General features: G+C 66.2%; 48 protein-coding genes, 2 tRNA genes and 2 pseudogenes (1 of these 52 only partly in view). 27 read left to right on the forward strand and 25 right to left on the reverse strand.

The genetic code is table 11. From position 1 onward, the window contains the following. The 14 genes from CAL18_RS15735 to CAL18_RS15795 form a co-directional block, all read right to left on the reverse strand. Window positions 1-17, reverse strand: partial view of an EscU/YscU/HrcU family type III secretion system export apparatus switch protein gene (locus CAL18_RS15735; protein WP_094818262.1) — the 5' portion only. It extends 1,042 nt beyond the left edge of the window; only the first 17 of its 1,059 coding nucleotides appear in the window; the start codon lies at window positions 15-17; the stop codon falls past the left edge of the window. A 30-nt stretch (window positions 18-47) separates the two neighbouring features. After that, on the reverse strand, window positions 48-3,200 hold the full coding sequence (locus CAL18_RS15740; protein ID WP_094818263.1) for a hypothetical protein: 3,153 nt from the start codon (window positions 3,198-3,200) through the stop codon (window positions 48-50). 94 nt (window positions 3,201-3,294) lie between these two features. Then, window positions 3,295-4,104: a type III secretion system export apparatus subunit SctT gene (sctT, locus tag CAL18_RS15745; RefSeq protein WP_094818264.1), complete on the reverse strand. Its 810-nt coding sequence runs from the start codon at window positions 4,102-4,104 to the stop codon at window positions 3,295-3,297. Window positions 4,105-4,110: 6 nt separating this feature from the next. Next, window positions 4,111-4,380: an EscS/YscS/HrcS family type III secretion system export apparatus protein gene (locus CAL18_RS15750; RefSeq protein ID WP_094818265.1), complete on the reverse strand. Its 270-nt coding sequence runs from the start codon at window positions 4,378-4,380 to the stop codon at window positions 4,111-4,113. A gap of 9 nt (window positions 4,381-4,389) precedes the next feature. Then, window positions 4,390-5,064, reverse strand: coding sequence for a type III secretion system export apparatus subunit SctR (gene sctR, locus CAL18_RS15755; RefSeq protein WP_283163503.1), 675 nt, complete (start codon window positions 5,062-5,064; stop codon window positions 4,390-4,392). After that, window positions 5,057-6,169 carry a type III secretion system cytoplasmic ring protein SctQ gene (gene sctQ, locus CAL18_RS15760; protein WP_170940376.1) on the reverse strand — a complete coding sequence of 371 codons (1,113 nt, stop codon included), beginning with the start codon at window positions 6,167-6,169 and terminating at the stop codon, window positions 5,057-5,059. Before sctQ ends, sctR begins: the two co-directional genes overlap by 8 nt. Further along, window positions 6,159-6,641, reverse strand: a complete 483-nt coding sequence (locus tag CAL18_RS15765) for a hypothetical protein (RefSeq protein ID WP_094818267.1) — start codon at window positions 6,639-6,641, stop codon at window positions 6,159-6,161. Before CAL18_RS15765 ends, sctQ begins: the two co-directional genes overlap by 11 nt. Beyond that, window positions 6,638-8,050, reverse strand: coding sequence for a FliI/YscN family ATPase (locus CAL18_RS15770; RefSeq protein ID WP_249278422.1), 1,413 nt, complete (start codon window positions 8,048-8,050; stop codon window positions 6,638-6,640). The genes CAL18_RS15765 and CAL18_RS15770 overlap by 4 nt, the downstream gene beginning before the upstream one ends. Continuing rightward, window positions 8,047-8,652, reverse strand: a complete 606-nt coding sequence (locus CAL18_RS15775; RefSeq protein WP_170940377.1) for an HrpE/YscL family type III secretion apparatus protein — start codon at window positions 8,650-8,652, stop codon at window positions 8,047-8,049. The genes CAL18_RS15770 and CAL18_RS15775 overlap by 4 nt, the downstream gene beginning before the upstream one ends. Next, window positions 8,649-9,320 carry a hypothetical protein gene (locus CAL18_RS19765; protein ID WP_170940378.1) on the reverse strand — a complete coding sequence of 224 codons (672 nt, stop codon included), beginning with the start codon at window positions 9,318-9,320 and terminating at the stop codon, window positions 8,649-8,651. Before CAL18_RS19765 ends, CAL18_RS15775 begins: the two co-directional genes overlap by 4 nt. After that, entirely contained in the window at window positions 9,317-10,090 is a 774-nt protein-coding gene (gene sctJ, locus CAL18_RS15780) for a type III secretion system inner membrane ring lipoprotein SctJ (protein ID WP_094818269.1), read from the reverse strand. Before sctJ ends, CAL18_RS19765 begins: the two co-directional genes overlap by 4 nt. A 1-nt stretch (window position 10,091) precedes the next feature. Next, entirely contained in the window at window positions 10,092-10,487 is a 396-nt protein-coding gene (locus tag CAL18_RS15785; RefSeq protein ID WP_212589943.1) for a hypothetical protein, read from the reverse strand. 33 nt (window positions 10,488-10,520) lie between these two features. Beyond that, a complete protein-coding gene (locus CAL18_RS15790) occupies window positions 10,521-10,727 on the reverse strand; it encodes a hypothetical protein (protein ID WP_094818270.1) in 207 nt (68 codons plus the stop codon). A 43-nt stretch (window positions 10,728-10,770) separates the two neighbouring features. Beyond that, the gene (locus CAL18_RS15795; protein WP_094818271.1) at window positions 10,771-11,400 is read right to left on the reverse strand and encodes a hypothetical protein; all 630 of its coding nucleotides are present in this window, start codon (window positions 11,398-11,400) and stop codon (window positions 10,771-10,773) included. 336 nt (window positions 11,401-11,736) lie between these two features. Between CAL18_RS15795 and ppnK the strand changes: the two are divergent. The 5 genes and pseudogenes from ppnK (at window position 11,737) to mobH (ending at window position 17,869) form a co-directional block, all read left to right on the forward strand. After that, window positions 11,737-12,466, forward strand: a pseudogene (ppnK, locus tag CAL18_RS15800) (NAD(+) kinase). Window positions 12,467-12,509: 43 nt separating this feature from the next. Next, window positions 12,510-13,835, forward strand: a pseudogene (locus tag CAL18_RS20055) (DNA repair protein RecN); the annotation flags it as partial. 305 nt (window positions 13,836-14,140) lie between these two features. Then, a complete protein-coding gene (locus tag CAL18_RS15815; RefSeq protein ID WP_162500941.1) occupies window positions 14,141-14,899 on the forward strand; it encodes a type IV toxin-antitoxin system AbiEi family antitoxin domain-containing protein in 759 nt (252 codons plus the stop codon). After that, window positions 14,892-15,812 carry a nucleotidyl transferase AbiEii/AbiGii toxin family protein gene (locus CAL18_RS15820; RefSeq protein ID WP_094818274.1) on the forward strand — a complete coding sequence of 307 codons (921 nt, stop codon included), beginning with the start codon at window positions 14,892-14,894 and terminating at the stop codon, window positions 15,810-15,812. Before CAL18_RS15815 ends, CAL18_RS15820 begins: the two co-directional genes overlap by 8 nt. Window positions 15,813-16,015: 203 nt before the next feature. Next, window positions 16,016-17,869, forward strand: a complete 1,854-nt coding sequence (gene mobH / locus CAL18_RS15825) for a MobH family relaxase (RefSeq protein ID WP_094818275.1) — start codon at window positions 16,016-16,018, stop codon at window positions 17,867-17,869. A gap of 26 nt (window positions 17,870-17,895) precedes the next feature. Here the strand turns inward: mobH and CAL18_RS15830 are convergent, their stop codons facing one another. After that, the gene (locus CAL18_RS15830; RefSeq protein WP_003282197.1) at window positions 17,896-18,195 is read right to left on the reverse strand and encodes a helix-turn-helix domain-containing protein; all 300 of its coding nucleotides are present in this window, start codon (window positions 18,193-18,195) and stop codon (window positions 17,896-17,898) included. A 106-nt stretch (window positions 18,196-18,301) separates the two neighbouring features. On the opposite strand from CAL18_RS15830, the gene CAL18_RS15835 reads away from it, so the two are divergent. Then, window positions 18,302-18,928, forward strand: coding sequence for a substrate-binding domain-containing protein (locus CAL18_RS15835; protein WP_094818276.1), 627 nt, complete (start codon window positions 18,302-18,304; stop codon window positions 18,926-18,928). A gap of 47 nt (window positions 18,929-18,975) precedes the next feature. On the opposite strand, the gene CAL18_RS15840 is transcribed toward CAL18_RS15835, so the two are convergent. The 6 genes from CAL18_RS15840 to CAL18_RS15865 form a co-directional block, all read right to left on the reverse strand. Continuing rightward, window positions 18,976-20,829: a tyrosine-type recombinase/integrase gene (locus CAL18_RS15840; protein ID WP_094818277.1), complete on the reverse strand. Its 1,854-nt coding sequence runs from the start codon at window positions 20,827-20,829 to the stop codon at window positions 18,976-18,978. A 238-nt stretch (window positions 20,830-21,067) separates the two neighbouring features. Beyond that, a tRNA-Gly gene (locus tag CAL18_RS15845) sits at window positions 21,068-21,141 on the reverse strand. 144 nt (window positions 21,142-21,285) lie between these two features. Beyond that, window positions 21,286-22,272 carry a Bug family tripartite tricarboxylate transporter substrate binding protein gene (locus tag CAL18_RS15850; RefSeq protein WP_094818278.1) on the reverse strand — a complete coding sequence of 329 codons (987 nt, stop codon included), beginning with the start codon at window positions 22,270-22,272 and terminating at the stop codon, window positions 21,286-21,288. 57 nt (window positions 22,273-22,329) lie between these two features. Continuing rightward, a complete protein-coding gene (locus tag CAL18_RS15855; RefSeq protein ID WP_094797326.1) occupies window positions 22,330-23,280 on the reverse strand; it encodes a hydroxymethylglutaryl-CoA lyase in 951 nt (316 codons plus the stop codon). After that, window positions 23,277-24,470 carry a CaiB/BaiF CoA transferase family protein gene (locus CAL18_RS15860; RefSeq protein ID WP_094818279.1) on the reverse strand — a complete coding sequence of 398 codons (1,194 nt, stop codon included), beginning with the start codon at window positions 24,468-24,470 and terminating at the stop codon, window positions 23,277-23,279. Before CAL18_RS15860 ends, CAL18_RS15855 begins: the two co-directional genes overlap by 4 nt. 106 nt (window positions 24,471-24,576) lie before the next feature. Then, a complete protein-coding gene (locus CAL18_RS15865) occupies window positions 24,577-25,485 on the reverse strand; it encodes a LysR substrate-binding domain-containing protein (protein WP_026638996.1) in 909 nt (302 codons plus the stop codon). Between the two features lie 61 nt (window positions 25,486-25,546). Here CAL18_RS15865 and trmB point away from each other — a divergent pair, with 61 nt between their 5' ends. The 5 genes from trmB to lysM all read left to right on the forward strand — a co-directional run bounded on the left by trmB (window position 25,547) and on the right by lysM (window position 28,930). After that, entirely contained in the window at window positions 25,547-26,320 is a 774-nt protein-coding gene (gene trmB / locus CAL18_RS15870; RefSeq protein WP_094797328.1) for a tRNA (guanosine(46)-N7)-methyltransferase TrmB, read from the forward strand. Window positions 26,321-26,325: 5 nt separating this feature from the next. Then, a complete protein-coding gene (gene pip / locus CAL18_RS15875; RefSeq protein WP_094797329.1) occupies window positions 26,326-27,267 on the forward strand; it encodes a prolyl aminopeptidase in 942 nt (313 codons plus the stop codon). Between the two features lie 9 nt (window positions 27,268-27,276). Then, the gene (thiS, locus tag CAL18_RS15880; protein WP_026638993.1) at window positions 27,277-27,477 is read left to right on the forward strand and encodes a sulfur carrier protein ThiS; all 201 of its coding nucleotides are present in this window, start codon (window positions 27,277-27,279) and stop codon (window positions 27,475-27,477) included. A gap of 221 nt (window positions 27,478-27,698) precedes the next feature. After that, window positions 27,699-28,343: a class I SAM-dependent methyltransferase gene (locus tag CAL18_RS15885; RefSeq protein WP_141214394.1), complete on the forward strand. Its 645-nt coding sequence runs from the start codon at window positions 27,699-27,701 to the stop codon at window positions 28,341-28,343. Between the two features lie 140 nt (window positions 28,344-28,483). Continuing rightward, window positions 28,484-28,930 (forward strand): peptidoglycan-binding protein LysM, encoded by a 447-nt coding sequence (gene lysM / locus CAL18_RS15890; protein ID WP_026638991.1) that lies wholly within the window; start codon window positions 28,484-28,486, stop codon window positions 28,928-28,930. 243 nt (window positions 28,931-29,173) lie between these two features. Here the strand turns inward: lysM and ffh are convergent, their stop codons facing one another. Further along, window positions 29,174-30,583 (reverse strand): signal recognition particle protein, encoded by a 1,410-nt coding sequence (gene ffh / locus CAL18_RS15895; RefSeq protein WP_026638990.1) that lies wholly within the window; start codon window positions 30,581-30,583, stop codon window positions 29,174-29,176. A 108-nt stretch (window positions 30,584-30,691) separates the two neighbouring features. Here ffh and CAL18_RS15900 point away from each other — a divergent pair, with 108 nt between their 5' ends. The 4 genes from CAL18_RS15900 (at window position 30,692) to CAL18_RS15915 (ending at window position 33,070) form a co-directional block, all read left to right on the forward strand. Beyond that, entirely contained in the window at window positions 30,692-31,534 is an 843-nt protein-coding gene (locus CAL18_RS15900; RefSeq protein WP_026638989.1) for a cytochrome C assembly family protein, read from the forward strand. Window position 31,535: 1 nt separating this feature from the next. Next, on the forward strand, window positions 31,536-31,787 hold the full coding sequence (locus tag CAL18_RS15905; RefSeq protein ID WP_094818280.1) for a PP0621 family protein: 252 nt from the start codon (window positions 31,536-31,538) through the stop codon (window positions 31,785-31,787). Between the two features lie 70 nt (window positions 31,788-31,857). Continuing rightward, entirely contained in the window at window positions 31,858-32,436 is a 579-nt protein-coding gene (gene ampD, locus CAL18_RS15910) for a 1,6-anhydro-N-acetylmuramyl-L-alanine amidase AmpD (RefSeq protein WP_094818281.1), read from the forward strand. Between the two features lie 13 nt (window positions 32,437-32,449). Continuing rightward, window positions 32,450-33,070 (forward strand): glutathione S-transferase family protein, encoded by a 621-nt coding sequence (locus tag CAL18_RS15915; RefSeq protein ID WP_094818282.1) that lies wholly within the window; start codon window positions 32,450-32,452, stop codon window positions 33,068-33,070. Window positions 33,071-33,084: 14 nt separating this feature from the next. Here CAL18_RS15915 and CAL18_RS15920 read toward each other — a convergent pair whose 3' ends face one another. Beyond that, window positions 33,085-33,576, reverse strand: a complete 492-nt coding sequence (locus tag CAL18_RS15920; RefSeq protein WP_026638985.1) for a MarR family winged helix-turn-helix transcriptional regulator — start codon at window positions 33,574-33,576, stop codon at window positions 33,085-33,087. Between the two features lie 139 nt (window positions 33,577-33,715). Here CAL18_RS15920 and CAL18_RS15925 point away from each other — a divergent pair, with 139 nt between their 5' ends. The 3 genes from CAL18_RS15925 (at window position 33,716) to CAL18_RS15935 (ending at window position 36,488) form a co-directional block, all read left to right on the forward strand. Continuing rightward, entirely contained in the window at window positions 33,716-34,981 is a 1,266-nt protein-coding gene (locus tag CAL18_RS15925) for a flavin-dependent oxidoreductase (RefSeq protein ID WP_094818283.1), read from the forward strand. After that, window positions 34,978-35,451 (forward strand): DUF3237 domain-containing protein, encoded by a 474-nt coding sequence (locus CAL18_RS15930; protein ID WP_094818284.1) that lies wholly within the window; start codon window positions 34,978-34,980, stop codon window positions 35,449-35,451. Before CAL18_RS15925 ends, CAL18_RS15930 begins: the two co-directional genes overlap by 4 nt. A gap of 71 nt (window positions 35,452-35,522) precedes the next feature. Continuing rightward, the gene (locus tag CAL18_RS15935; RefSeq protein ID WP_094818285.1) at window positions 35,523-36,488 is read left to right on the forward strand and encodes a Bug family tripartite tricarboxylate transporter substrate binding protein; all 966 of its coding nucleotides are present in this window, start codon (window positions 35,523-35,525) and stop codon (window positions 36,486-36,488) included. Between the two features lie 223 nt (window positions 36,489-36,711). Here CAL18_RS15935 and htpG read toward each other — a convergent pair whose 3' ends face one another. Continuing rightward, a complete protein-coding gene (gene htpG / locus CAL18_RS15940) occupies window positions 36,712-38,613 on the reverse strand; it encodes a molecular chaperone HtpG (protein WP_094818286.1) in 1,902 nt (633 codons plus the stop codon). 268 nt (window positions 38,614-38,881) lie between these two features. Between htpG and azu the strand changes: the two genes are divergently transcribed. The 9 genes from azu (at window position 38,882) to CAL18_RS15985 (ending at window position 48,455) form a co-directional block, all read left to right on the forward strand. Beyond that, window positions 38,882-39,331, forward strand: a complete 450-nt coding sequence (gene azu, locus CAL18_RS15945) for an azurin (RefSeq protein WP_094818287.1) — start codon at window positions 38,882-38,884, stop codon at window positions 39,329-39,331. A 132-nt stretch (window positions 39,332-39,463) separates the two neighbouring features. Next, window positions 39,464-41,734 (forward strand): NosR/NirI family protein, encoded by a 2,271-nt coding sequence (locus tag CAL18_RS15950; RefSeq protein WP_094818288.1) that lies wholly within the window; start codon window positions 39,464-39,466, stop codon window positions 41,732-41,734. A 37-nt stretch (window positions 41,735-41,771) separates the two neighbouring features. Beyond that, window positions 41,772-43,679, forward strand: coding sequence for a TAT-dependent nitrous-oxide reductase (gene nosZ / locus CAL18_RS15955; protein WP_094818289.1), 1,908 nt, complete (start codon window positions 41,772-41,774; stop codon window positions 43,677-43,679). A gap of 5 nt (window positions 43,680-43,684) precedes the next feature. Then, window positions 43,685-44,980, forward strand: coding sequence for a nitrous oxide reductase family maturation protein NosD (locus CAL18_RS15960; RefSeq protein WP_094818290.1), 1,296 nt, complete (start codon window positions 43,685-43,687; stop codon window positions 44,978-44,980). Further along, complete coding sequence (locus tag CAL18_RS15965; protein WP_094818291.1) at window positions 44,977-45,882, forward strand: ABC transporter ATP-binding protein; 906 nt, start codon at window positions 44,977-44,979, stop codon at window positions 45,880-45,882. Before CAL18_RS15960 ends, CAL18_RS15965 begins: the two co-directional genes overlap by 4 nt. Next, window positions 45,879-46,709, forward strand: coding sequence for an ABC transporter permease (locus CAL18_RS15970; RefSeq protein WP_026638975.1), 831 nt, complete (start codon window positions 45,879-45,881; stop codon window positions 46,707-46,709). The genes CAL18_RS15965 and CAL18_RS15970 overlap by 4 nt, the downstream gene beginning before the upstream one ends. Next, window positions 46,706-47,251, forward strand: coding sequence for a nitrous oxide reductase accessory protein NosL (locus CAL18_RS15975; protein ID WP_094818292.1), 546 nt, complete (start codon window positions 46,706-46,708; stop codon window positions 47,249-47,251). The genes CAL18_RS15970 and CAL18_RS15975 overlap by 4 nt, the downstream gene beginning before the upstream one ends. Window positions 47,252-47,265: 14 nt before the next feature. Beyond that, on the forward strand, window positions 47,266-48,309 hold the full coding sequence (locus CAL18_RS15980; RefSeq protein WP_094818293.1) for an FAD:protein FMN transferase: 1,044 nt from the start codon (window positions 47,266-47,268) through the stop codon (window positions 48,307-48,309). Window positions 48,310-48,370: 61 nt separating this feature from the next. After that, window positions 48,371-48,455 (forward strand) — tRNA-Leu (locus tag CAL18_RS15985). 125 nt (window positions 48,456-48,580) lie between these two features. On the opposite strand, the gene CAL18_RS15990 is transcribed toward CAL18_RS15985, so the two are convergent. Next, window positions 48,581-49,534 (reverse strand): hypothetical protein, encoded by a 954-nt coding sequence (locus tag CAL18_RS15990; RefSeq protein WP_094818294.1) that lies wholly within the window; start codon window positions 49,532-49,534, stop codon window positions 48,581-48,583. Window positions 49,535-49,911: the final 377 nt, after the last annotated feature.

A 49,911-nucleotide genomic window follows, 5' to 3' on the forward strand; every position in this document is an offset into this window, starting at 1 on the left:
CTGCTGCTCTCGCTCATGCTCTAGCACATGGCGCGCATGCCCGCAGGCTACTCCATCTGGGTATCGAGATTGGCGCCATCGCCGTCGTAATCATGATGGTCGCTCTCATCGACCAGGAAGCCTTCTTCCAGGTAGTAGTTCACCTCGTCCTCGCGGTAGCTGAAGATGCTCTGGTCCTCGGGCGCATCCCGCTGGCCGTAGTTGTAGATGTAGGACTCCAGGAACTCGTACTTCTTCAGTCCGTTCTCCGACAGCAGTCCTTCGCCGTCGGCCCAGGTGAACAGCTGGTTCAGATCCTCCTTGTTGGCGTTCATGGCCTTGCGGTTCTTCTCGTCGTAGTAGATGGAGAAGAAGATGGTCACCACCGACAGCGCGGCCCCGACCCAGAACAACGGCGCCGTGAACGCACGCGCGGCGGTCAGGCCCGCGGAGGTGGCCCCGGACGAGATCCCGCCCAGCGTGGTGAATCCGCCCGCCGCGATGGTGATGGCGCCTTCGGCCTTGGCCACCGGGTCGCCGTTGGCCTTCTGCAGCTTCAGGGCGCCGATCACCATGTCGGCCACGCCGCTGAACGTGTCCGCACCGATGTTGATCACCTTGAGCACGCTGGAAACGGCGCGGGTGCCCGGCGTTGCGCCCTTGATGCCAGAGTTCTTCTGATAGCCGTCGGTGATGCCCTTCTCGATCTTCTTGTACTCGTCCTCGCTCAGATTCAAGGTCTCGCGCAAGCGGTCCTTGTCAGCCTCGGGCGCCTCGTCGATGATCCGGGCGAAGGTCTCGGGCACCTCGCTCGGATGCGTGCCGATGGTACGCGGGCCGGCCGGCTTGCCTTTGCCGAAAATCTCGGGAAAGCTCTTGTCCAGCGCCAGCACCTCGACCAGCGTCGGCGCCTTGGGCGTGCCCTCGGGGGCCTTGCCCTTGTCCGATCCCGCCACCAACATATCCCGGATATTCGCCCCCAGCGTCGTGAAATGCTGGAACGCGCCGAAGAATCCCACCAGGTCCTTGGCGATGGCCAGGCGCTCTTCGGGCGTGTCGGCCAAAGTGCCGCCCTTGCCCACCGCCTGGTAGATGCCCGACGCCAGCGAGATCAGCCCGCCCATCGACCCGAGCATGCCCATCTTGTTCATCTCCGCCAGGGTAGCCCTCATGGAGCCGTCGGACAGCTCGTCGAGCGCCTTGTACTTGCCGTTCTTGAGCAGGTCGTCGATATCCTTCTGCGTGATGTAGCCGTTGGTGTTCCACTTGTCGCCCAGTTCCTGCAGCGCCTTGTTGAAGTCGCTGGCCTTCTGCTTGTCTTTCAGGAACTCGTTGACGAACTTGTCGATCGACTCGACGGTGCGGCGCGGCAGATCGACGCCGAGCTTCTTGAGCGCAGTCAGGAACAGCTTGGTGGCGTCCTGGGTGGCCAGCGCCTGGTTCTCTTCGCTGACCAGCGTCGGATCGCCCACCAGCTTGTCGATATCGACCAGGGTGGAATGGAACTGGATCGACTGAAGGAACTCGTCGGCCTTGGCCTGGTCGATCGCCGCCAGAGACTGATAGGTGCGCACGATGTCGGCCTGCGCCATCGCATCCTTGCGCTGCTCTTTCAGGTCGGCGATGTAGCGAACATAGTCTTCGCTGAATGCGCGATCCTCGATGCGCTTGAGCGCGTCCTTGTCGGCGACCGACTCGATGGCGCGCTTCTGGTGCTCGGCGAAGTCCTTCTGCACGGCCTCGGTGCCGAACATCTTCTCGATGTAGGCCTCGATGTTGCCGCCGTCGATGATGGGCTTGATGTCCTCGGCAGTCACTTTCTGCAGGTCCAGTCCCACACCGATGTCCAACGACGTCATGTCCAGGCCGTTCTGCCCGGCCGCCTGCAGGCGCAGCGCCATGTACAGCTTGAAGCGATCATCGTCCTTGCCGATCTTGCCGCTGTCGATGTCGCTCTTCCACTGTTCGACCAGCGTCTTCCACGTCAGCTCGCCCACGTTCAGCGTCTTGCCGTCCTTGTCCTTCTCCGTGGTTTCCATGCTGGCCACGTCCAGTTCGTCCAGCTTGGGCAAGTCGTACTCGCCACGCAGATCATCCAGCTCGTCGGTGCGGTGCTCCACCGCCAGGCCGCTGGCCTGCTGGTAAAGCTCGGGCGTCAGGGCCTCGACCACGATGTACTTCTTCACCTTGTCGCCATCCTTGATCTCGATGCGCACGGTGCCGGGCGCCAGTTCGTCGGGCGGGCCGGTACGCGCGACGTTCTCGATCTTCAGGTCGTCCTTGGCCACTTCGTAGCCCGCGTCCTCGCTCTCCTTGATGGCGTCTTTCACGTCCTTGGTCTGCGTCAGGCCTTCGAACAGCGTCGGATTCAGCGTCTTGCTGACGGTCAGCGTCCCGCCGTCCTCCAGCTCGACCTTGAGCACGCCGTCGGCCACCTGCTCCACGCTCTTGACCTCGTCGAAGCCGGGCTGCGGCGTGTTGGCGTCGGCGATCTTGCCATCCTTGCCGGCGCTTTCCTCGATGGCTTCCATCGCGGCCTCGTCTCCGCCCAGCTCGTGCAGGTCTTCCAGGTATTCGTACAGCTTGGGGTTGGTCTCCTGCGAGACGGCGACCTTGTTGCCGTCGTGCTCGTAGCGGATGACGCCCGGCGCCGCCTCGCCCGGCGCCTCGACCGTGGTGCCCAGCACCGGCGGCCACTTCTCGTTGTCGGTGGCGATGCGGTGCCCCTCGTAGACCTTGCCGGCCTGCTCGGCCGCGGCAAAGGCTTCGGGATTGGTGCTGCGGGCGACCACGTGCTGCTTGCCGTCCAAGGTATAGACGATGACTCCCTGTCCGGCCCGGCTGGTATCGACCTGCTCGATCTCGGCGATGGCGGGCGGCTCGGCATCTTCCTTCACGCGGACGGCGCCGTCGCCCGCTTCCTTCAACGCCTTCATCGTGTGGTAATCGGCCACGACCTGCTCGTACAAGGCCGGGTTGGTCGAGCGCAGCACGATCACCTGCTTGCCGTCGCGGCCCCGGTACACCACCGTGTCATTGGCCGTTGAGTTCGGATCCATGATCTGGTCGTACTCCTCGAAAGCCGGCGCCTTCTCGCCCGGTTCCGCATTGCGGGGCGGCGTGTCGTCCTGGCGGCGGATGTGCGTGACGAGCTGTTCGAACATGAACGCCAGCGGCGATTCGCCGAGATCGAGCTTGGGATCGTTGGATACGGTGCTCATACTGTCCTCTCGAAGATTGCGGTGAAAACGGCGCCGGCCCTCGGGCCGGCACGCTCGGGGTACGGAATGCCGGCATCGCCGGCGCAGGCGGCCGTCAGGGCGGCGCCTGCCCGGCCAGCCATTCGGTCAGCCCGGGCGTGCTGCCCAGGGCGCCGACCATGTGCGGCACCAGGAAAACCAGGTACAGCACCATGAGCACGGCGAAGATCAGGTTCTTCACCGGCAGGGAAAGATCGAAGACGTGCAGATTGGGCGCCATGCGGGACAGGTAGGCCATCATGATGTCGGCCACCAGCACCGCCACCATCAATGGCGCCACCATCATCACGGCCAGGCCCATGACCTGGTCGAGCAAGGCCACCAGCGCCAGGGCCATGGGCGGTGTCAGCACCGGCGCGTAGCTGTCGGCCGGCCACGGGCCATAGCTCTGGTAGAAGCCTTCGAGCATCAGCAGAAAGCCGCCCGACATGAAGAACAGCGCCGCCAGCAGGATGATCAGGAGCGTGGCGCTCACGCCGGACTCCGCTTGCGCCAGCGGATCGAGCAATTGCGACATGGTCGAGCCGCGCTGCAGGTCGATGAGTTCGCCCGCCGCTTCGGCAGCCCAGAACGGCACGCCGAAGATCACGCCCAGCACCAGGCCCACCATCGTTTCCTTGATCAGCAGGCCCGCCAGCATGAGGCCGCCCGGGGCGTCCGCGCCCGCCATCCAGGGCAGGAGCGCGGGCGCCACCGGCACCGCGATGGCAAGCGTCACGGCCGAGCGCAGCAGTCCGGTCATGCCCAGGCGATTGAACACGGGCGTGATGAGCACCATTCCCATGGCTCGCGCCATGCCCAAGGCCAGCGAGGCCACGGCCGGATAACCCAGTGCGAACCATTGGGTGAGAAAGTCCGTGTCCATGGCGGCTTACCGTGTCCATACCGCGAATCCGTCGAGCACACGGTCGGCCAGGCCGGACACCTGTCCGGCCAGCAGCGGCACCGCGACGATCAGGAGCACCAGCACCGCCACCAGCTTGACGGCCTGCGGCAGGGTCTGGTCCTGGATTTGCGTGAGCGCCTGCAGCAGGCCCACGCCAAAGCCGATCACAATGGCCACCAGCAAGGCAGGCGCCGACAGCAGCAGCACCGTGAGCAAAGCCTCGTTCATCAGCGAAATGATCAGCGAGTCGCTCATTTCCGCCCCCTAGCCCGCATAGCTCGTGATCAGGCCGTGCATCAGCCTGGACCAGCCATCGACCACCACGAACAGGAAGATCTTGAGCGGCACCGAAATGAGCGTGGGCGAGACCATCATCATGCCCATGGCCATGAGCACGTTTGAGACGATCAGGTCGATGACGAGAAAAGGGATGTAGAGCAGGAAACCGATCTCGAACGCGCGGGTCAGTTCCGAACCCACGAAGGCCGGCACCAGCACGACCAGATCGTCGTCGCGCAGGTCTGCCCTGGCCTGTTCGGACCACAGCCCCTCGGTCGCGTTGAGAAAGAATTCGCGCTCTTCGGGCTGGGCATAACGCGACAGGTGCGCCTGCACGGGGCCTCGCACGCGGTCGGCGATGTCTCGCATGTCCTGCACCGACTCCAGCCGCGGGGGCGCCCCCTGGAACTGGTGGGATATCTCGCCCACCAGGGGCGCGGTCACGTAGCCGGCCAGAATCAGCGCGATACCGTAGAGCACCAGGTTGGGCGGGGTCTGCTGCACGCCCAGCGCATTGCGGATCAGGAACAGCACGACGGCGATCTTCAGGAAGCCGGTCATGGTCACCACCGCCAAAGGCACCAGCCCCACCAGCGCCACGACCAGGATGATGCCGGCCAGGCTCGGCTCGTACTGCGCCACCTCTCCCACCTCAGTCATGCGCGGCCAGCCTCACGATACGCACGCCCAACTGCTCGTCGATGCGCACCAGTTCGCCCTGTCCCACGCGGCGGCCGTTGACCTTCAGGTCTACCGCCTGCTGCGGACCGCGCGCCAGGGGCAGCACGCTGCCCGTCTGCAGGCTGCGCACCTCGGCCAAGGTCAGCGACACCTGGCCCACCTCGCAGACCAGCGTCAACGGCAGCTGCGCCAGGCTCTCGACATCGTCGTGCGGCGCGGCCGCCACGGCGTTTTCCATGGATAGGTCTCCTTCGTGCGCATCCAGCGGATGCAAGGGGGTGGCCAGAACGCATGCCTGCTCTTGCCAGCGCACGGCTGCCGCCAGGCGCGTCTGTACCACCAGGCGCATATCGTGCGTGGGCGCGCGCAGCAGCACGACATCGCCGGCGGCGAGCGACATGAGCTGGGCCACGGTCAGAACCTGCCAGCCGGCCTGCAGGCTGGCGGACAGAAGCAGATCGGCGAACGCTTGCGGATCGGGAGGCAGCGCGGGCAAGGCCGACAGACGTTCGCCCAGCGCGGCGGGCAGATCCAGCCACGCCAGCAAAGGCCCGTTCGGCTGCGCGGGCGTACTCCGCGGCGCCGGCCCGGACGCCCCGGCGGCGGACGCGAGCCCCGTCACCGTCACCGAAAAACGCGCCTGGCCGTCGGGCAGGCCGCCGTGGACGTCCGCCGCCGGCGCGGCCTTCGCCATCGGCAAGGGCGTCAAGGACTCGCCGGTGGCAGCCTCGACCTGCGCGGCCAGGCGATCCAGCAGGAACGCCATCGCGGTGTGACGCGAGGCGGCGCTGGCCGCTTGCCATGCCGCCTCGCCCGGCAAGCCGGCCACGGACAGCAAGGTGTCGAGCAGGACCGGCGACAGATGCAGGCGCAGCGGCGCTTGCCCCAACTGGTAGGCGAGCGTGCAGGTGCCAGCGGCGAGCCCGCCGGCTTGGCGGTCCCCGTCGGCGCGCGCTACGTGCAGTTGCACCGGCTGGCCACCCAGCACGGAGGCGACCGGCGCCAGGCGCGACGGCGCTCGCGCGCCGACCGCCGGGGCGATTTCATCCCACAGCAGCGCGTGGCATGCCGTCTCAATCCGCATGGCGCGCTCCCCTTGCCTCGTCCATCGCATCCTCCAGCCGGCGCTGCGCTCGCCGAGACCGCTGGCGCCTGAGCGCGTCGAGGGTTTCCTGCCAGGCATGCAGGCGCCGCTGCGCCTGCGCGTGGACGCCCGCCAGGCGCGCCAGTTCGGCGCGGGCCCGGGACAGCGCCTCGTGGTGGCGGGCCAGGGCCGCCTGCGAGGCCTCGGCCGTCCAGCGGTCGCGCTGCGCGGCCTCTTCTTCGGCCTGCACTGTCGCGCTGTCGAAAGGCGCGCGCATCAAGGCATGCCAACGGGCCTGCGCCTGCTGTTCGCGCTGCAGGCAGTCGCGCCGATGCGCCGCCTCGGCCTGGGCCAAGGCCTGCGCCAGGCGTTCGCAGCGGCTGGCGCATTGCTGCCGCTGCACGCGGGCAAGGTCTTCGTGGCGGGCGCGGCGCGCGTGAGTCGCCACGGCGGTCTGCCAGTCCAGGGTCATTGCGCCAGCTCCCGCAGGCGCGCTTGCGTGTCGGCATACTCGGCCCGCTCGTGCCGGCCCTGACGCAGGAAGCGCTCGATGGCGTCGTGACGCGCGATGGCGCGATCGGTCAGCGGGTCCACCCCTTCCGTGTACTCGCCCAGGCGGCGCAGCAGTTCCACCTCGGCGTACCGCGACATCGCATCGCGCAATGCCGCTGCCGCCTCGGCCTGCGCGCCATCGACCACCTGATCCATCAGGCGGCTGCGGCTGCGCAGTACGTCGATGGCGGGAAACCGGTTGCTGCGCGCCAGCTTCGCGTCCAGCACGATGTGTCCGTCGACGATGGAAGTAACCTCCTCGGCAATGGGATCGACTTCGCCATCGCTTTCGGTAAGGACGGCGTACAGGCCCGTGATGGAGCCCGCGGCGGCGGGTCCCGCGCGCTCGAACAGCCTCGGCAGCGCGGCGAACAAGGAAGGCGGATAACCCCGGCGGGTCGGCGGCTCGCCCGCCGCAAGCCCGATTTCGCGACGCGCGCGGGCATAGCGGGTAACGCTGTCCATCATCAGCAGCACGTCGCGCCCCTGGTCGCGGAAGTACTCGGCCACGCAGGTGGCGGTTTCCGCGGCCTTGACCCGCTCCATGGCCGGGCGGTCCGAAGTGGCCACCACCGCCACGGTGCGCGCACGCGCCCGCTCGGGCACGCCATCCTCCAGCCACTCGCGCACCTCGCGGCCACGTTCGCCGATCAGGGCCAATACGATGACGTCGGCCTGGGTACCGGCAAGGATGCTGGACAACAGCGAAGACTTGCCCGCGCCGGGCTCGCCGAAGATGCCAACCCGCTGGCCGCGCGCCACCGTGAGCAGGCCGTCGATGGCCCGCACCCCCAGCGGCAGCGCCGCGCGTATGCGCTGGCGCGACATGGCCGGGGGCGCCTCGGCATTCACGGCGCGGCGCTGCCCGCCGGGCACGGCCGCCCCGCCATCGAGGCGCTGGCCGAACGCATCGATCACCTGGCCGAGCAGCGCATCGCCCACCCGTACCGAAAACGCCTGCGCATCCCGCATGACGCAATCGCCCGCGCGCACGCCGTGCAGATCGCCGATGGGGGCCAGCAGTGCCGTGTCCTCATCGAACCCGATCACCTCGGCGGGAATGCCGGCCTGGCCGGCGTCGCCGGAGATTTCGCAGGCTTCGCCCAGCCTGGCGCCAGGCAGCCACGCACGCACCATCAGGCCGCGCACGCCCAACACGCGCCCGAGCAAAGGCCGGGTGCGCGCGCCCGCGACGCGCGCCATCAGGCTTTGCAGGGGATCTTCGGGCGCCGTATGCGCGCCTGCGCGGCCGACCGCGCTGCCCACCTGTCGCTGCGCGACCGCCTCTCCGAGGGAGGCTTCGCGCCCGGGACCGCCGTGCCGGCTCATGCCTCGGCTCCCGGATCCTGGAGCGCCTCGCGCAGGCGCTCCCATTGCGTATGCGGCGACAGCGCAATGGTGCCCAAAGGCGTGTCCAGAAAACACTGCGTGCCATCCAGCGCGGCGTCGCCGCGCAGCACCAGCGCCTCGGAGTCGAATGGCGCCAGGCGCGCCTGCACGGCATCGCGCAGCGCCATCGGTACGCGCAGGGTGGCGGTGTTGCCCGCGCGCAGATCCGCCACGGCCCGCCGCGCCGCGCCGGCCACCAGCGCGGCGGCGTCCAGGTCATCCAGTATCTGGCGCAGCGCCTGCAACAAGGCGGCCTGCAAACCCGGGACCAGCGTCTGCAGATAGCGCTCGCGCGCGGCGGCGGTCTGCAAGGCCAGTTGTGCGGCCGCTTGCGCGCCGGCCTGTCGGCCCGCCTCGAAGCCCGCCTGCCAGCCCTCCCGGCGGGCCGCCTCGGCGGCAGCGCTTGCCTGGGCCTGCGCCTGTGCGGCTTGCTCGCGGGCGCGTTGCAGCACTTCCTGACTCTCGTGCCAAGCCGCCGCGCGCTCGGCCCGTATGATGGGAGCGCCGGGGGGGTCGTTCCGGCTTGAACGGGTATCCGTCATGGCAGTTCCATTTCCTTGCCGGCCAGCATCGCCGCAGCCTGGCGCACCAGTCCGGCTGCCCTCTCCGCGCCCGGCAGGTCCGGAGCCGCCGGCGCCGCGCCCACCGGCCACTTCAAGGCCACCCAGCCGCGCAGCGGTTCGTCCAATGCTTGCCGCCATGCCAGCAGGCACCGCCATCCCATGTCATCGATGGCGCTTCGTATCGCCGCGGGCTCGCCGGCCTCCCATGCCGGCGACGGTGCCGCCGGTTCGCCGCTTTCGATGCGCCGGCCGGCGCGGACCCAGTCCCAGCACCGTTCGCCGCATGCCGCCTGCACGGCGCGCAACACCGGTGCGCGCAGTTCGCGCGAGAGTGCGTCGGCCCACCACAGCAGGCCGCAGGCGCGCGCGTAGGCGGGCCATTGCGCCGCGGGCAGCGCCACGGCGCCGACGTCGCGCGGATCCGGCTGCCATCCAGACATGGGAGCCAGGCCGTAGTGCGAGATCAAGGCGTCGGTCCAGGCGGCCGCGACGCGGGGCGTAGCCAGCATGCGCGCCAGCACCGCGTCGCCGGCCGGCGCCAGCGGCCCCAGGCAAGCCCGCAGATGGCTCGCGTGCACCGCCGGCAAAGGCGCCTTCACATGGGCCTGCCAGGCGGCGGGCCCGGCTTGCTGTCCGGCGCCGTTCATGGTTCAAGCCGGTAGAGCGCGGCGTCGCGCCGTCTGCGCAACGCATACCAAGTGGCCGCCGCGGCCAGCGCGCCGCCCGCCAGCATGCCCATGGCCAACAGCCAGCCCGCCCTGCGCGCGCTGCGGGCCGGCATGTCCAGCCCCAGGAAGCTGGCCATCTGGGGCAAGGGCGCCGCGGGCACGGCGGCCGCCGGCACGGAAATCACCGACACCCGCTCATAGTCCAGTCCCGAAATACTGCCGGCCACCAGCGCCTTGAGCTTCGGAATCAGGGAATCGATCTCCATGTCCGGCTCGTAGCTGATGAACACCGATGCCGACGACGGCTGGGCGCCGCGCTTGAGCATGTCGTTCTCGGGAATCACCACGTGCACGCGCGCCGCGCGCACGCCGTCCATCTGCGAGACCGTGTGAGACAGCTCCTGGCTCATGGCATAGATGAACTGCGCCCGCTCCTGCGTCGGCGAGGACACCAGGCCGTTGCTCTGGAACACTTCGCCAAGGGTCGCAAAGCGCTGCTGCGGCAGTCCCGCCGCGTCGAGCAGGCGCACGGCTTCGGCAAAGCGGCTCTCCTCCACGTAGAGCGTCAGGCCGCCGTCTTCGCCGGCACGCCGCTCGGCGGGGATGCCGTTCTGCATCAGCACCGCAGCCATGCTGTTGGCCTGGCGTTCGTCCAGGCCGGTATAGAGTTCGGTCTTGCACGCCTGCAACAGCAAGGTCGCCGCGATCAGCAAGGCCACGCGCCATGCGCGCCCCACCCGCAAGGCCATGCTACTGCCCCCTGAGCAGGGTATTGACCGAGCCCGCCATCTGCGTGGCGCCGCGCACCACCATCTGCGTCTCGATCGAATGATCGAACATGGCGTTCAGCGAATCGAGCACACGCTCGACCCGCAGGTCGCGCGGCCCGCCCTGCGCCGGCTCGGTGCGAGCCTGCGCAGACTGGGGATCGCGAGCGGCCTGCGCGCGTTCTGCGAACGCCCGCGAGCGATCCAGGAAGCCATCCAGGTGATCGATCAGCCCCTGCCCCAAGTCGCCCAGGCCCGCGCCTTGTTCCGCCCGGGCCTGCATCGCCATGGCTTCGAAGAGGTTTTGCGCGGATGGGTTGACCTGCTGCGCACCATCGGGCGGCAGCGGCGGCGGCAAGGGGCTGAATGCGGTTTCCATGGCTTTCCTATCTCGGTGCGGCTTGCTGCGGACTCAATCCTCGGACATGCCTTCGCTGAGGATCTCGTTGGCGCGCGGCATGATGATCATCTGTCCGGCCACGATGACCGCCCCCTCGACGAGTCGCTCGGTGAGCGCTTCTTCGCTGAGCGTTTCCTTTGCGTTGTCGACGGTGCTGTCGAACTGGGCTTGCTGTTGGCTGCCGGTGGCGGCGTTGGGATCGATGGGCGTGACGGCCATGCATTTCTCCTGGGGTGTAATGCGCCCGAGGGCGCGGAAACGATCAGCGGGGCAGGGACACGACCTGTCCGCCTGCGGAACCTCGAAAAACCTTGACCTGGTGGGCGCCGCCCGCAGCGCGTGCAGGCGCACGCAGGGCTTGCAAGGCTTGCAAGGCTTGCGCCACACGCTCTTGAAAGGGAGAAGGGCCGTGCACGATCAGTTGCGCCGAGGCGGCATCGGCCGAGACGGCCACACGGTTGCCCCGCGCGCGCCAATCCTGGGCGAATCGCCGGCGTGCCGCGGCATCCAGGTGCGCGGCGGGCAGCCATCGCGTCTGGTGTTCGCTCAAGGCGTACACGTGCAAGGTGCCGCCATCCTCGTACCAGCTCAGGCCGTGGGACAGGCTCAACTGCGCCAGGAACTCGCCGGCCTCACGCGCCCGCGGTCCGCCGCGCACCGTGCCTTTGACGGCTTTGGAGACGGTCACGGGCATGCCGGTGTTGCGTCCGAATTCCAGCAACACATCGCGCAGGTCCTGCTCGACGATTCGGTAGGCGTAGGGCTGCGATTGCCACGCCTGCTCAGCCAGCGCGGCGGGCGACGCCCCCAGGCCCAGGCCCAGGCCCAGCAAGGCCAGCATCGCGGTGAGCGGACCCAATGCGATCAGGATGTCATGCTCGCCATATCGCACTGCGCACCTCCCATCTGTTGCCACGCGGTGATTGTAGAAATGCGCGATGACAGCCCCGTTTCATCTGCGCCGCCGGCCGGCCCAAATTTGAAAGCAAAGACGCAGTCTGTATGAATTCTTTTCCGGCGCGCCGCAGCTGCAAACTAGGAGGGCGGCGGCGTGACAGAACGCGACGAAACATGTCTCGGCTTGGTCGGGATGTCTTTCGAGCGGGCCCGCCATGGTCGAGGTCGATGCGATGGGGGAACTCGCGGCGTTACGGCGATCTTTTTATCTGGTACGGCGGGCCGATGTGCCCCCTACAATCGGACAGTGACTACTGATGCGCCTTTGCCCATGCATTTTCCAACCGTCGCCTTGATCGGCCGATACCAGGCTTCCGGCCTGGAGACCATGCTCGGCGAGGCCGGCCGCACGGTGCTGATCGAGGCGGACATGGCTTGCAACACCGGCGCCCCGGGTTTCGACGCCGCGACCTAAGAGCCGCTCGGCCAGCGGGTCGACCTGGCCATCGTGGTCGGCGGCGACGGCACCTTGCTGGGGCGGCGCGGCAGCTACGAGGCCGATGATCGCATGCTGCTGACCGGCTGCGTGGTGCGCGGCGACGAAATCATGTTCCGCGCCTCGGCGCTGAAGGACGTGGTGCTCAACCGCGCGGGGCGCGACGGGATGATCGAGGTGCGCCTGGACGTCGACGGCACCTCTATGTACACGCAGCGGGCCGACGGGCTCATCGTGTCCACGGCCACCGGGTCGGCGGCCTACGCGCTGTCGGCCGACGGGCCCATCCTCCATCCCAGCCTCAACGCCATGCTGCTTGTGCCCGTCGCTGCCCAGATGCTGTCGCATCGTCCCATCGTGCTGCCTGACGACGCCGTGCTCGAGCTCACGCTCACGGCGATGGGCCGGGTCGACCACGGCGCCCGCGTGCATTTCGACATGCAAACCCTGGTCCGACCTGCAGCCCGGAGACCGCATCGAAGTGCGCCGCGCGCCCCACACCATCCGGTTCCTGCATCCGCTGGGCTACAGCTTCTTTTCCACCCTGCCGCGCAAGCTCTACTGAAACCGCCTGCCGAAGCAAACCAGCGAAGGAGCCGAGTGACCCCATGCTGCGCGCCCTGCACATCCGTGACATCGTCATCGTCGAAGAGGCGGAGATCGCCTTCAGCCCGGGCTTCACGGTGTTTTCCGGCAAAACCGACGCGGGCAAGCCCATACTGATCGATGCCCTGGATCTTGTTCCGGGCGGGCCGACGCCGGCATGCTGCGCGAAGGCACCAGACGGGCGAACATCAGCGCGGTGTTCGATGCCAGCGACGCGCAGCAGGCCTGGCTCGCCGAACGCGACATCGACGCCAGCAACGAACTGGGCGACCAACTGGTCGACATCCACGGACAGCACGCGCACCAGAGCCTGCTGCGCGCCGATGCCCAGCGCGATCTGCAGAATGCCAACGGCGACCATGCCGAACTGCGGCAAGCCGTGGCGCAGGCCTGGAAGGCGTGGCGGCAGACCGCCAGCCGGCTGGAAGCCGCCGAACGCGACGCCAGCATTCTGGCCACCGAACGCGACCGCCTGCAATGGCAGGCCGACGAACTCGACCGCCTGGATCTCTTAGGAGTGGGAAAGCCTGCATGCCGAACACGACCGCCTGGCCCACGCCCAATCGCTGTTGGAGGGCGCCCAGCAGACCCTCGCGGCGCTGGACGACGACGAAGACGCGCTACAGCCCAGGCTGACGGCCGCCACCCAGCGCATCGCCGTATCCGAGGCGATATCCGACCTGCGAAGCTACCTGGCCAGACTGGACCTCGACCCTCTGCGTCTGGCGCAAGTGGAGGATCGGATGGGTACCGCCTTCGACCTGGCACACCAGCTGCGCGTGGAGCCTAGCGCCCTGACAGTCCTTCGCGACGACCTGCACCAGCGCCTGCGCGAGATTGGAGAAGCCGCCTACCTCGAAACGCTGCGCCGCCAGTGCCAGCAGGCCGAGGCGGCCTTCCGGCAAAGCGCCGTGCAGTTGGGCGGCGCCCGCAAAAAAGGCCGCCAAGGACCTCGGCAAGCGCGTCTCCGATGCCATGCAGCAATTGGCCATGCAAGGCGGTAAGTTCGAAACGCAACTGCACGAATCGCCGTCGTCGGCCAGCGGGCTGGAGACCGTCGAGTTCGCCATCGCCGGGCACGCCGGCACCACGCCTCGCGCCCTGGCCAAGGTCGCGTCGGGCGGAGAACTGGCGCGTATCTCCTTGGCGCTGTCGGTCATCGCCAGCCGCGCCGCGCGGGCGCCCACCCTCATTTTCGACAAGGTGGACAGCAGCGCGGTGGCCGAAGTGGTCGAGCGCCACCAGATGCTGTGCTTCACGGGCCTGACCCAGTGGCCGCCTGCGTGGCCGTGCGCCACCGGGTCAGCAAGACCGAGGCGCACGGCGCAGGTATCCACGCCAGGCACGGCCAGCCCCCCGGCCCAGCCGGTGGCTCCAGCGCCCGTTGTGCGTGTTGGTGGTCATGCTCATGTGCCTCGGCTTCAGTGGTGCCTCACCTCGCGGAGTGGCCGGTCGTGGCTTGCCCTCCAGCATAGACCGCGATCAGGAGGGCGGGTTGCGGCTGGCAGAGCCGGGTCGGCCTGGGTCGCAGGGCGATTAGATTCTGCAATATAAATCAAACCTTATGCTACTTTCTCTGCACGTTCTTGCAATGGCTCTAGGGGCTGATTGGATTCCGTGTTATTTTTATAACATGGATGGAAATTCTCGGCACCAGGTAATCAAGCGGCTGCAGGCGGGACTCCCCCGCGGGGCGCCGTTCGACCTTGCCACCCTGAGCCAGTTCGGGGTGTCGCCCCAGCTCGCCGCCCACTATGCCGACGGCGGGTGGCTCGTGCGCCTGGCCCATGGCGTCTATGCCTTCCCGAACGATGAGTTCGGGGTCTACGGTGCGCTGAAGTTCCTGCAACAGCGCGTGCCCGGCCTGCACGTCGGCGGCAAGAGCGCCCTGGCCCTGCAGGGTGTGCGGCACAACCTGGGCAGCCGGGAGGCGCTGGTGCTGTGGGGCGACGGTCGCTTCGCGTTGCCGGCTTGGTTCACTTCGCGCTTTCCGGCCCGCTATGTCCACGCCCGCCTGTTCGACTGGCCGGATACGGCGCTGGCCAGCAAGACCCTGGCCACGCCGCCTGGCCTGCCCGAGGATCTGCGGGTGGCAGCCCCCGAGCGTGCCGTTCTGGAGCTGCTGTACGAAGCCGGCGTCAAGCAGAGCCTCGAAGAGGCCCGCAACCTCTTCGATGGACTGCGTTCCCCCCGCAAGGACGTGCTCGGGCAACTGCTGTCCTGCTGCGCCAGCGTGAAGGCCGTGCGCCTGTTCCTCACCTGGGCGCGCGAGACCAGCCTCGTGGATGTCGATGCCCTGCTGGAGCAGTACCCGGTTCGCACCGGCAGCAACACGCGCTGGATGAGCCGGCTCGATGACGGCACCTTGCTGAGCCTGAGACCTCATGGATAAGACCTACGCGGACACCGTTCGCCTGCTGCTGGCCGTCGCGCCCGACGTGTTCGCCAACGACATCTTCGCCATGAAGGGCGGCACGGCCATCAACCTCTTCGTGCGGGACATGCCGCGCCTGTCGGTGGACATCGACGTGGTGTACCTCCCGTGGCAGACGCCACGCGACGAAGCGCTGCAAGCCATCAACCAGGAGCTGGCCGCCATCGCCGCGCGCGTTGCACCACTGGGCGTGCAGACACGCCTGGTTCGCGCCAAGGACCTGGGGGACACCAAGCTGATCGTCGAGAACGACGCCAACCAGGTGAAGATCGAGGTCAACGTCGTGTTCCGAGGCAGCGTGCTGCCCGTCGAGCGGCGGCCGCTGAGCGCCAAGACCAGCGATCTGTTCGGCGTCGAGTTCGAGCTGCCGGTTCTGGCACCGGACGAGCTGTACGCCAGCAAGCTGGTGGCCGCGCTGGATCGGCAGCACCCCCGCGACCTGTTCGACGTGTGGCAGCTCTACGAATCGGGCGACATCAGCGACGGCATGGTCGAGTGCTTCGTGATCTATCTGGCGGGCCACAACCGGCCGCCCCACGAAGTGCTGTTCGGCAACGACAAGGACATCGCCGGCGAGTACGAGCGGGCCTTTGTCGGCATGACCGAAGTGGACTGCTCCCTGGAGACACTGCTCGACGCTCGCGCCAGGCTGCGGCGCGAACTGCCACAGCGACTGAGCACCGCGCACAAGCAGTTTCTGAGCGGGCTGGCGCGCGCAGAACCGGACTGGTCGCTGGTGCAGTGCCAGCACGCCGCGCAACTGCCGGCACTGCGCTGGAAGCTCGCCAATCTCGAAACCTTCCGCAAGCGCCGTCCCGACGACTTCACAGCGCAATCCGCCGCCCTCGACACCGGCTTGGGCCAGAGCTGACGAACATCCCGCAGCGCCCCACTTGCCGGGATTGCCCCATGCCGCATTCATCGTGGCACCCGCGCAGCAGCGGCCCTATACCCAAAGGCTTCCGACAAAGGCCAAAGGGCTGGGAAGGGGCAAAGGAAGGGCGCCAAGGGGAAAGGCCCTATCCTGAAAAGGCCAAAAGGCGCCCCCGAGCAGCCCGTCATCTGGGGTTCGCCATGCTCTCGCTGTTCCAGCGCAAACGGGTGCCACCCACCGCCGGCACGCCGCCCACCTCCGCCATCGAAACTCCGAAAGGGTCGATGCGGCCGGAGTCGGCCGCATCGCTGCTGGCCACGCCGCGTCGGCAGAAACTGCTGGAACACATCTGGCAGCGCACATCGCTCTCGCGCCGACAGTTCGCCACGCTCTACCTCGGCCCACTGGAGCGCTACGCCGAGCTGGTCCAGCAGTTCCCGGCTTCCGAGAACCACCACCACGCCTATCCGGGCGGCATGCTGGACCACGGCCTGGAGATCGTCGCCTATGCGCTGAAATTGCGGCAGTCATACCTGCTGCCTGCGGGCGTCACGCCGGAGGCACAGGCGGCCCAGGCCGAAGCCTGGACCGCAGGCACGGCCTACGCATCCCTGCTGCACGACATCGGCAAGATCGCGGTCGATCTGCACGTCGAGCATGCCGACGGCAGCGTCTGGCATCCCTGGCACGGCCCGCTGCGAAAGCCCTACCGCTTCCGTTACCGAAAGGAGCGCGAGTACCGCCTGCACAGCGCCGCCACCGGGCTGCTCTACGCGCGCCTTCTCGATCGGGACATCTTCGACTGGCTCAGCGGCTATCCCGACCTCTGGGCCGCGCTGCTGTACGTGCTGGCCGGCCAGTACGAGCACGCCGGCACGCTCGGCGAGCTGGTCGTGCAGGCCGATCAGGCATCGGTCGCCCAGGAGCTCGGCGGCGATCCCAGCAAGGCGCTGGCGGCGCCCAAGCATGCGCTGCAACGCAAATTGCTCGACGGCTTGCGCTACCTGCTCAAGGAAGAATTCAAGTTGAACCAGGCCGGCCCGGCGGACGGCTGGCTGACCCAAGACGCCCTGTGGCTGGTGAGCAAGACCGTCTCCGACAAGCTGCGCGCACATCTGCTGTCGCAGGGCATCGACGGCATCCCGGCGAGCAATACGGCGGTGTTCAACGTGCTGCAGGATCACGGCATCGTGCAACCGACGCCGGATGGCAAGGCGATCTGGAAGGCTGCGGTCACCAGCGAGGCCGGCTGGTCGCACGCCTTCACCTTCCTGAAACTCTCGCCGGCGATGATCTGGGATGCCGCCGACCGGCCGGCGCCGTTCGCAGGCCGTGTGCAGGTCGAAGAGGAACAAGCGGAGCCGACGCCGCAGGCGCCGGCGGTGGCCGATGGGCCGCGCGCGGAAGGCATCGAAGCTGCATCCGCGAGCACGGCGCCGGTCGCATCCGCAGCCATGGACACCGGCGTGGCCGCGCTGCTCGACCTGCTGGGCGACACCGCTCCACCCACGGCACCGGAGATCCCGAGTTCCCCTGTTGCCGAGCCCGAGCCGGCCCCTTCGACCGTGCCCCCGCCGCAGATGGGCCTCGCGCCTTCCCAGGATCGCGCGGAGCCCTCCGGGGCGCACTTCATGGCCTGGCTGCGTCAGAGCATCCAGACGCGCAAGCTCATCATCAACGACGCCAAGGCCCTGGTGCATACCGTCGCCGGTACGACCTACCTCGTCAGCCCCGGCGTGTTCCAGCGCTACGCGCAGGAGTACCTTCAAGTCGCCGCGCTGGCCAAGCAGGAGAAGCTGGAGGGGTGGCAGTGGGTACAGAAGCGCTTCGAGAAGCTGGGACAGCACCGCAAGCAGCCGAGCGGGCTGAACATCTGGACCTGCGAAGTCACGGGGCCGCGCAAGTCGCGCCGGCTGCACGGCTACCTGCTCGTCAGCCCGGATGCGCTGTTCCAGGAGACGCCGCCAGACAACCCATACCTGCGGCTCCTCAACGAGGCCGCAACGCGCGAAGATTCAGCCCTTGGGGGCAAGGACAACGACGATCAGGGGTAGGCGTGCGGCCGCTGCGCAGGCCGGCTTCAATCCGCGGATGGGGCCGACTCTGCCAGCTTGGCTTCGGTCAGAGTCATCAAGTGGGCGGAACTGCATTTCAGCGCACGGGCGATCTTGAGGATGAGGGGGAGCGTGGGGACATGCTCGCCGCGCTCGATCTTGCCCATGTGAGACCGCTCGATGCCGGCCATGTGAGCCAGCGTTTCCTGAGCGATACCCTGGTTGGTTCTCTCTTCCCGCACGGCAGCCCCAAACGCGATGGCTGGTTCCGCTTCGTAGGTAGTGGTGCCGGTGGGGCGGCCCCTTTGGATCGAACGCTTTGGCATTGCCAAGAGCGTCGAACACGGTCACGATTTAAACCACGTTAAACTTAACTCATTCAACGGCTTCGAGATCAGTTGCCACGAGTTCACCGCCTGGGGGGAGCTGGACGTGGAATCGAGTGACATCACCGCCGAAATTCGCATGGCCGTCCTCGGCGAATGGGTGCCTCCCCAGCTCGCCGACGTGCTCGCCCTGCAGCGTGCCGAAGAGCCGGAGACTCATGCCGTCCTGGCCGGATGGACAGATCCCGTTCGAGGCGCGGAGCTGCCGGGCGACGGCTTCGACTTCGCCTTGTCTGCGGTTGCCCGGCAGTGGCCTGGCTGGGTATGCGAGCCGCTGTGGCATGACACGCTGGCGGTCGCCGTGGCCAAGCGCTCCCACCTGCTGGCCTACCGTGAAGTGCCGTGCGAGGAAGTGCTCACGCAGCCCTTGATCTGCTCGCAGTCCACGGCCGATGAACCATGGCGCATGACCGTGCAGCGCGTGTTCGAGAACGCGCTGCAGGAGCGGGAGCAAACGGTGGAGACATTCGATGTGGCGATGACGCTGGTTGCCGCCGGGTACGGGATCGCCATTGCGCCTGCCGCGAGACTGGCGAGCTACCTACGCCGAGGCATCGCCGTGCGGCCGCTGGCCGGCGCACCAACGATCGTGATGGCTTACCTGCTGCGCCGCAACGCTTCCTTGTCGGACACCCAGGCAAGATTCGCCCGCCGCGCGCGCTTGGTGTCCTGACAGATACGCCGGGATCGCGGTTTCGCCACGATCCCGCATTCCTGCTGCTAGGCAACCACGACTCGCGGCAGGGTCCATTCGCTTTCCTTCACGGCTGTGCTCACGGCCATGACGAGCTTGTCGAGATTGCTGGCCGTCACGCCCTCCAGTGCCGAACGCCCCCGCAGCATCGAGCGCGGCTGCAGCAGTGCATGGTAGATCTGCCAAGGGTCCGCACCCTTGGTCAGCTTCAGGACGGACTGGATCAGCTCGTGCTTGAGTGGGTCGAGGTGCCAGTCCGGCACGCGCTGGCCGCGGTTGCCTACGTTCAACGCCAGCAAGTTGCCCGCCTTGATCTCGTAGCTGATCCACCTGCGGGATTTGCCTGCCATCTTGGCAAACGCAGCGACGGGAAGGTTGTGCGGCGCCTCGAAGACATCGAACAGTTCCATCCTCTCGCGCTGAATGTCCGAAGGCACCAGCGGCGCGGCCGATCGAGGGGGCGGAACCGCCGGCAGCCGATGTGCGGCGGCAGAAACCAACGGCATGGCGTCACCCGGCTTCGTCACCAGCAGGATTGGCGAAGCGGCAACCGGCGTGGAGGGCGCGCTTGCGGTTTGCTCACTCGGGAACGCGGGCACGCCTTCCAGATGCACGGTGAGCGGCATGCTGGCTGCCTCGACCTGGTTCTGCTCGAAGAGGTCGAGCCGATCGGCCCAGTCCTGCATCATGCGGCGACGCTGCTCCACGTACTCGGCATGGTTGTAGGTCGCGCTGACCTTGTTGGGATCGACATGCGAGAGCTGTGCATCCACCCAGACCTTCGGGTAGCCGATCTCGTTGAGCGCAGTGGACATCGTGCCGCGGATGCCGTGTCCGGTCAGGCGTTCCTGATAGCCCATGCGCTTGAGCGCACCATTGAGCGTGTTCTCGCTGATGCGCTTCTTCAAGTCGCTGTCGTGCCGGAACAGGTGGCGCTGGGCCGGCTTGAACTCATCCAGCAGGTGCCGGACGATCTCCATGGCCTGAATCGACAGCGGCACGATGTAGGGCGGGATGTCCTTTGGCTGCTGCCGCTTCTTGCGCATATCCAATTGGAGTTGCTTCACGACGTCGGGCGGGATGATCCACAGCCCACGGTCCAGATCGAATTGATCCGGCGTCGCCTGTCGCAGCTCTCCGGTTCGCACGCCGGTCAGCAGCAATAGCCGCAGCCCGAGCTGGGTCTGCCGCCTGCCGCGATAGCTGCGTAGCCGCTGCAACAGCTTCGGCAGTTCGGCCATGCGCAGGAACGGGTTGTGGTTGACGGGTGGCAGCGGCAGCGCCACCACATCGAGATCGGAGGCGGGGTTCTGTTCCAGGCCCGGCACGATCACCAGCGCGTAGCGGAACAGTTGGTTGAACCACGTCCTGACTTTCTCGGCGACGGAGAGCGCCTTGCGCTTCTCGATCTTGGCGATCACCTCCAAGAGGTCGGGACGCTTGATCTCATAGACCGACCGCTTGCCCAAGGCGGGCAGCACATCCTTGTCGAAGATGCGCGGAAGTATCGAGAGGGTCGTCTGCCGGCCTTCCTTGAGGCTGAGCCCGCGATGCTTGAGCCACTTGCGATACACCGCCTCGAAGGTGTTTTCGTCGGCGAGCCGGACAGCGGTGCGCTTCTGCTTGCGGTGAACGCGAGGATTGGTGCCTTTGGCCAGCAGGGCGCGCGCTTCGTCGCGCAGGCTGCGGGCCTCGCGAAGCGTCACCTCCGGGTAGGTGCCGAGCGACATCCGCTTCTGCTTGCCCGCCCAGTAGTAGCGGAAGTGCCAAGTCCTGCCCCCTGCAGCCGTGACGGCCAGGGAGAGGCCATCCAAGTCAGGGAGGGTGTATGCCTTGCCAGTTGCCTTGGCCTGTCGAACGGCCAGGTCTGAGAGTGCCATGCTCTTGCTCCTGAACATGAGTCAGGAACCAGATGCTGGTCACGTCGACCTCGCCCCTCCATCAACAATCCGGAATCAGCCGCGCCCACAAAAATGGACTTGTTTGTGGACTTAAAAGTCCCGGCTGTAGGCGGATCGCAGTGGACTACGGCAGACCGTCAAAGAGAGGAAAAGTCTTTGTGCGGCAACGACTTGCAGACTCTCTTGGACTTCTGCGGAAGTCCGCAGATTGATACAGTGGAGCGGGTGATGGGAATCGAACCCACGCTTGAGGCTTGGGAAGCCGCCGTTCTACCATTGAACTACACCCGCCCGGGTGTCGTACCGCGCGCGTACGCGGCAGAGAAGAAAGATTATATCCGGGTTTCCGGGGGCCGGCTTCAGGCATGGCCGCGTCGATGCTGCAGCGGCCATGGGCGCGCGCCGGCGTGGCGCAACGCCCCACGCCCACGATGCTCAGTTGGCCTTGATGTCGGCCGCCTTCACCACCTTGCCCCAGCGGTCATACTCTTGCTGGGTGTACTGGCCCAGCTTTGCCGGCCCCATGAATTCGGCCTCGGCGCCCTGCTCCGCGGCCTTGGCCTTGAACGCATCGGTCTTCATGATGCCTTCGATCGTGCCGGCCAGCTTGTCCACCACCGCCTGCGGCGTGCCGGCAGGCGCATACATGGCGAACCACGACGACACCAGCAGGTCGGGGTAGCCGGCTTCGGCTGCGGTAGGCACGTCGGGCAGCGAATCCAGGCGGTTGGGCCCGGTGACGGCCAGGGCGCGCAGCTTGCCCGCCTTGATGTGGGGAATCAGCGGAGGCGGCGTGGTAACCGTCATGTCGACAGCGCCGCCCAGCAGGTCGGTCAGCGCGGGCCCGGTGCCCTTGTACGGGATATGCTGGATCTGGATGCCGGCCATCTGCTTGAGCAGTTCGGTGGCGACGTGCTGCAGCGCGCCGTTGCCCGACGAGGCGTAGTTCAATTTGTCGGGATTGGCCTTGGCGTACTCCACCAGCTCTTTCAGCGAATTCACCGGCAGGCTGGGGCGCACCACGATCACCTGCGGCGCCGACAGGATATTGGCCACCGGCGCGAAATCCTTGATCGGATCCCAACCTTGCGGCGGCTGCACGTGCGGCGTGATGGCGTTGTAGCCCGAATACTGCAGCAGCAGCGTATAGCCGTCGGGCTTGGCCTTGGCGACGGCCTGCGAGGCGATCGCCCCCGACGCGCCCGGCTTGTTCTCGACGACCACGCTCTGCCCCAGCGCTTCGCCCAGCGGCTGGGCGATCAGGCGTGCGGACAGGTCGGTGGTGCCGCCCGGCGCCGCCGGAACGAGCAGCGTCACGGGGCGCTCGGGGTAGTCGGCCAGGGCAGTGAAGGGGGTGGCGATCGCGGCCACGGCAACGGCGGCGGCGCAGGCGCGCAGCGGCGCCAGAAAGGGGATACTCATCGAGGTCTCCTGGTGGGATTTGTTATGGGTTGCGGAACATTGCCTGGAACACCCGGGTCAGGCGGCCCCGAACCGCTCGGCCAGCCATGCGGGCGGCCGATGGGTTGCAAGCCGATGGCCGGCGGCCAGCAGCGGGGGATGGAATTCGCGCTGCACCAGGCGCGGCAACTTGCCGACGACATCCAGCAGCGGCTGCAGGGAAACGCCGGTTTGCACGCCCATGCACTCGAACATATGGACCAGCTCTTCGGTATTGACGTTGCCGCTTGCGCCGGGTGCGTAGGGGCAGCCGCCCAGCCCGCCCGCCGCGGCGTCAAAGCGCGTCACGCCCGTCTGCCAGGCGGCCACGGCGTTGGCCAGCGCCATGCCGCGCGTGTTGTGCAGGTGCACCGTAATGGGCATGCCGGGCAATGCGCGCGCGGTCTGTTCGCACAGCGCGGCTACCTGCGTCGGGTACGCCATGCCGGTGGTGTCGCACAGCGTCACGCCCGACGCGCCCGCCTCGGCCAACTGGCCGGCCAGGCGCAGCACGTCGTCGGTGGGCACGTCGCCATCGAACGGGCAGCCAAAGGCGGTAGACAGCGACACGTTGCATGGCACCCCGGCGCCTTGCGCGGCGTGCAGGATGTTGACCAGCTCGGCCAACGACTGGTCGCGCGTCATGCGCAGGTTGGCACGGTTATGCGTCTCGCTGGACGACATCACCAGGTTCAATTCATCGGTGCCTACCTCGAGCGCGCGCTCCAGGCCGCGAATATTCGGCACCAGCGCGGTGTAGATGACGCCCGGCTGGCGCTGGATCCGGCGCATGACGTCCTGCGCATCGGCCAGTGCGGGAATGGCTTTGGGCGACGTAAAGCTGGTGACTTCGATACGCGCAAACCCGCAGGCCGACAGCGCATCAACCAGCGCAACCTTGTCGTCGGTGGCGACAAAGGCCTTTTCTATCTGCAGGCCGTCACGCGGACCGACTTCGTTGATTGCTATGCGAGAAGGCCCGGTATTCATGCAATGACTCCACGCTGGCGCAATTGTTCGCGCTGCTCTTCAGTAAGCCCGGCCGACGCCAGCACGGCGTCGGTATGTTCGCCCAACGTAGGGGCGCGGTCGCGAACCTTGCCGGGGTTGCCCGACAGCACGGGAAACACGGCCGGCATTTCCACTCGCACCCCGGTGGCCCCCCGGATCTCGGCAATGGCGTTGCGCGCGCGGTAGTGCGGGTCGCGCGCAATATCGGCCACGTTGTAGATGCGGCCGCTCGGCACGCCGGCCTCGCGCATCGCGTCCAGCACGTCGTCAATGCTGCGGTCGGACGTCCATGCGGCGATCGCAGCGTCGATTTCTTCTACCCTGGCGGCCCGTCCGTCGTTGTGGGCCAAGGCGGGGTCGCGGCCCAGGTCTTCGCGGCCGATGCACGACATCAGCCGCTGGAAAATCGTGTCGCCATTGCCGGCGATAAGCACGTAGCCATCGTTGCAGCGATAGGCGTTGGACGGCGCGATGCCCGGCAGCGACGAGCCGGCCGGCTCGCGCACCACGCCGAATGCGGTGTATTCGGGCAGCAGGCTTTCGGTCAGGTTGAACAGGCTTTCATACAGGGCGGCGTCGATCACCTGCCCTTGGCCGCCGCGCGCATCGCGCTGGTACAGCGCCAGCAGCACGCCCAGCGCGCCATGCAGCCCGGCTATGGTGTCCCCCAGCGACAGGCCCGCGCGCACGGGCGCGCGACCCGGCTCGCCATTCAGGTAGCGCAGCCCCGCCATGGCCTCGCCGATGGCGGCGAAGCCCGGCTCGCGCGCCTTGGGCCCGGTCTGGCCATAGCCCGAAATGCGCAGCATGATCAGCCGCGGGTTCAATTCGTGCAGCACTTCCCAGGACAGCCCCCATTTCTCCATGGTGCCCGGGCGGAAGTTTTCGATAAGCACGTCGGCCTGGCTGGCCAGCAAGCGCACGATCTCCTGCCCTTCTTGCTGGCGCAGGTCTACGCACACCGACTGCTTGTTGCGCGACTGGGCTTCCCACCATACCGAAGTGCCCTGGTGCAGCAGGCGCCACTTGCGCAGCGGGTCGCCCTGCCCGGGCGGTTCGATTTTGACGACCTGCGCGCCAAAATCGGCCAGCGTCTTGGCCGCGAAAGGCCCGGCGATCAGTTGGCCCAGTTCCAGTACGCGTATGCCGGCGAGTATCTGCCCTGCCATTGCCGCTCCAGCGATTGTTAAGCACTTGATCCGGTAGTGTGCGCGAAATGGGCGTGCGCGCGAATGCTTAATGCGGGAAACGGGGGTTCCTGAAACGAGAAGGCCCCTAGCAGGCGGGCGCCGGATCGGGCCGCAAGTGCGTCAACAGCAGCCGGGCCGCGACGGTCAGCGCGTCGATATCGCGCACGCCCAGCAGCAGCCAGCGGCGCGCCCAGGAGTCAGTCAGCGGAATCAACCGGATGGCCATCGAGCGTGCGTGCGGCGCGGCCGCCAGGCGCGGCAACACGCCAACGCCCCCGGTGGCCACCACCATGCGGCACATGGCGTCAAAGCTGCGAACCTGGATGCGCAGCCGCATCGCCTTGTCCAGGCGGGCACACTCTTCGGTCAGGCGCGTGGCCAGCGACGTCGTCTGGGGCAGGCTGACATACGCATAGTCCAGCGTTTCGGCAAATGCCACCTGCGGCAGGTTGGCCAGGGGATGGCGCTGCGGGGTGATCAGCACCAGGTCGTCCGAGCGGTACGGCACCGTCACCAGCCCCTGGGCCGGCGTACGGTCGGCAAATACGCCTATATCGGCCCGGTTTTCGAGCACGGCCGTAACAATTTCGGTGCTGTTCAGTTCTTCCAGGTCTACGCGCACCGCGGGGTGTTCGTCCATGAAAGCCGCCAGATCTTCGGGCAAGAATTGCGTCAGTGCCGACGTATTGGCGGCGATGCGCACCTGGCCGCGCACGCCCTCGGCAAAGTCGGACAGGGTCACCGCCATCTGTTCGACCTCTTGCAGCACACGCTGGGCGTGAGCCAGGCAGGCCTGGCCGGCGTCGGTAAGCGCCACCCCGGCGGTATTGCGGTACAGCAGCGGCGTGCCCAGCACGGCTTCCAGGTCGGAAATACGTTTACTGGCAGCCCCCACGGCCAGGTGCGACTGCCGCGCGCCGGCCGAAATGCTGCCCGCCCGGGCCACCGCCACAAAGAGCGCCAGCGTTGTCAGGTCGAAGCGAGAAAAATTCATGCCGCCGATGCTACTCCACAACGCGCCCCGCAGCCGCTGCCGGCCCACTACAATCCAGGCTATGAACACGAGCACCCCCGAATCCCAGGGCGCCGGCGCCCCTGCCGCCTTGTCGGACGCCACCCAGGCGGCCCTGCGGCCTGCCGATCAGGCGCCCCACAGCCCCGGCGCCACCCACATCCGCAGTTTTGTCCACCGCCGCGGCCATATCACACAGAGCCAGCGCGAAGCGCTCGAAACCCTGCTGGATAAATGGTCCATCCCCTATGCCGACCGCCGGCTGGACCTGGCCGCCGCGTTTGGCCGCGAGGCCCCCACCATCCTGGAAATCGGTTTCGGCATGGGCGAAACCACGCAGAAGATCGCCCAAGCCCGGCCCGACGATAATTTCCTGGGAATCGAGGTCTTCAACGCCGGCGTAGGTTCGCTGTTGCGCCGCATCGAAGAATCGGGCCTGCAGAACCTGCGCATCGTGCAGCACGACGCCGTGGAAGTCGTGCGCGACATGATCGCCCCCGATACGCTGGCGGGCGTGCATATTTACTTTCCGGACCCCTGGCCCAAAAAGCGCCATCACAAGCGTCGCCTGATCCAGCCGCCGTTCGTGTCGCTGCTGGCCAGCCGCATCAAGCCGGGCGGCTACCTGCATTGCGCCACCGATTGGCAGGACTACGCCGTGCAAATGCTCGAAGTCCTGGGCGCCGAACCTTTGTTGCGCAATACGGTGGCCGATTACGCGCCCCGCCCCGAATACCGCCCCCAGACCAAGTTCGAAACGCGCGGCCTGCGCCTGGGGCATGGGGTCTGGGACCTGATCTTCCAAAGGACCGCCTGACGATCATGCTGTATCCCGCTATCGAGCCTTATCGCCACGGCATGCTGGACACCGGCGACGGACACCAGGTCTATTGGGAACTCTGCGGCAATCCGCAGGGCAAACCCGCCGTGTTCCTGCATGGCGGCCCCGGCAGCGGATGCTCGCCCGTGCATCGGCAATTGTTCGACCCGCAGCGCTACAACGTGCTGCTGTTCGACCAGCGCGGCTGCGGCCGCTCTACCCCGCACGCCAGCCTGGACAACAACACCACGTGGCATCTGGTGGCCGACATCGAGCGCCTGCGCACGGAAATCATGGGCGCCGAGCGTTGGCTGGTTTTTGGCGGTTCGTGGGGGTCGACGCTGGCATTGGCTTATGCGCAGACCCATCCCGGGCATGTCACCGAACTGGTGCTGCGAGGCATTTTCGCGCTGCGGCGCGCAGAGCTGCAGTGGTTTTACCAGGAAGGCGCCTCGTGGCTGTTTCCCGACCACTGGGAAGCCTATGTCGCCCCCATTCCGCCGCAAGAGCGCGGCGACATGATCGCCGCCTACCACAAGCGCCTGACTGGCGATGACCCGGCCGAACAACTGCGGGCGGCCAAGGCCTGGAGCAAATGGGAAGACAGCACCATCACGCTGCTGCCCAGCCCGCGTCATCAGCAGAGCCATGCCGCCGACCGCGCGGCGCTGGCATTCGCGCGCATCGAGAACCACTATTTCATGAACGGCGGCTTCATGGAAGACGGGCAGCTGATACGCGACGCCCACAAGTTGCACGGAATTCCCGGCACCATCGTGCAGGGCCGGTACGATGTCTGCACGCCCGCGCGCACTGCCTGGGACCTGCATCGCGCATGGCCGCAGGCCAAGTTCCACCTGGTGCCCGACGCCGGGCACGCCTTCGACGAACCCGGCACGCTGGCCCGTCTGATAGAGGCCACCGACGCCTACGCTGCACAGTAGAGAATCACCATGCACATCACGCTCAACGGACAAGCGAACGAATTTCCGCTGGACACCACCGTGGCCGAACTGCTCCAGACGCTTGGCTACGCGGGCAAGCGCGTCGCCGTCGAACGCAACGGCGAAATCGTGCCCAAAAGCCAGCACGCCGCCACGCGCCTGCGCGATGGCGATCAAGTCGAGATCGTCGTAGCCGTGGGCGGAGGCTGACGCCGCCCGCACAACACATTGTGAGATTTATCAACGGTGCGCTACCCCAGCCCCTTTCGGGCTTGCGCGCGCCGTTTCGCGTAGTACCCTGACGCCTGTATTTCTGGCCGGCATGCACAGCGCGTGGCGCACATGCCCGCCCCAGACAGGGAGTCAGCATGTCGCCCAAAGCCCTGACCGGAGCCCTCTCCGTCCGGCCTTTCGGATCGCTACTATTTCGCATGGCCGGCGCAGCCGGCCGCGCCACGGGATACGCCGCCAGCGTCCTTGCACGGCAATCGTGGGTTGAAGAACGCATCCTTTTCCTGCGCGCCTGGCGCAACAACCCCAAAGCCATCGGCGCCATCTGGCCTTCCGGCCCGCAGCTGGCCGCCGCCATCACGCACGGCATACACCCCGGCATGGGGCCATGCCTGGAACTCGGCGCGGGAACCGGCGCCTTTACCCGCGCACTGCTCGCGCGCGGCATGCATCCCGAACAGCTGACGCTGGTCGAAATGAACGAGCAGCTTGCCCGCCAACTGCGGCGCGAGTTTCCTTCGGCTTATGTGCACCAGGGCGATGCGGCCCGGCTGCAGGGCCAGCAACTGTTCGTCGACGGCCTGGCCGGCGCGGCGGTTTGCGGGCTGCCGCTATTGAACATGCCGGTCAAACAGCAAATCGGCATACTGCGCGGCGCGTTTACGCACATGCGGCCCGGCGCGGCCATGCACCTGTTCACCTACGGGCCGCGCTGCCCGGTATCGCGCCGCGTGCTCGACCGGCTGGGCCTGCGCGCGCGCCGCACCAGAACAGTGTTGGCCAATGTGCCCCCGGCGCACGTGTGGAAACTGACGCGTCGCCCAGTACATGCGGTACGCCGCTGATACGCGCGCAGGTTACATCTTGTCCATATTCCGGCTCGCACGCACCGCGCATTGGGACCATAATCGCTGGGCAAGCAATAAGTTCTGCCAACTTCTGCCTTTGCGTGCTTAACGTTTATTAACAATCACAAGGACATACTATGGGTCTGCTCAGCTTTATCAAAGATGTCGGCGAAAAACTGTTTGGCGCCAACGAAGCCCAGGCGGCCTCCGTTGACGAAATGCAGAAAGAACTCGCCAAGCATGGGTTGAATGCAGATGGCCTGGAAATCAAGGTCGACGGCGACAAGGTCACCGTATCGGGCGAGGCCGCATCCACCGAACAAGCCGAAAAAATCGCGCTGGCGCTAGGCAACACCGTGGGCGTGGCCCAGGTAGACAACCAGCTCACGGCCAAGGAAGCAACGCCCGAAGCACAGATGTACACGGTACAGAAAGGCGACAACCTCTGGAAGATCGCCGAAGCGCACTACGGCAAGGGCCAGGGCGCCAAGCACACGGTCATCTTCGAAGCCAACAAGCCGATGCTGACCCATCCCGACAAAATCTATCCGGGCCAGGTGCTGCGCATCCCGCCGCTGAACTGAACCGCACAAACCGGCAAACCCCGCAGCGTTTGCCGGTTTGTATCGGAGTGGGCCCTCCCCGTTCGCTCCGATCATCTTGGCCAGGCGCTTGCCTGGCCTTTTTTTTGCGGGACGCCGAAGCCGGCCGCCCTGCCCTTGAGGGAAAGCTGGTCAGCCGGTGTCTGACTCCGAAGGTGTCAGACACCCCCAGTCCCGCACATCCGCTCCAAAGGCGTCAGACACCCGCCAACGCACCCCGCCCGGTCAGCGGAATCCGCCGAAGCGCCCCAGGCCTTTCATGCCGCCCATGGCGCGCATCATCTTCGACATCCCGCCCTTTTTCATCTGCTTCATCATGCCCTGCATCTGTTCGAACTGGGCAAGCAGGCGGTTGACTTCCTGCACCGGCACTCCCGCGCCGGCCGCAATGCGGCGCTTGCGCGACGCCTTGATGAGCTCGGGCTTGGCGCGTTCGCCGGGTGTCATGGAATTCAGGATGCCCTCGGTGCGACGCAGCTGCTTTTCGGCCTGGCCGCCCTGCAGCTGGCCGGCGGCCTGCTGGAACTGCGCGGGCAGCTTTTCCAGCAAAGACCCCATGTCGCCCAGCTTCTTCACCTGGCCCAATTGCTCGCGGAAATCGTTCAGGTTGAACTTGTCGCCCGACTTCAGCTTGGTCGCCAGCTTCTGCGCTTCGGCGATATCGATGTTCTTCTGCGCCTGCTCGACCAACGACACAATGTCGCCCATGCCCAGCACGCGCTGGGCCATGCGGTCGGGATGAAAGGGTTCGAATCCATCGAGCTTTTCGGACACCCCCACGAACTTCAGGGGCTTGCCCGTTACATGCCGCACCGACAGCGCCGCGCCGCCGCGGGCATCGCCGTCGAGCTTGGTCAGCACCACGCCGGTCAGCGGCAGCGCCTCGGCAAAGGCGCGTGCGGTGTTTACCGCGTCCTGGCCCTGCATGGCGTCCACCACGAACAGGGTTTCCACCGGACGCACCAGGTCGTGCAGCGCGCGGATCTCGCGCATCATGGCTTCGTCGATGCCCAGGCGGCCCGCCGTATCCAGGATCAGCACGTCGTAATGATGCCGCCGCGCGTGTTCTACCGCATCGCGCGCGATGTCTTCGGGCTTCTGGCTGGGGTCCGACGGCAGGAAATCAATGCCTGCCTGCTGCGCCACCGTTTTCAGCTGTTCGATAGCAGCGGGACGGTAGACGTCGGCGCTGACCGTCAGCACTTTCTTCTTGCCGGTGTTGCGCCCATTCTGCACGTGCAGGCCCTGCGCCAGCCAGCGGCCCAGCTTGCCCGTGGTCGTGGTTTTGCCGGCGCCCTGCAGGCCGGCCATCAGGATGACGGCCGGCGGCTGCACCGCCAGCGACAATTCGCCCGCCGCCGCGCCCAGGTCGCCGCCCATGAGCGAGGTCAGTTCCCGGCTGACCACACCCACCAGGGCCTGGCCGGGGCTCAGGCTGCCCACCACCTCTTCGCCCAGGGCCTTTTCTTTTACCCGGGAGATAAAGTCGCGCACGACCGGCAAGGCCACATCGGCCTCGAGCAGCGCCATACGGACCTCGCGCAGCATTTCCTGCGTGTTGGCTTCGGTAAGGCGGGCTTCGCCGCGCAGTGTCTTGACGACACGCGACAGGCGTTGAGTAAGGTTATCGAGCATGAGAGGCGTTTCCGCTTACACTAGTTGATTGAACAGAGGCCCGGGCGGACGGCTTTTGCGCCCACCGGCGACGAGCGCCCCAGGGGCCCCATCCAGACAACGGTATTTATGTCATTAGGCATTGTATTTCACGCCGTGGCCGCGCTGGCATACGCCGTACTCGTTGCGGGGTTGTGGCGCCGCCTGCAAGGGGCGGGCAGCATCGAGAAAACCGGCCGCATCGCGCGCGCGTTCCTGCTGCTCGCGCTGGTAATCCATGGCGCGGGGCTGCAGTACGCCATGCTGAGCGGTTCCGGGTTGTTTGTCGGGTGGGCGCTGGCCCTGTCGGCCACGGTCTGGCTGGGGCTGGTGGTATTCTGGCTCGAAAGCCTGCTGGTGCGCATCGACGGCCTGCAACTGCTGCTGTTGCCGGCCGCGGCCGTCGTATGCGCCATGGCGGCGTTGTTCCCGCAGGGCCAACTGGTTCCGCACGCCGACAGCGGCTGGCTGCGCCTGCACTTGCTGATCGCCCTGGCCGCCTACGCCCTGATCACTGTTGCCGCCCTGCATGCCCTGCTCATGGCCCTGCTCGACCGCCATCTGCACCGGCCGCTGGACGCACCCGCCGAACGCAGCATCGTCGGCCGCATCCTGGATGCCCAGCCGCCCCTGCTGGTGCAAGAACAGCTGCTGTTCCGGGTGATCTGGATCGGTTTCGCCGTACTGACGGCCGCGGTGGCCTCGGGCTCGATCGCGTCCATGCAGCTTACCGGCAAGGTGCTGCCGTTCGATCACAAAACCGTTTTCACCTTGCTGTCATGGCTGACCTTCGGCGTATTGCTGCTCGGGCGCCATATCCGGGGGTGGCGCGGGCGCGTGGCGCTGCGCTGGACGCTGACGGGCTTCGCTTTCCTGATCCTGGCCTATACCGGCAGCCGGTTCGTACTCGAAGTCATACTGCATCGGAGCTGACGTGGGTAAGTTGTTACTTTGGGTCATCATCATCCTGGCGGTCATGATGATCGCCCGCATTGTGTCGTCCCGCGCAGCCAGCCGGCGCGAATCCAGCGGCGCCGGCACGCCAGCGCGACGGCCCGGCGAAGAGCCTGTCGAATCCATGGTGCGCTGCGCCCATTGCGGCATTCACCTGCCGCGTTCCGAAGCCGTGCTGCTCGACGGCAAGACCTGGTGCAGCAGCGACCACGCCCGTCTGGGCCAACGCTAGGCGCCCCGGCCGGGTCGGCCAAGGCAGGCATAATGGGGGCAACGCTTACCCCACGAGATGAGCCGTACCCATGTATTTTCAGCTCGATCGACACGGGTGGCTGGCGCCCGCGCCGGGCGTGCGCCTGATGCCATCGCCGAATTGCGACGCCCGCCCCCCCGGCATGCCGGTTTCGCTCCTGGTCATTCACAACATCAGCCTGCCGCCCGGACAGTTCGGCGGCCCGCACGTTGCCAACCTGTTCCTGAACCGCCTGGACTACGGCGCCCACCCCTGGCTCGAACGCCTGCGCGGCCTGCGCGTATCGGCGCACTTTTTCATTGATCGCCAGGGCAATATCACGCAGTTCGTCTCTACCGATGCGCGGGCCTGGCACGCCGGCGTGTCGCGCCTGGACGGGCGCGAGCGCTGCAATGATTTTTCGCTGGGCATCGAGCTCGAAGGCACCGACACGCAGCCCTACACCGACGCGCAATACGCCACGCTGGCGAAATTGGCGCGACTGCTGCGCACGCGCTATCCTTTGCGAGCGGTTCGCGGCCACGAGCATATCGCCCCCGGCCGAAAAACCGATCCCGGCCCCGCTTTCAACTGGCCACGCTTTGGCCGGCTGGCCAGCTTCGCGCGCCGCCAGCTGCCGCCACGCTAATCAAGGAACCAACATGCTCAAGATCTGGGGACGCCCGAATTCGGTCAACGTACAGAAGGTGCTCTGGACTGTCCGCGAACTGGCGCTGCCTCATACCACCGAGCACGTGGGCGGGCAGTTCGGCGGGCTCGACACACCCGAATACGGCAACATGAATCCCAACCGCAAAGTGCCCGTCATCGACGATGGCGGCCTGGTGTTATGGGAATCCAATGCCATCGTGCGCTACCTGGCCGCCCGATACAACGAGGGCGGGCTATGGCCCGCCGATGTGGCGGTGCGCGCTCAGGCCGATCGCTGGATGGACTGGACGGCCACCGAATGGCAGGTCGCCATGGTGCCGGCCTTTGTCGGCCTGTGCCGCACTCCCGAACCGCAACGCGATGCGGCCGCCATTGCCGAATCAATCCACAGAACCAACCAGCTGGGCCAGATGCTCGATGCCGCGCTGCAAGGTTGCGAATACATAGCCGGCAGCCATTTCACCATGGGCGACATCGTCCTGGGCTGCGTGGCCCACCGCTGGCTGGGCATGCCCATCGAACGCCCTGCCACGCCGGCCCTGTCGGCCTGGTATCGCCGCCTGATGATGCGCCCGGCGCCGCAAGGCGTGCTGACACTGCCGTTGTCGTGATTCGCGCGGGCGTCCTAGCCCAGCCGCCCCAGCAAGGCAATCAGCTGCGCGCGCTCGGCGGCGCCCAGCCGGGCGCTGATACGCGTATCGTGGGCGCGCACTGCCCGGGTTATTTCCACATGCGCGCGCTTGCCGGCCGGCGTGGCCACCAGTGAATACGCGCGGCGGTCGCCGGCGGCATCTTCCCGACTCACATATCCCAGGGCCTGCAGCTGATCCACCAGCTGCACCGCGCCCGACCGGGCGATGCCCAGGATGCGAGCCAGCTCGGTCAGTTTCAGGCGCGGGTTCGCGGCAATCAGCGTCAGTGCAGAAAATCGCTGCGGCGTAATGTCCCAAGGCGCCAGCGCGGCCAAGAAATCTTCGTAGATAAGAATCTGCGCCCGCCGTATGGCGTAGCCCACCAGCTCATCCAGCACGCCATATTCCACGCCGGGCACGTGCGGGTCGAAGTGCTCGCCGCGGGCCAGGGGCCGGCGCGGCCTGAACGATGAAGCTGGTGGCATGGCAAAACAATCGCTGAAAAGGGAACTACACACTACCCCAGACTTCCCGAGCGCGCTACGGCTCGGGTTAGTCCCAGTGTGCGTCCACCGACGCATTTGTTATGGTGCATAACAATAAAAAAATGCCTGGAGAGAGACCATGCAGATCACCATCGCCGGTGCGGGCATCGGCGGGCTGGCGCTCGCGCTGATGCTGCACCAGCGCGGCGTCGATTGCCGCGTCTACGAAAGCGCGCAGGTGCTGCGCCCCCTGGGAGTCGGCATCAACCTGCTGCCTCATGCGGTCAACGAACTTGAACAACTGGGGTTGCTCGACCCGTTGTCCGAACGGGCGATTGCCACGTCGTCGCTGCACTACTACAACAAACTCGGCCAACCCATCTGGCGCGAGCCCCGTGGCCTGCAGGCCGGCTATCCACTGCCGCAATTTTCGATTCACCGCGGCGAATTCCAGATGCTGCTGGCCGACACCGTACGCGCGCGGCTCGGGCCGGATGCCATCGTCACCGGCATGGCCCTGGAAAGCGCCAGCCAGGACGGCGACCGCGCCTGCGCCACGTTCCGCAGCCGCGCCGACGGCTCTGTGCATACCGTCCAGGCAGACGCGGTGGTCGGCGCCGATGGCATCCATTCCGCCTTGCGTCGCCAGTTCTACCCCACTGGCGACGAGCCCCGTTTTTCCGGGCGCATGCTGTGGCGCGCGGTTACCGAAGCAGACCCGTACCTGGACGGCCGCACCATGTTCATGGCCGGCCACCAGGACCAGAAATTTGTTTGTTATCCGATTTCGGAACCCCTGCGGCGCGACGGCAGGTCGCTGATCAATTGGATTGCCGAACTGGCGATTCCCGACGCCACGCTGCCCGCCACCGACTGGAACCGCAGCGTCGACAAGTCGGTGTTCGCCGACCGGTTCGCCGACTGGCGCTGGGACTGGATCGACATTCCGGCCATCATCGATGGCGCGCAGGCCATCTACGAGTTTCCGCTGGTCGACCGCGACCCGCTGCCGCGCTGGACGCGCGGCCGCCTGACCTTGCTGGGCGATGCCGCCCATCCCATGTATCCCATCGGGTCGAACGGATCCGCGCAAGCCATTCTGGATGCCCGGTGCCTGGCCGACTCGCTTGCGCAGGTCCGGCGCGGCCAGCTGCGCGCACTGGAAACCGCCCTGCTCGAGTACGAGGCCGAACGCCTGCCGCGCACGGCCGGCATCGTGCTGCGCAATCGCCTCAATGGCCCCGAGCAGGTCATGCAAATGGCCGAAGAACGCGCGCCGCAAGGCTTCCAGAACATCAACGACATCATCTCCAACGACGAACTGCAGGCCGTCTCGCTGCGCTACAAGCAGCTGGCCGGGTTCGACCCCGCGGCACTGCGCCGCCAAACCGGAGCCCAACCATGACCGAGATCACGCATCCCGCCCCGCCCGGGCTCGAGCACATTGCAACGCTGCACGTACAGGTCGGCCCGCCGCAAGAAGTCGGCGACACGCCCCAGGGGCGCCGGCGCATCATTCCCATCCTGGGCGGGCAGGCGTACGGCAAGCTGGCCGGGCGCATCCTGCCGGGCGGCGCAGACTTCCAGGCCATACGCTCGGCCACATACACCGACATCCACGCGCGCTACATCATCGAAACCGCCGAAGGCCACCGCGTCTACGTAGAAAACACCGGCATCCGCACCGGCAACGCCGATGACATCGCCCGGCTCGCCCGGGGCGAAGCCGTCGATCCGGCGCGCCTGTACTTCCGCACCTACCCGCGCTTTGAAACCGCTGCGCCGGGCCTGGCCTGGCTCAACGAACATCTGTTCGTGGGCACCGGCGCCCGTTACCCCGACCGTGTCGAGCTGGCGTTCTATCGCGTCTGCTGACCCTTTCCCCACCTAGCTGAAACGCCCAGCCGCAGGCCATGTACCCGCGGCATTCTTCCAGGAGACACACCATGCAACTGCGATTGCGCCGCCTGTTCGCCGCCGCCCTGTTCTGCCTGCCCGCGGCCGGCCTTGCACAGTATCCCGATGCCCCCATCCGCCTGAACGTGGGCTTTCCTCCCGGAACAGGCCCTGACATCGTGGCGCGCACCCTGTCTCAGCAACTGGGCGAGCGCCTCAAGCAAAGCGTCGTGGTCGAGAACCGCGCCGGCGCGGGCGGGCAGATCGCGGCGCAGGCCGTCGCGCGCAGCCCGGCCGATGGCTATACCCTGTTGCTGGGCGAAGTCGGCTCAATCAGTATTTCGCCCGCCACCTACAGCAATCTGAACTACAACCCCACCAAAGACTTCGCGCCGATCTCGGAAGTGGTGCGCGTGGACTTCGTGCTGGTGGTGCCCGCCAATTCGCCCTACAAAGACCTGCAGGCCTTCATCGCCGCCGGCAAGCAAGCGAATGACCGCATCAACTTCGGCACCTTCGGCGCAGGCACGCCCGGCCACTTCGGAGCCGAACTGTTCGCGCGCGAAGCGGGCGTAAAGATCGAACCGGTGCACTACCGCAACACGGGCGATGCGGTGTCGGCCCTGGTATCCGGCGGCGTACAGGCCGCGTTCGTCACCACCGCGCTCGCGGCCCCGCAGGTCAAGGGCGGCAAAATGCGCGCACTGGCCGTCACCGGAAGCGAACCTTCGGCAACCATGCCCGACGTGCCCACCTTCAAGCAAGCGGGTTACGGCAAAGTGGATTTCGGCGCCTGGTTCGCGCTGTTCGCCCCGGCCGGCACGCCAGACGCCGTGCTGAACCTTCTGCAAACCGAAAGCGCCGCCGGCCTGCGCGCCCCCGAAGCCGCCCGCACCCTGCAAGGCGCCGGCTTCACCATCGTCGGCTCCTCGCGCCAGGACTTGCAACGCCTGCTCGACAGCGAAGCAAAACGCTGGTCCGACATCGTCAAAGCCACCGGCTTCAAAGCCGACTGACCCAACTCCGCCCCCTCGCGCGAGCAACATTCAGAAGACGCAAAAAAGGTGTCTGACACCAAAGGGTGTCAGACACCAAACAACCCCACACAGACAACCAATCCCTCCACAAAAAGGTGTCTGACTCCGAAGGTGTCAGACACCCCACAACCCCACACAGCCAACCAATCTCCCCACAGAAGGTGTCTGACACCAAAAGGTGTCAGACACCCTCCGCAAGCAATCAAGCCTTCAACAGCAACGCATTCATGCGCTTCACAAATGCCGCCGGATCGGCAATCTGCGCGCCTTCGGCCAGCAGCGCCTGATCCAGCAGCAGCCGCGCCCACTGTTCGAAATCGGCATCATCCGCATCGCGGATCTTCGTCACCAACGCGTGTTCCGGGTTGATCTCCAGCACCGGCTTCACGTCCGGCGCCTGCTGGCCGGCGGCTTTCAACATACGCAGCAGATGCGGGCTCAGTTCATTCTGGCCCACCACCACGCAAGCCGGCGAATCCACCAGGCGCAGCGTCACGCGCACTTCCTTCACCTGGTCTTGCAGCGACTTCTGCAGCCGCTCCACCAGCGGCTTGAACGTCTCGGCCACCTCGGTCTGGCGCTTCTTCTCGTCCTCGTCCGCCAGCGCCTCCAGGTCCAGCCCGCCCTTGGCCACCGACACCAGCGACTTGCCATCGAACTCGCGCAGGTACGAAAGCATCCATTCGTCCACGCGATCCGACAACAGCAGAACCTCGATCCCCTTCTTGCGGAAGATCTCCAGATGCGGGCTGTTGCTGGCCGCGGTAAAGCTGTCGGCCGACACGTAGTAAATCTTGTCCTGCCCTTCCTTCATGCGCGACACATAATCAGCCAGCGAAACCGTCTGCGCGGCATCGCCCGTGTGCGTCGACGCAAAGCGCAGCAGCTTCGCGATGCGTTCCTGGTTGGACGGGTCCTCGCCCGTGCCTTCCTTCAGCACCTGGCCAAACTCCGTCCAGAAAGCGGCGTAATCTTCAGGCTTGTTCTCGGCCAGGTCTTCCAGCAGCGACAGCACCCGCTTGGCAGACCCTTCGCGTATCGCGCGCACATCGCGGCTTTCCTGCAGAATCTCGCGCGACACATTAAGCGGCAGGTCGGCCGAATCAATCACCCCGCGCACAAACCGCAGGTACGACGGCAGCAGCTGCTCGGCATCGTCCATGATGAACACGCGCTTGACGTACAGCTTCACGCCGCGGCGGGCGTCGCGGTCCCACAGGTCAAACGGCGCGTGCTTGGGCACATACAGCAACTGCGTATATTCCGTGCGGCCTTCCACGCGGTTGTGCGTCCAGGCCAGCGGGTCATCATAGTCGTGCGAAATCGTCTTGTAGAACTCGCGATACTGCTCCTCGGTGATATCGCCCTTGCTGCGCGACCACAACGCATTGGCCTTGTTCACCGTTTCCAGCTCGTCGCGCCTGACCTGCTCGCCCTTGTCGGCATCCCACTCTTCCTTGGCCATCTGGATGGGCAGCGAAATGTGGTCGGAATAGCGCCGCAGAATCTCGCGCAGTTTCCAGCCATTGAGCAGTTCGTCCTCGTCGGCGCGCAGATGCAGCGTAACGTCCGTGCCCCGCGTTTCTTTCTCGGCGGCCGCAATGCTGAACTCGCCCTGGCCGTCGGACTCCCAGCGAATGGCTTCCGACGAGCCCGCCCGCCGGCTCAGCACCGTTACCTTGTCGGCCACGATAAACGCAGAATAAAAACCCACGCCGAACTGGCCGATAAGCTGGGCGTCTTTCTGCTTGTCGCCCGTCAGCTGCGAAAAGAACTCGCGCGTGCCGGAACGGGCAATGGTGCCCAGATTGGCGATGGCCTCGTCGCGCGACAAGCCGATTCCATTATCCGAAATGGTGATGGTACGGGCGCTCTTGTCGTAGTCCACCCGGATGGCCAGCTCGCCATCGCCTTGCAGCAGGTCGGGCTGATCAATCGCTTCAAACCGCAGCTTGTCGCAGGCGTCCGACGCATTGGACACCAGCTCGCGCAGGAAGATCTCTTTATTGCTGTACAGCGAGTGGATCATCAGGTGCAGCAGCTGCTTCACCTCGGCCTGAAAGCCCATGGTCTCGGGCGTAGAGGGCGTCGTGGTCTCAGTCATAGTGGCATTTATGGTTTAAAAAACGGGACGGAACCCTGCGGCGCTGCCGCGGGCCCGCAACCTCGTGGTCATAAAGGGCTCGCCAGTTATAGGGGCAATCCGCAGAATTTCAAGACCCGGGAGTATCGTTGGCCTATCACCCCTGAGCACCCAAGACATTGTTTTTCGTCAAGGTCGACACTCGCCCCCATCGATAAACTGTGCTCTTGTGCGACGCGTCACCGGCGTACCGCCCGGCTCGCCATCGCCTTATTACCGGAGATTCCCCATGTTGGTCAAAGCCTCACTCGCCATTCTGCTCTCGGCCGCCGCCCTGCCCGCGCTGGCCGCGCAGTGCGAAACCACCGTCGAAAGCAACGACGCCATGCAGTTCCTCACCAAAGAAATCGTCGTCGACTCCAGCTGCAAGCAGTTCACCGTGCACCTGAAGCACGTGGGCAAAATGGCCAAGGCCGCCATGGGCCACAACTGGGTACTTACCAAGCAGGCCGACATGCAGCCCGTGGCCACCGACGGCATGAGCGCCGGCCTGGCCAACGACTACGTCAAGCAGGGCGACGCCCGCGTCATCGCACACACCAAGGTCATCGGCGGCGGCGAATCCGATTCCGTCACGTTCGACACCGCCAAACTGGCCGCCGGCGAAAACTACGCGTTCTTCTGCTCCTTCCCCGGCCACTGGGCCATCATGAAAGGCACGCTCAAGCTGGGCAGCTGATCCCCCGGCATGCCATCGGGCGCCCCCAGCGGGCGCTTTTTTTATGCCCTTTCTCCATTCTTGACTTCAGACAAGGCAGCGCCGGCACGCGCTGCTTAGGATGGTGCGCAAACAAGTTCACAGAGTTGTCGCATGCCAAGGCGCACCGTTTCACCAGGCTTCATCCCCACGTTTCGGGCGCTGTTTGTTCTTTTCCTGGCTTTGGCCGCCCTGCTGGCCGCGCCGGCCCACGCGCAGCGCCTGGCGCACTTTCTCGCCGCGTACCCGCCCGCCGAACTCTACCCCGGCGCCGACCGCATCGGCCCTCCCGAAGGCAAGCCGCTTGCGGCCCGGGCCTATGCCGGCAACCAGCCGCTGGGGTACGTCTACCTGACGACCGACATCGTCAACACCCGCGGCTATTCCAGCAAGCCCATCGACATCATCGTCGCCCTGGCCGACAACGGCCAGATCGCCGGCGCACGCCTGGTCGAACATCACGAGCCCATTGTCCTCATCGGCATCCCGCAGTCCAAGGTCGAAGCCTTCATCCATGGCTACGTGGGGTTGAATTTCATCGAATCCCCGCCGCGCCATGGCGCCCCGCCCCCCGTCGACATCATCAGCGGCGCCACGGTCACCCTGATGGTCATCGGCGACAGCATCACCCGCTCGGCCATCGCCGTCGCCCGCGCGCACGGCATAGGCGGCGCGGCCCAGCCGTCCGGCCCCGGCCCCGCCCAGGCCCCGTCCGCGCCGGCGCGCGAACCCGACACCACGCTGGCGCCCGCCCAATCCTGGCAAACCCTGCTCGACAACGGCGCTGTCCGGCGCCTGCAGCTATCGGTCGGCGACGTCAACCAGGCGTTCGCCCAAACCGGCCGCGCCGATGCCGCCGCGCGCCCCGAAACCGCCAACCCCGCCGACCCCTTCATCGACCTGTACGTGGCGATGGTCAGCGTGCCCACCATCGGCCGCAGCCTGCTGGGCGACGCCGCCTGGCAGCACCTGTCGCAGCGTCTACAGCCCGGCCAGCACGCCGTGCTCGTCGCGGGCAACGGCGCTTACTCGTTCAAAGGCTCGGGCTACGTGCGGGGCGGCATCTTCGACCGAATCGAAATCATCCAGCAAGAAGCCAGCTTCCGTTTCCGCGACCGCAACCATCAACGCCTGGCCGATGTCGCCGCGGCCGGGGCGCCCGCGTTCGCCGAAGTCGCCCTCTTTGTCGTGCCCGACGACGCCAGCTTCCACCCAGTGCAGCCGTGGCGCCTGCAACTCCTGGTGCAGCGCGTACTCAGCGTACAAGACAAGGCGTTCGTCACCTTCGACCTGCCCTACGAACTGCCCCAGGCCTATACGCGCCCGACCGCGGCGGTCTCGCAGTCCGAGCCCGCGCCCGCCGCCGCGGCCCAGCACGCGCCGCAGGCCGCCCCCCATGACGCGTCCGCCCTCGACGCCGCCCCCGCCCTCTGGAAGCAGATCTGGGCCGCCAAACAAGGGCAAGTAGCCATCCTGGCCATCGGCCTGGCGGTACTGGTGGGCATCTTCTTCTTCCAAGACCAGCTTGCCCGCCGCCCCATCCTGTACGACCGCACGCGCCTGGCGTTCCTGGCCTTCACCCTTTTCTGGATCGGCTGGTACGCGCAGGCCCAGCTGTCGGTGGTCAATGTCCTTACGTTCACCACCGCGCTGCGCACCGAATTCCGCTGGGACGCCTTCCTGATGGATCCGCTCGTGTTCCTGTTGTGGTGCGCCACCGCCATCTCCATGGTGTTCTGGAACCGTGGCGCATTCTGCGGCTGGCTGTGCCCCTTCGGCGCCCTGCAGGAACTCGCCAACCGCGCAGCCAGGCGGCTGGGCATCCGGCAGCTTGCCGTGCCGCACGGGGTCAACCAGCGCCTGGCCACGCTCAAGTACGTCATCTTCCTGCTGCTGTTCGGCTTCTCGCTGTACGACCTGGCCTTTGCCGAGCGCCTGGCCGAAGTCGAACCCTTCAAAACGGCCATCATCCTGCGCTTCCTGCGCGACTGGCCTTACGTGGTGTTCGCCGTGCTGCTGCTGGTGGCAAGCCTGTTCATCGAGCGCTTCTTCTGCCGATACCTGTGTCCGCTTGGCGCCGCCCTGGCCATTCCGGCGCGCCTGCGTGTCTTCAACTGGCTGCGCCGCTACCACGAGTGCGGCAACCCCTGCCAGCGCTGCAACGTCGAATGCCCCGTGCAGGCCATCGAACCAACGGGGGCCATCAACCCCAACGAATGCATCCAATGCCTGCACTGCCAGATGCTGTACCACCACGAGGGCAAGTGCCCTCACCTGATCCAGAAAAAGGCCAGGCGCGAACGCCGCAAGGCGCCACCCCACGAGGCCGTGCTGCAGCGCATGCCCAGCCCCAAGGTCCACGCCGAGCCGCCCGCCGATTTCTGACCCACCGGCACCACGCCAACACTCACTAGGAGTAACCATGTCCGATCAGAAACCAGACCGAACCGGACTCAGCCGCCGGGGCTTCCTGGGCACCGCCGCATTGTCCGGCGCCGCAGGGCTCATGGGCGGCGCGCACCTAACCGGCGCGCACGCCAAAGACAACAAATCGGCCGGGCAGTCTGGCCACATCGCCCCCGGAGAACTCGACGAATACTACGCGTTCAACTCCGGAGGCCAATCGGGCGAAGTCCGCATCCTGGGTCTGCCGTCCATGCGCGAACTGATGCGCATCCCGGTGTTCAACCATTGCAGCGCCACCGGCTGGGGCGTCACCAACGAAAGCCGCCGCGTACTTACCGAGGGCCTCACGCCTGAAACCCGCGAGTTCCTCAAAGACAAGGGCGGCGTGTTCCTCAATGGCGATGCCCATCACCCGCACATGTCGTTCACCGACAGCACGTACGACGGGCGCTACATCTTCATCAACGACAAGGCCAACAATCGCGTCGCCCGCATCCGCTGCGACGTGATGAAAACCGACAAAATCATCGAAATCCCCAACGCGTCGGGCATTCACGGCCTGCGTCCGCAACGCTATCCGCGCACGGGCTACGTGTTTGCCAACGGCGAACACATCGTCCCGCTGCCCAACGACGGCATCAAAACCGACAACCCCAAAGAAAACTACTTTGCCATCTACACCGCCATCGACTGCGACACCATGAAAGTCGCCTGGCAGGTGCTGGTAGACGGCAACCTCGACAACGGCGACGCCGACTACCAGGGCAAATACGCCTTCGCCACCTGCTACAACTCCGAAAAAGGGGTAACCGTCGAAGAAGCCTCGGCCAACGAGCAAGACTGGGTCGTGGTCTTCAACATCAAGCGCATCGAAGCCGCCGTCAAGGCCGGCGACTTCAAAACCATGGGCGGCGTGCCCGTCGTCGACGGCCGGCACGGCTCCAAGTACACGCGCTACATTCCGGTGCCCAACTCGCCGCACGGCTGCAACGCCGCGCCCGACGGCATCCACGTCGTGCTCAACGGCAAGCTCTCGCCCACCGTCACCGTGCTCGACGTGCGCAAGCTCGACGACCTGTTCGACGACAAAATCCAGCCGCGCGACTGCGTGGTGGCCGAACCGCAGCTGGGCCTGGGTCCCCTGCACACCGCCTTCGACGGCCGGGGCAACGCCTACACCACGCTGTTCATCGACAGCCAGATGGTCAAGTGGAACATCGACAAGGCGCGCCGCGCCTACCAGGGCGAAAACGTCGACCCCATCCTGCAGAAGCTGGACGTGCACTACCAGCCCGGGCACAACCACAGCACCATGGGCGAAACCCGCGAAGCCGACGGCAAGTGGCTGGTGTCGCTGAACAAGTTCTCGAAAGACCGCTTCCTGAACGTAGGGCCGCTCAAACCCGAAAACGACCAGCTCATCGACATCTCGGGCGACGAAATGAAGCTGGTGCACGATGGCCCCAGCTTCGCCGAACCCCACGACATGCTGCTGGTGCACCGGTCCAAGGTTCATCCGGTCAGCGCCTGGAAGCGCGACGACCCCATGTGGGAAGACGCCCGCCAGATGGCCAAGAAAGACGGCGTGGTGCTCGAAGAAGCCGCCAAGGTCGTACGCGACGGCAACAAGGTGCGCGTGTACATGATCGCCGTCGCGCCCATGTTCAGCATCCAGCACTTCGAAGTCAACCAGGGCGATGAAGTCACCGTCGTCGTCACCAACATGGAAGTCATCGAAGACCTTACCCACGGCTTCACGCTCGAAGGCCACGGCATCGCCATGGAAATCGGGCCACAGGCCACGGCGTCGGTCACCTTCACTGCCGACCGGCCAGGGGTCTACTGGTACTACTGCCAGTGGTTCTGCCATGCGCTGCACATGGAAATGTCCGGGCGCATGATCGTGCGGCCCAAAAAGGCCTAGCGCGCATGCCTGATGTGCCTCGCGCCGCCTTGCGCGGCGCAGCCGCCATCGCCGCCGTCCTGGCCGGGCTTGCCCTGCCCGGCACGGCGGCATCGGCCGCCATTCAGGTACCGCCCGGCGCCGATCTGCAGCAGGCCGTATCGAATGCCGGCGAAGGCGATGTCTTGCAGCTGGCGCCCGGCACTTACCCGGGCAACCTGGTCATCACCAAACCGCTTACGCTCGAAGGCCCGCCCGACCGGTCCGCCGTCATCGTAGGCGAGCGCCGCGGCCGCACCGTATGGGTGCAGGCGCCGCACGTCACCCTGCGCCACCTGGGCATCCGCCAGTCGGGGCTGAGCCTGCCCGACATGGACGCCGGCGTCTTCCTCGACCGCACGGCCCACCACGCCGTCGTCGAGCACAACGACATCATCGACAACCTCATGGGCGTGTACGTATGGGGTCCCACCGCCGCCCTGGTACGCGCCAACCGCATCGTCGGCAACACCGAACTGCGCATGTCCGAACGGGGCAACGGCGTATCCGTATGGAACAGCCCCGGCAGCCGGGTGTTGAACAACGACATATCCGCCGGGCGCGACGGCATCTTTTCCAACACCAGCAAAAACAACCTGTTCAGCGGCAACCGCTTCCGCCAGCTGCGCTATGCGGTGCACTACATGTACACCAACGACAGCGAAGTCAGCGACAACATTTCCGAAGACAACGACATCGGCTACGCCATCATGTATTCGCACCGGCTGGTGGTGCGCAACAACGTCGCGCTGCGCAGCCGCGACCAGGGCCTGATGTTCAACTACGCCAACGACGCCACCATTACCGGCAACAGCGTGCGCGGCGGCGGCAAATGCGCGTTTCTGTACAACGCCAACAACAACCGCTTCGAACTCAACCACTTTCAGGATTGCGACATCGGCATTCACTTCACCGCCGGATCCGACGGCAACACCATATCCGGCAACGCGTTCATCAACAACCAGAACCAGGTCAAGTACGTGGGCACCCGCGTCATCGACTGGTCTCGCGACGGCCGGGGCAACTACTGGAGCGACAACACCGCCTTCGACCTCGATGGCGACGGCATTGCCGACACGGCATATCGCCCCAACGGCATCATCGACCAGATCCTCTGGCGCGCCCCGGCCGCGCGCATCCTGCTCAACAGCCCGGCCGTATCCATCGTGCGCTGGGCGCAGGCACAGTTTCCCGCACTGCTGCCCGGCGGCGTCATCGACAGCGCGCCCCTGATGCGCCCGCCGCCGCTGCCGGCCGCCGTTTCACCAGAAGCATCGCCATGACTACCACGCAAGTCGAACTTGCCGCCGCCGCCCGGCATTACGGCGCCCATCGCGCGCTGGACGGCGTGCATCTGCAATTGCAGGCCGGCGAATGCGTCGCCCTGGCCGGCCACAACGGCGCCGGCAAAAGCACGCTGATCAAGCTCATACTGGGGCTTATCCGCCCCACCCAGGGCCGCGTACTGCTCATGGGGCACGACGCCGCCAGCCGCCAGGCCGCGCGCCTGCGCCATCACATCGGCTACCTGCCCGAAACCGTGGCGCTGCACCCCGCCATGACCGGCGCCGAAACCCTGGACTTCTACGCCCGCCTCAAGCGCCAGCCCGTGCGCCGCAACGCCGCCCTGCTCGAGCGCGTGGGCATCGCCGACGCCGCCCGGCGGCGCGTGGGCGGCTATTCCAAAGGCATGCGCCAGCGCCTGGCATTGGCCCAGGCCTTGCTGGGCCAGCCCCGCATCCTGCTGCTGGACGAACCCACCACCGGCCTGGACCCGGCCTCGCGCCTGATGTTCTACGACATCGTGCGCGAACTGCGCAACGCCGGCGCCACCGTCCTGATCAGCACCCATGCCCTGGCCGAAATCGCGTCCCAGGTCGACCGCGTCATCATCATGAAGCGCGGCCGCAAAATCGCCGACGGCACGCTTGCACAATTGCGCCAATCCATCGGCATCCCCCTGCGTATCGCCGTCACCCTGTCGCAACCGGCGCCCGCCCATGCCCTGCCCCACCCCTGGCAGCAAACCGCGCCCGCGCGCTTTGAATGCCTGTGCACCGAAGCCAGCAAGGTCGACACCCTGCGCGGCCTGGGGGCCATCAGCCTGCCCATTGCCGATATCGACGTCCACGCGCCCGGCCTGGACGAAATCTACGCGCACCTGCTCGAACGGACCCCATCATGAACGCCGTACTCGCCATCATCGGCAAAGAAATCCGCGACGGCCTGCGCAACCGATGGGTGCTGGCCACAGCGCTGCTGCTGGCCGCGCTGGCGCTGTCCCTGGGCCTGCTGGGCAGCGCGCCCACCGGCGACGTCAAGGTCGATCCGCTTACCGTCACCGTCGTCAGCCTGTCCAGCCTGTCGATCTTCCTGGTGCCGCTCATCGCCATGCTGCTGGCCTACGACGCCATCGTCGGCGAAATCGACCGCGGCACGCTGGCCCTGCTGCTCAGCTACCCCGTATCGCGCTGGCAAGTCATCGTAGGCAAATTCATCGGGCACCTGGCCATCCTGGCCCTGGCCACCACGGCCGGCTACGGCTTTGCCGGCCTGGCCTTGCAGTGGCTGCACGGCGGTGCCGACGCCGCCGCATGGCGCCCCTTCGCCATGCTGATCGCCGCCAGCGTGCTGCTGGGCGCCAGCTTCCTGGCCATGGGTTATCTCATCAGCACCCTGGTGCGCGAACGCGCCACCGCGGCGGGCATCGCCATCGCCGTCTGGCTGTTCTTCGTCGTCATCTACGACATGGCCCTGCTGGGCCTGCTAGCCGCCGACCAGGGCCGCAGCGTCACCCCCGCAGTACTCGACATCCTGCTGCTGCTCAACCCATCCGATGTCTACCGGCTGATGAACCTTACCGGCTTCGAAAACATCGCCATGTACGCCGGCATGGCAGGCGTCGGCAGCCAGGCCAGCCTGGCCGTGTCCACCCTGGCACTGGCCCAACTGCTGTGGATCGCCGTTCCCTTCCTGCTGGCGGCCCTGTGCTTTCAACGCAAATCCCTATGAACCCATTGCACCACCTTCGCCGCCCCGCCCGGCTGCTGGCCGGCGCGCTGCTGGTGGCCACCCTGGCCGCCTGCGGCAACGACACCCAACAGGCGGCCGACATGCCAGCCCCCCACACCAACCTGGCCGACGCCGTCGGCCACTACTGCAGCATGGCGCTTGACGAACACACCGGCCCCAAAGGCCAGATCTTCCTGCAGGGGCGCGACACGCCCGTATGGTTCTCGGCCATCAAGCAAGTCTTCGCCTACACCGTACTGCCCGAAGAACCCAAAACCATCCGCGCCATCTACGTCAACGACATGGCCGGCGCCGAACTCGGCCGCGAACCCGATCCCGCCGCCTGGATAGACGCCCGCCAGGCCCACTACGTCATCGAAAGCCGCTACATCGGCGGCATGGGCGCCGAAGACGCCATGCCATTCAGCCAGCGCAGCCAGGCCGAAGCGTTCGCCCAGATCCACGGCGGCCGCGTGCTGGGCTTTGCCGACATACCCGAAAGCTACATCTTCTCGCAACAGCCGCCCGTCGCGGCCCCCTGATCGTCGAGACCAACATGAGCACCCCGCTGCCCGCCCGCCGCCGCTTTATCGGCATCACCGCCGCCGCCGCGGCCCTGTCCCTGGCGCCCGGCGCGCTGTGCCTGGCGCACGCTGCTTCCCGGCCCCAACCCGCCCAAGGCATCAACCCCATCACCTGGCGCGGCGTCGCCCTGGGCGCCGACGCCGAACTGCGCCTGTACCACCCCAGCCCCGCATTTGCCCAGCGGCTGCTGCACCAGGCCCTGGCCGAAATCCACCGCCTGGAAAACCTGTTCAGCCTGTACCGCCACGACAGCGCCCTTGCCCAGCTCAACCGGCAAGGCCACCTGGCGCATCCGCCCGCCGACCTGGTGCGGCTGCTTAGCGAAAGCGCCCACTACAGCCGGCTGACCGGCGGCGCCTTCGACCCCAGCGTGCAGCCCCTGTGGAACCTGTACGCGCAACACTTCCAGCAGGCTGGCGCCAACCCCGCAGGCCCCGCGCCCCGCGCCCTGCAAGATGCCCTTAAACGGGTCGGCTACCAACACATCCACATCAGCCGCAGCCACATCCGCCTGCAGCAACCCGGCATGGCCCTGACACTGAACGGCATCGCCCAGGGCTACATCACCGACCGCATCACCGACCTGCTACGCGCAGGCGGCCTGCCCCGCGCCTTGGTCGACCTGGGCGAAATCCGGGGCCTGGACGACCAGCCCGGCTCGGCCCCATGGCGCGTAGGCCTGGCACGGCCCGACCAACCCAATCAAACCCACACCACCGTCGCCATCCGTAACCAGGCCCTGGCAACATCGGGCGGCTACGGCACCCCGCTGGACCCGGCCGGCCGCCACACCCACCTGTTCAACCCCCACACCGGCCACGCCCAACCACGCCATCGCAGCGTATCGGTACTGGGCGGCACCGCCACCATGGCCGACGCCCTGTCCACCGCGTTCTCCAACATGCCCCTGGCCGACACCGCGCCGTTAGTGCAGCAACTGGGGCTGACAGCCTGGTTCGTACTGGCAGACGGCACCGTCCAGGTCCAGGGCAGCCCGCCACCTGCGCAAAGTTGAAAGTCAGCTTATAATTGCCAGCTTTCCGCCAGCCAACCTTCCCAGGTTGCGCGCCCCCCGTGCCCGGGTGGTGAAATTGGTAGACGCAGGGGACTCAAAATCCCCCGCCGCAAGGCGTGCCGGTTCGATTCCGGCCCCGGGCACCACCGACCTCATAACGGCCCGCAAAGCCGCATGAATGCTAGAGGGTGGAGTGTGGCAGTGGTGAAATTACCACGCAGATTACCACACCCCTTACCCGCACCTCTACGCTTTACCGTCAGGCTCCGGCTTAGATGAGGCCCGCTCGGGCTGCTGCTCGGGTGCTCATCCAGGTCCCCTGAATGCGTACCATCTGCTCACCCTCAGCGGTCACCTTGGTCTCAAACCCTCGGGCCTGAAGTGCGTCCCCGCTGGGTGCAACTTGGTCCATGTATCGGGCGATCAGCGGACGCCATCCGGACATGCTATTCCCGTAAAGCTGCCCCTCAAGGGCAACCCTGAGGGCATCCTTGTTATCGGGCTCTCGGGCGAACTGGTAGAAGTCCTGAAGGTCGGCGGGAGACAGTCCCATCTGAGAAGCCAGGAACGAGTCTGCCTGCGCCTGATAGGCATCAATGATGAACTGAGTCCGCCCCTGAGCCTCGGCCAACTCCATACCAGTGCTGCGGGCCACACCTACCGCGATGTCTTCCATCGAAATATCGCCCATCGCGCCAGCGATAGCGGACGCCATGCCGTTCTGAATCGCTCCATGTGGGATGCCTGCTGCGGCTTGGTCAATGCCGTTCACAACCTCCTCCGGCATTACGGCCAAATCAGCATCATCGCCACCCTGCTGCTGCTGTGGCTGCTGGGCACCTCGCGGCTGTTCGCTCCGCTGGTCCTCACCACCAGCCAGGACATAGCCGTCACCCTGTTTGATGAGGATGCCTGTCTGTACGAAGGTGCTCACCGCAGCAGGCACGCCACCGATGGACACCACGGTGTCATCGCTAATGTCATTTGTAGGTGAGCCGTGGGGAGTCCGCGCGGTGCTGCGCCAGTCTTCCTGAGCATACGGAGAGAAGTCCTTACCAGTGTCAAAGCTGGTCACGCCAGAGGTAGACGTGACGACCTCGCTACCGTTGATCGTGATGGTATGGACTCCGCTCTGATTTGCGAGAGTCTGTGAACCACCCGCGTCGATAGCGTCCAGCGGCTGGCCGTCATCCTGACCGACCGAATACGATTGAAAATTGCCCATGATGAAACTTTCCTTGTTGTCTTGTTGATTAGATGAGGCCGCTCTTGCGGGCCTCAGTGATACGGATGAATGCACCTCCGACCCATACGCGGTCATCCTTCGCCATATCTCCAGGCAACACTTGGTAGCCTCGCATCTGGAGGCCGATGAGGCTGTAAGGGTCCGGCTGGAAGAGGTCCGAGGAAGGCGAAGCAGCAGGGGCTAACGGAGTGTTGTAGCGGTCTGCGGTGACCCACGTATCCCCATCACTCGGGGTTGTCAGAAATTCCGTGTTTAAGGCGGGTTAAAAATCAAACGGAAGGACGGACGAAGCGATCTTCATAGAGGATAGCAAACTGGATCATGGCCTGTTTCCAATCACGGGCCGGACGGCCCCA

This window comes from Bordetella genomosp. 7, from assembly GCF_002261415.1.
In the GTDB taxonomy this organism is placed as follows: domain Bacteria; phylum Pseudomonadota; class Gammaproteobacteria; order Burkholderiales; family Burkholderiaceae_B; genus Bordetella_A.

What these genes read in the sequence shown, in the direction of transcription:
- CAL18_RS15990 (WP_094818294.1), bottom strand. Translation starts at nt 49,534, where the DNA reads ATGGGCAATTTTCAATCGTATTCGGTCGGTCAGGATGACGGCCAGCCG.
- sctR (WP_283163503.1), bottom strand. Translation starts at nt 5,064, where the DNA reads ATGACTGAGGTGGGAGAGGTGGCGCAGTACGAGCCGAGCCTGGCCGGC.
- lysM (WP_026638991.1), top strand. Translation starts at nt 28,484, where the DNA reads ATGGGTCTGCTCAGCTTTATCAAAGATGTCGGCGAAAAACTGTTTGGC.
- CAL18_RS15860 (WP_094818279.1), bottom strand. Translation starts at nt 24,470, where the DNA reads ATGGCAGGGCAGATACTCGCCGGCATACGCGTACTGGAACTGGGCCAA.
- CAL18_RS15765 (WP_094818267.1), bottom strand. Translation starts at nt 6,641, where the DNA reads ATGACCCTGGACTGGCAGACCGCCGTGGCGACTCACGCGCGCCGCGCC.
- sctQ (WP_170940376.1), bottom strand. Translation starts at nt 6,169, where the DNA reads ATGCGGATTGAGACGGCATGCCACGCGCTGCTGTGGGATGAAATCGCC.
- CAL18_RS15915 (WP_094818282.1), top strand. Translation starts at nt 32,450, where the DNA reads ATGCTCAAGATCTGGGGACGCCCGAATTCGGTCAACGTACAGAAGGTG.
- CAL18_RS15975 (WP_094818292.1), top strand. Translation starts at nt 46,706, where the DNA reads ATGAACCCATTGCACCACCTTCGCCGCCCCGCCCGGCTGCTGGCCGGC.
- ampD (WP_094818281.1), top strand. Translation starts at nt 31,858, where the DNA reads ATGTATTTTCAGCTCGATCGACACGGGTGGCTGGCGCCCGCGCCGGGC.
- CAL18_RS15850 (WP_094818278.1), bottom strand. Translation starts at nt 22,272, where the DNA reads ATGAGTATCCCCTTTCTGGCGCCGCTGCGCGCCTGCGCCGCCGCCGTT.
- CAL18_RS15855 (WP_094797326.1), bottom strand. Translation starts at nt 23,280, where the DNA reads ATGAATACCGGGCCTTCTCGCATAGCAATCAACGAAGTCGGTCCGCGT.
- sctT (WP_094818264.1), bottom strand. Translation starts at nt 4,104, where the DNA reads ATGGACACGGACTTTCTCACCCAATGGTTCGCACTGGGTTATCCGGCC.
- CAL18_RS15920 (WP_026638985.1), bottom strand. Translation starts at nt 33,576, where the DNA reads ATGCCACCAGCTTCATCGTTCAGGCCGCGCCGGCCCCTGGCCCGCGGC.
- CAL18_RS19765 (WP_170940378.1), bottom strand. Translation starts at nt 9,320, where the DNA reads ATGAACGGCGCCGGACAGCAAGCCGGGCCCGCCGCCTGGCAGGCCCAT.
- ffh (WP_026638990.1), bottom strand. Translation starts at nt 30,583, where the DNA reads ATGCTCGATAACCTTACTCAACGCCTGTCGCGTGTCGTCAAGACACTG.
- sctJ (WP_094818269.1), bottom strand. Translation starts at nt 10,090, where the DNA reads ATGGCCTTGCGGGTGGGGCGCGCATGGCGCGTGGCCTTGCTGATCGCG.
- CAL18_RS15965 (WP_094818291.1), top strand. Translation starts at nt 44,977, where the DNA reads ATGACTACCACGCAAGTCGAACTTGCCGCCGCCGCCCGGCATTACGGC.
- CAL18_RS15790 (WP_094818270.1), bottom strand. Translation starts at nt 10,727, where the DNA reads ATGGCCGTCACGCCCATCGATCCCAACGCCGCCACCGGCAGCCAACAG.
- CAL18_RS15830 (WP_003282197.1), bottom strand. Translation starts at nt 18,195, where the DNA reads ATGCCAAAGCGTTCGATCCAAAGGGGCCGCCCCACCGGCACCACTACC.
- CAL18_RS15740 (WP_094818263.1), bottom strand. Translation starts at nt 3,200, where the DNA reads ATGAGCACCGTATCCAACGATCCCAAGCTCGATCTCGGCGAATCGCCG.
- CAL18_RS15785 (WP_212589943.1), bottom strand. Translation starts at nt 10,487, where the DNA reads ATGGAAACCGCATTCAGCCCCTTGCCGCCGCCGCTGCCGCCCGATGGT.
- CAL18_RS15935 (WP_094818285.1), top strand. Translation starts at nt 35,523, where the DNA reads ATGCAACTGCGATTGCGCCGCCTGTTCGCCGCCGCCCTGTTCTGCCTG.
- thiS (WP_026638993.1), top strand. Translation starts at nt 27,277, where the DNA reads ATGCACATCACGCTCAACGGACAAGCGAACGAATTTCCGCTGGACACC.
- azu (WP_094818287.1), top strand. Translation starts at nt 38,882, where the DNA reads ATGTTGGTCAAAGCCTCACTCGCCATTCTGCTCTCGGCCGCCGCCCTG.
- CAL18_RS15900 (WP_026638989.1), top strand. Translation starts at nt 30,692, where the DNA reads ATGTCATTAGGCATTGTATTTCACGCCGTGGCCGCGCTGGCATACGCC.
- CAL18_RS15750 (WP_094818265.1), bottom strand. Translation starts at nt 4,380, where the DNA reads ATGAGCGACTCGCTGATCATTTCGCTGATGAACGAGGCTTTGCTCACG.
- htpG (WP_094818286.1), bottom strand. Translation starts at nt 38,613, where the DNA reads ATGACTGAGACCACGACGCCCTCTACGCCCGAGACCATGGGCTTTCAG.
- CAL18_RS15960 (WP_094818290.1), top strand. Translation starts at nt 43,685, where the DNA reads ATGCCTGATGTGCCTCGCGCCGCCTTGCGCGGCGCAGCCGCCATCGCC.
- nosZ (WP_094818289.1), top strand. Translation starts at nt 41,772, where the DNA reads ATGTCCGATCAGAAACCAGACCGAACCGGACTCAGCCGCCGGGGCTTC.
- CAL18_RS15970 (WP_026638975.1), top strand. Translation starts at nt 45,879, where the DNA reads ATGAACGCCGTACTCGCCATCATCGGCAAAGAAATCCGCGACGGCCTG.
- CAL18_RS15815 (WP_162500941.1), top strand. Translation starts at nt 14,141, where the DNA reads ATGGATGGAAATTCTCGGCACCAGGTAATCAAGCGGCTGCAGGCGGGA.
- CAL18_RS15865 (WP_026638996.1), bottom strand. Translation starts at nt 25,485, where the DNA reads ATGAATTTTTCTCGCTTCGACCTGACAACGCTGGCGCTCTTTGTGGCG.
- CAL18_RS15925 (WP_094818283.1), top strand. Translation starts at nt 33,716, where the DNA reads ATGCAGATCACCATCGCCGGTGCGGGCATCGGCGGGCTGGCGCTCGCG.
- CAL18_RS15930 (WP_094818284.1), top strand. Translation starts at nt 34,978, where the DNA reads ATGACCGAGATCACGCATCCCGCCCCGCCCGGGCTCGAGCACATTGCA.
- pip (WP_094797329.1), top strand. Translation starts at nt 26,326, where the DNA reads ATGCTGTATCCCGCTATCGAGCCTTATCGCCACGGCATGCTGGACACC.
- CAL18_RS15775 (WP_170940377.1), bottom strand. Translation starts at nt 8,652, where the DNA reads ATGACGGATACCCGTTCAAGCCGGAACGACCCCCCCGGCGCTCCCATC.
- CAL18_RS15885 (WP_141214394.1), top strand. Translation starts at nt 27,699, where the DNA reads ATGGCCGGCGCAGCCGGCCGCGCCACGGGATACGCCGCCAGCGTCCTT.
- CAL18_RS15980 (WP_094818293.1), top strand. Translation starts at nt 47,266, where the DNA reads ATGAGCACCCCGCTGCCCGCCCGCCGCCGCTTTATCGGCATCACCGCC.
- trmB (WP_094797328.1), top strand. Translation starts at nt 25,547, where the DNA reads ATGAACACGAGCACCCCCGAATCCCAGGGCGCCGGCGCCCCTGCCGCC.
- mobH (WP_094818275.1), top strand. Translation starts at nt 16,016, where the DNA reads ATGCTCTCGCTGTTCCAGCGCAAACGGGTGCCACCCACCGCCGGCACG.
- CAL18_RS15840 (WP_094818277.1), bottom strand. Translation starts at nt 20,829, where the DNA reads ATGGCACTCTCAGACCTGGCCGTTCGACAGGCCAAGGCAACTGGCAAG.
- CAL18_RS15820 (WP_094818274.1), top strand. Translation starts at nt 14,892, where the DNA reads ATGGATAAGACCTACGCGGACACCGTTCGCCTGCTGCTGGCCGTCGCG.
- CAL18_RS15950 (WP_094818288.1), top strand. Translation starts at nt 39,464, where the DNA reads ATGCCAAGGCGCACCGTTTCACCAGGCTTCATCCCCACGTTTCGGGCG.
- CAL18_RS15770 (WP_249278422.1), bottom strand. Translation starts at nt 8,050, where the DNA reads ATGAGCCGGCACGGCGGTCCCGGGCGCGAAGCCTCCCTCGGAGAGGCG.